This window comes from Actinophytocola xinjiangensis, from assembly GCF_001921215.1.
Taxonomy (GTDB): Bacteria; Actinomycetota; Actinomycetes; order Mycobacteriales; family Pseudonocardiaceae; genus Actinophytocola; species Actinophytocola xinjiangensis.
On record NZ_MSIF01000003.1, the window covers coordinates 57,672 to 115,342 of the forward strand.

Annotated in this window: 49 protein-coding genes (2 of these 49 cut by a window edge); 25 read left to right on the forward strand and 24 right to left on the reverse strand. The window is 72.0% G+C overall.

Going from position 1 to position 57,671, the window contains the following annotated elements; all coding sequences use genetic code 11:
• Positions 1-753, reverse strand: partial view of a S8 family serine peptidase gene (locus tag BLA60_RS08115; protein ID WP_075132178.1) — the beginning only. 3,663 nt of this gene lie to the left of the window's left edge; the window shows 753 of its 4,416 coding nt (coding positions 1-753); it begins with the start codon at positions 751-753; its stop codon lies beyond the left edge, outside the window.
• A 114-nt stretch (positions 754-867) separates the two neighbouring features.
• Here BLA60_RS08115 and BLA60_RS46150 point away from each other — a divergent pair, with 114 nt between their 5' ends.
• Positions 868-3,621, forward strand: a complete 2,754-nt coding sequence (locus BLA60_RS46150; protein WP_075132179.1) for an ATP-binding protein — start codon at positions 868-870, stop codon at positions 3,619-3,621.
• An 11-nt stretch (positions 3,622-3,632) separates the two neighbouring features.
• Here BLA60_RS46150 and BLA60_RS08125 read toward each other — a convergent pair whose 3' ends face one another.
• From BLA60_RS08125 to BLA60_RS08145, 5 genes are all read right to left on the reverse strand, one after another.
• Positions 3,633-3,989, reverse strand: a complete 357-nt coding sequence (locus BLA60_RS08125; RefSeq protein ID WP_075132180.1) for a group I truncated hemoglobin — start codon at positions 3,987-3,989, stop codon at positions 3,633-3,635.
• A gap of 62 nt (positions 3,990-4,051) precedes the next feature.
• Complete coding sequence (locus BLA60_RS08130; protein ID WP_075132181.1) at positions 4,052-6,787, reverse strand: AbfB domain-containing protein; 2,736 nt, start codon at positions 6,785-6,787, stop codon at positions 4,052-4,054.
• Between the two features lie 10 nt (positions 6,788-6,797).
• Positions 6,798-8,630, reverse strand: a complete 1,833-nt coding sequence (locus tag BLA60_RS08135) for a glycoside hydrolase family 76 protein (RefSeq protein ID WP_075132182.1) — start codon at positions 8,628-8,630, stop codon at positions 6,798-6,800.
• Complete coding sequence (locus BLA60_RS08140) at positions 8,627-11,395, reverse strand: RICIN domain-containing protein (RefSeq protein WP_075132183.1); 2,769 nt, start codon at positions 11,393-11,395, stop codon at positions 8,627-8,629. The genes BLA60_RS08135 and BLA60_RS08140 overlap by 4 nt, the downstream gene beginning before the upstream one ends.
• 41 nt (positions 11,396-11,436) lie before the next feature.
• Positions 11,437-12,426: a LacI family DNA-binding transcriptional regulator gene (locus tag BLA60_RS08145; protein WP_075132184.1), complete on the reverse strand. Its 990-nt coding sequence runs from the start codon at positions 12,424-12,426 to the stop codon at positions 11,437-11,439.
• 575 nt (positions 12,427-13,001) lie between these two features.
• On the opposite strand from BLA60_RS08145, the gene BLA60_RS08150 reads away from it, so the two are divergent.
• Both BLA60_RS08150 and BLA60_RS46510 read left to right on the forward strand, forming a co-directional pair.
• A complete protein-coding gene (locus tag BLA60_RS08150) occupies positions 13,002-14,189 on the forward strand; it encodes an acyltransferase domain-containing protein (protein WP_075132185.1) in 1,188 nt (395 codons plus the stop codon).
• A 108-nt stretch (positions 14,190-14,297) separates the two neighbouring features.
• A complete protein-coding gene (locus BLA60_RS46510) occupies positions 14,298-14,372 on the forward strand; it encodes a 50S ribosomal protein bL37 (protein ID WP_425427046.1) in 75 nt (24 codons plus the stop codon).
• A 3-nt stretch (positions 14,373-14,375) separates the two neighbouring features.
• On the opposite strand, the gene BLA60_RS08160 is transcribed toward BLA60_RS46510, so the two are convergent.
• Positions 14,376-16,688, reverse strand: coding sequence for an MMPL family transporter (locus tag BLA60_RS08160; protein WP_075132187.1), 2,313 nt, complete (start codon positions 16,686-16,688; stop codon positions 14,376-14,378).
• A 72-nt stretch (positions 16,689-16,760) separates the two neighbouring features.
• Between BLA60_RS08160 and BLA60_RS08165 the strand changes: the two genes are divergently transcribed.
• Complete coding sequence (locus BLA60_RS08165; RefSeq protein ID WP_075132188.1) at positions 16,761-17,342, forward strand: TetR/AcrR family transcriptional regulator; 582 nt, start codon at positions 16,761-16,763, stop codon at positions 17,340-17,342.
• A 3-nt stretch (positions 17,343-17,345) separates the two neighbouring features.
• Here the strand turns inward: BLA60_RS08165 and BLA60_RS08170 are convergent, their stop codons facing one another.
• The gene (locus BLA60_RS08170) at positions 17,346-18,206 is read right to left on the reverse strand and encodes an NAD(P)-dependent oxidoreductase (protein WP_075132189.1); all 861 of its coding nucleotides are present in this window, start codon (positions 18,204-18,206) and stop codon (positions 17,346-17,348) included.
• A 189-nt stretch (positions 18,207-18,395) separates the two neighbouring features.
• On the opposite strand from BLA60_RS08170, the gene BLA60_RS08175 reads away from it, so the two are divergent.
• The 4 genes from BLA60_RS08175 (at position 18,396) to BLA60_RS08190 (ending at position 23,317) form a co-directional block, all read left to right on the forward strand.
• Complete coding sequence (locus BLA60_RS08175) at positions 18,396-19,757, forward strand: NAD-dependent succinate-semialdehyde dehydrogenase (RefSeq protein WP_075132190.1); 1,362 nt, start codon at positions 18,396-18,398, stop codon at positions 19,755-19,757.
• Between the two features lie 88 nt (positions 19,758-19,845).
• The gene (locus BLA60_RS08180) at positions 19,846-20,691 is read left to right on the forward strand and encodes a HalD/BesD family halogenase (protein WP_245811884.1); all 846 of its coding nucleotides are present in this window, start codon (positions 19,846-19,848) and stop codon (positions 20,689-20,691) included.
• A 32-nt stretch (positions 20,692-20,723) separates the two neighbouring features.
• Positions 20,724-21,554, forward strand: coding sequence for a class I SAM-dependent methyltransferase (locus BLA60_RS08185; RefSeq protein ID WP_154814214.1), 831 nt, complete (start codon positions 20,724-20,726; stop codon positions 21,552-21,554).
• Complete coding sequence (locus tag BLA60_RS08190) at positions 21,551-23,317, forward strand: choline/carnitine O-acyltransferase (protein ID WP_211288644.1); 1,767 nt, start codon at positions 21,551-21,553, stop codon at positions 23,315-23,317. The genes BLA60_RS08185 and BLA60_RS08190 overlap by 4 nt, the downstream gene beginning before the upstream one ends.
• Here the strand turns inward: BLA60_RS08190 and BLA60_RS08195 are convergent.
• The 3 genes from BLA60_RS08195 to BLA60_RS08205 all read right to left on the reverse strand — a co-directional run bounded on the left by BLA60_RS08195 (position 23,306) and on the right by BLA60_RS08205 (position 26,385).
• Positions 23,306-23,920 carry a GyrI-like domain-containing protein gene (locus BLA60_RS08195; RefSeq protein ID WP_075132192.1) on the reverse strand — a complete coding sequence of 205 codons (615 nt, stop codon included), beginning with the start codon at positions 23,918-23,920 and terminating at the stop codon, positions 23,306-23,308. The two genes, BLA60_RS08190 and BLA60_RS08195, sit on opposite strands and share 12 nt — an antisense overlap.
• 36 nt (positions 23,921-23,956) lie before the next feature.
• Complete coding sequence (locus BLA60_RS08200; protein WP_245811885.1) at positions 23,957-25,051, reverse strand: pyridoxal phosphate-dependent aminotransferase; 1,095 nt, start codon at positions 25,049-25,051, stop codon at positions 23,957-23,959.
• A gap of 116 nt (positions 25,052-25,167) precedes the next feature.
• Positions 25,168-26,385 carry a PucR family transcriptional regulator gene (locus BLA60_RS08205; RefSeq protein ID WP_075132194.1) on the reverse strand — a complete coding sequence of 406 codons (1,218 nt, stop codon included), beginning with the start codon at positions 26,383-26,385 and terminating at the stop codon, positions 25,168-25,170.
• 175 nt (positions 26,386-26,560) lie between these two features.
• Between BLA60_RS08205 and BLA60_RS08210 the strand changes: the two genes are divergently transcribed.
• From BLA60_RS08210 to BLA60_RS08230, 5 genes are read left to right on the forward strand one after another with little or no spacing between them, the layout of a single operon-like run.
• Positions 26,561-27,307 (forward strand): ABC transporter ATP-binding protein, encoded by a 747-nt coding sequence (locus BLA60_RS08210; protein WP_075132195.1) that lies wholly within the window; start codon positions 26,561-26,563, stop codon positions 27,305-27,307.
• Positions 27,307-28,011, forward strand: coding sequence for an ABC transporter ATP-binding protein (locus BLA60_RS08215; RefSeq protein ID WP_075132566.1), 705 nt, complete (start codon positions 27,307-27,309; stop codon positions 28,009-28,011). The genes BLA60_RS08210 and BLA60_RS08215 overlap by 1 nt, the downstream gene beginning before the upstream one ends.
• Before the next feature lie 13 nt (positions 28,012-28,024).
• Positions 28,025-28,903: a branched-chain amino acid ABC transporter permease gene (locus BLA60_RS08220; RefSeq protein ID WP_075132196.1), complete on the forward strand. Its 879-nt coding sequence runs from the start codon at positions 28,025-28,027 to the stop codon at positions 28,901-28,903.
• Position 28,904: 1 nt separating this feature from the next.
• Positions 28,905-29,987 (forward strand): branched-chain amino acid ABC transporter permease, encoded by a 1,083-nt coding sequence (locus BLA60_RS08225; protein WP_075132197.1) that lies wholly within the window; start codon positions 28,905-28,907, stop codon positions 29,985-29,987.
• Complete coding sequence (locus BLA60_RS08230) at positions 29,984-31,309, forward strand: ABC transporter substrate-binding protein (protein WP_075132198.1); 1,326 nt, start codon at positions 29,984-29,986, stop codon at positions 31,307-31,309. The genes BLA60_RS08225 and BLA60_RS08230 overlap by 4 nt, the downstream gene beginning before the upstream one ends.
• 43 nt (positions 31,310-31,352) lie before the next feature.
• Here the strand turns inward: BLA60_RS08230 and BLA60_RS08235 are convergent, their stop codons facing one another.
• Positions 31,353-31,793 (reverse strand): DUF3574 domain-containing protein, encoded by a 441-nt coding sequence (locus BLA60_RS08235; RefSeq protein ID WP_342744715.1) that lies wholly within the window; start codon positions 31,791-31,793, stop codon positions 31,353-31,355.
• 106 nt (positions 31,794-31,899) lie between these two features.
• Here BLA60_RS08235 and BLA60_RS08240 point away from each other — a divergent pair, with 106 nt between their 5' ends.
• Both BLA60_RS08240 and BLA60_RS08245 read left to right on the forward strand, forming a co-directional pair.
• Positions 31,900-32,955 (forward strand): J domain-containing protein, encoded by a 1,056-nt coding sequence (locus tag BLA60_RS08240; RefSeq protein ID WP_075132567.1) that lies wholly within the window; start codon positions 31,900-31,902, stop codon positions 32,953-32,955.
• Positions 32,952-34,142 (forward strand): FAD-binding protein, encoded by a 1,191-nt coding sequence (locus BLA60_RS08245; RefSeq protein WP_075132200.1) that lies wholly within the window; start codon positions 32,952-32,954, stop codon positions 34,140-34,142. The genes BLA60_RS08240 and BLA60_RS08245 overlap by 4 nt, the downstream gene beginning before the upstream one ends.
• Here the strand turns inward: BLA60_RS08245 and rfbB are convergent.
• Positions 34,139-35,137 carry a dTDP-glucose 4,6-dehydratase gene (gene rfbB, locus BLA60_RS08250; RefSeq protein WP_211288645.1) on the reverse strand — a complete coding sequence of 333 codons (999 nt, stop codon included), beginning with the start codon at positions 35,135-35,137 and terminating at the stop codon, positions 34,139-34,141. The genes BLA60_RS08245 and rfbB overlap by 4 nt on opposite strands.
• A 105-nt stretch (positions 35,138-35,242) precedes the next feature.
• Between rfbB and BLA60_RS08255 the strand changes: the two genes are divergently transcribed.
• Both BLA60_RS08255 and BLA60_RS08260 read left to right on the forward strand, forming a co-directional pair.
• Positions 35,243-35,458, forward strand: coding sequence for a hypothetical protein (locus BLA60_RS08255; RefSeq protein WP_075132568.1), 216 nt, complete (start codon positions 35,243-35,245; stop codon positions 35,456-35,458).
• Positions 35,459-35,462: 4 nt separating this feature from the next.
• The gene (locus tag BLA60_RS08260; protein WP_154814217.1) at positions 35,463-36,335 is read left to right on the forward strand and encodes a hypothetical protein; all 873 of its coding nucleotides are present in this window, start codon (positions 35,463-35,465) and stop codon (positions 36,333-36,335) included.
• Here the strand turns inward: BLA60_RS08260 and ilvD are convergent, their stop codons facing one another.
• The 5 genes from ilvD to BLA60_RS08285 form a co-directional block, all read right to left on the reverse strand.
• Entirely contained in the window at positions 36,336-38,048 is a 1,713-nt protein-coding gene (gene ilvD, locus BLA60_RS08265; protein ID WP_075132203.1) for a dihydroxy-acid dehydratase, read from the reverse strand.
• A gap of 10 nt (positions 38,049-38,058) precedes the next feature.
• Entirely contained in the window at positions 38,059-39,465 is a 1,407-nt protein-coding gene (locus BLA60_RS08270; protein ID WP_162292921.1) for an alpha/beta hydrolase, read from the reverse strand.
• Between the two features lie 42 nt (positions 39,466-39,507).
• Positions 39,508-40,584 (reverse strand): chymotrypsin family serine protease, encoded by a 1,077-nt coding sequence (locus BLA60_RS08275; RefSeq protein ID WP_211288646.1) that lies wholly within the window; start codon positions 40,582-40,584, stop codon positions 39,508-39,510.
• 113 nt (positions 40,585-40,697) lie between these two features.
• Entirely contained in the window at positions 40,698-44,369 is a 3,672-nt protein-coding gene (locus BLA60_RS08280; RefSeq protein ID WP_075132205.1) for a CARDB domain-containing protein, read from the reverse strand.
• A 161-nt stretch (positions 44,370-44,530) separates the two neighbouring features.
• Positions 44,531-45,094: a TetR/AcrR family transcriptional regulator gene (locus BLA60_RS08285; RefSeq protein ID WP_075132206.1), complete on the reverse strand. Its 564-nt coding sequence runs from the start codon at positions 45,092-45,094 to the stop codon at positions 44,531-44,533.
• A gap of 98 nt (positions 45,095-45,192) precedes the next feature.
• Here BLA60_RS08285 and BLA60_RS08290 point away from each other — a divergent pair, with 98 nt between their 5' ends.
• Positions 45,193-46,125 carry a TIGR03620 family F420-dependent LLM class oxidoreductase gene (locus tag BLA60_RS08290; RefSeq protein WP_075132207.1) on the forward strand — a complete coding sequence of 311 codons (933 nt, stop codon included), beginning with the start codon at positions 45,193-45,195 and terminating at the stop codon, positions 46,123-46,125.
• Here the strand turns inward: BLA60_RS08290 and BLA60_RS08295 are convergent.
• Complete coding sequence (locus BLA60_RS08295) at positions 46,111-46,563, reverse strand: DUF4383 domain-containing protein (protein WP_075132208.1); 453 nt, start codon at positions 46,561-46,563, stop codon at positions 46,111-46,113. The genes BLA60_RS08290 and BLA60_RS08295 overlap by 15 nt on opposite strands.
• 103 nt (positions 46,564-46,666) lie before the next feature.
• On the opposite strand from BLA60_RS08295, the gene BLA60_RS08300 reads away from it, so the two are divergent.
• Positions 46,667-47,092 (forward strand): DUF4188 domain-containing protein, encoded by a 426-nt coding sequence (locus BLA60_RS08300; RefSeq protein ID WP_211288647.1) that lies wholly within the window; start codon positions 46,667-46,669, stop codon positions 47,090-47,092.
• A 19-nt stretch (positions 47,093-47,111) separates the two neighbouring features.
• Here the strand turns inward: BLA60_RS08300 and BLA60_RS08305 are convergent, their stop codons facing one another.
• On the reverse strand, positions 47,112-47,765 hold the full coding sequence (locus BLA60_RS08305; RefSeq protein ID WP_075132210.1) for a hypothetical protein: 654 nt from the start codon (positions 47,763-47,765) through the stop codon (positions 47,112-47,114).
• A 52-nt stretch (positions 47,766-47,817) separates the two neighbouring features.
• Entirely contained in the window at positions 47,818-48,075 is a 258-nt protein-coding gene (locus tag BLA60_RS08310; RefSeq protein WP_075132211.1) for an amphi-Trp domain-containing protein, read from the reverse strand.
• Between the two features lie 134 nt (positions 48,076-48,209).
• Here BLA60_RS08310 and BLA60_RS08315 point away from each other — a divergent pair, with 134 nt between their 5' ends.
• The 6 genes from BLA60_RS08315 (at position 48,210) to BLA60_RS08340 (ending at position 55,259) form a co-directional block, all read left to right on the forward strand.
• On the forward strand, positions 48,210-48,584 hold the full coding sequence (locus tag BLA60_RS08315; RefSeq protein WP_075132212.1) for a hypothetical protein: 375 nt from the start codon (positions 48,210-48,212) through the stop codon (positions 48,582-48,584).
• Positions 48,581-49,048: a hypothetical protein gene (locus BLA60_RS08320; protein ID WP_075132213.1), complete on the forward strand. Its 468-nt coding sequence runs from the start codon at positions 48,581-48,583 to the stop codon at positions 49,046-49,048. Before BLA60_RS08315 ends, BLA60_RS08320 begins: the two co-directional genes overlap by 4 nt.
• A gap of 49 nt (positions 49,049-49,097) precedes the next feature.
• Positions 49,098-53,543: an nSTAND1 domain-containing NTPase gene (locus BLA60_RS08325; protein WP_075132214.1), complete on the forward strand. Its 4,446-nt coding sequence runs from the start codon at positions 49,098-49,100 to the stop codon at positions 53,541-53,543.
• Positions 53,544-53,596: 53 nt separating this feature from the next.
• Positions 53,597-53,965: a hypothetical protein gene (locus BLA60_RS08330; RefSeq protein WP_075132215.1), complete on the forward strand. Its 369-nt coding sequence runs from the start codon at positions 53,597-53,599 to the stop codon at positions 53,963-53,965.
• A 35-nt stretch (positions 53,966-54,000) separates the two neighbouring features.
• A complete protein-coding gene (locus tag BLA60_RS08335) occupies positions 54,001-54,810 on the forward strand; it encodes a hypothetical protein (RefSeq protein WP_245811886.1) in 810 nt (269 codons plus the stop codon).
• A 188-nt stretch (positions 54,811-54,998) separates the two neighbouring features.
• On the forward strand, positions 54,999-55,259 hold the full coding sequence (locus BLA60_RS08340) for a WhiB family transcriptional regulator (RefSeq protein ID WP_075132571.1): 261 nt from the start codon (positions 54,999-55,001) through the stop codon (positions 55,257-55,259).
• Between the two features lie 75 nt (positions 55,260-55,334).
• Here the strand turns inward: BLA60_RS08340 and BLA60_RS08345 are convergent, their stop codons facing one another.
• The 3 genes from BLA60_RS08345 to BLA60_RS08355 form a co-directional block, all read right to left on the reverse strand.
• Positions 55,335-56,417: an ABC transporter permease gene (locus tag BLA60_RS08345; protein ID WP_075132216.1), complete on the reverse strand. Its 1,083-nt coding sequence runs from the start codon at positions 56,415-56,417 to the stop codon at positions 55,335-55,337.
• Positions 56,417-57,298 (reverse strand): ABC transporter ATP-binding protein, encoded by an 882-nt coding sequence (locus tag BLA60_RS08350; protein WP_075132217.1) that lies wholly within the window; start codon positions 57,296-57,298, stop codon positions 56,417-56,419. The genes BLA60_RS08345 and BLA60_RS08350 overlap by 1 nt, the downstream gene beginning before the upstream one ends.
• Positions 57,299-57,381: 83 nt before the next feature.
• Positions 57,382-57,671 carry the end of a response regulator gene (locus tag BLA60_RS08355; protein WP_075132218.1) on the reverse strand. The gene runs 370 nt beyond the window's last position, so the window shows 290 of its 660 coding nt (coding positions 371-660); its start codon lies beyond the right edge, outside the window; its stop codon occupies positions 57,382-57,384.

Genomic DNA, 57,671 nt, shown 5'->3' on the forward strand with positions numbered 1-57,671 from the left:
GTGCCCGGAGTTGTCGCACGGCGCGGGGGTGGAGGTCTGGCACACCGAGGCGGGGTCGTACCAGTTGTAGGCGTGGTCGAAGGTGCCGTCGCCCCGGTTGCCCCGGTACCGGTCGACCAGCGCGGGGTGGTCGAACTGCACGCCGGAGTCGATGTTGGCCACGACGATGCCGGTGCCGTCGGCCTGGAAGTCCCGCCAGACGTCGTCGGCGCGGATGTCGGCGACACCCCACTCGACGGCGGCCCGCGCGGCGGCGGTGGCGGCGGGTTCTGGCTCGGGCAGCGCGTAGGTGCGCGCCGGGTACAGGGTGGCGACCTCGGTCCTGGCGGCCAGGGTCCCGGCGAGGGTCTCGTCGCCGTCGAAGACGTAGATGGTGTTGGCGGCGCTGAAGGCGTGGTAGCGCACGCCGGCCGCGTCGAGCTGCTGGCGCACGGCCCGCTGGCTGTCGCGCGCGGTGCGGTCCAGCGCGGCGAGCACCGCCGCGCCACGTTCGGTCCAGCCGGCGGTCCGGGACGCCTCGGTGAGGTCGGCCCGCGCGGTGAACGACACCAGGAAGTCCTGCCGGCCGGTGTCCAGCGCGCCGCTCAGGTCACGGTCGATCTTGGCCTGCGCCGGGGACGCCGGCGGCGGCGCGGCGGGCAGCGCGGCGGGCAGCGCGGCGGGCGTGGCAGCGGTGGCCTGACCGCCCGTCGAGGCGAGCAGTCCGGCGGCGAGCGTGACGCCGAGCAGCCGTCTCAGTGTGCCGACCGTCATACGGGTCCTCCGTCCACAGCGGATCTCGGTTATAGAAACCACGTGGCGGGAGGTGCCATCATCCGTACGGGCTACTGAAAATTGACACTGAACGTTGACTACGTACGGGTTGGCATGGAGTTCGTTGGCCGGGTGTCGGAACTCGCCACGTTGCGCGCCGCCGTGGCGGCCGCTCCCGCGATGGTGCTGGTCGACGGCGAGGCGGGGGTCGGCAAGAGCAGGCTGGTGGACGAGGCGCTGACCGGGTTCGGTGACCGGGTGCTGCTGGTCGGGCAGTGTGAGCCGGTGCAGGAGCCGTTCCCGCTCGGGCCGGTGCTGGACGCGGCCGGTGGGGTCGCCGGGCGGCTGCGCCCGCCGGAGGAGCTGAACCCGGTGATCGGTGCGCTCGCGCCCTACCTGCCGGAACTGGCGGGCCGGCTGCCCCCGGCGCCGCCGGCCCTGCCCGACCAGCGCGCCGAACGGCACCGGCTGTTCCGGGCCGCCACCGCGCTGCTCGGCGAGCTCGGCCCGGCCGTGCTGGTCGTGGAGGACGTGCACTGGGCGGACGCGAGCACCGTGGAGTTCGTGGCGTTCCTGGCCTCGCGGCTGCCGCCCGAGCTGACCGTGGTGGTGACGCTGCGCAGCGAGGACCACCGGCGACTGCCGATCTGGGAGGCGCTGGCCGGCAGCGTCGGGCGGATCACGGTACGGCCGCTGGAACCGGCGGAGGTCAGGGTGCTCGCCGGGCAGGTCGTCGAGCAGGTGCCCGACCGGTTCGTCACGACGCTGGTCGACCTGACCGCCGGGATCCCGTTCATCGTCGAGGAGGTGCTGGGGGCGCTGTCCGGTGACCGCACCCGCCTCGGTGACCTCGCCGTGCCGACGGCGCTGCGTGACGTGCTGCTGCACCGCTGGAACTCCCTCGACGAGCGGTCCCAGGAGGTGCTCGGCGCCGCCGCGGTCCTCGGCCCGGCCCCGGACGACGACCTGCTCGTGCGGGTGGCCGGTGCGAGCCCGGCGGCGGTGGCCGCCGCGCTCGGTCAGGCGCTGGCCGTCGGCCTGATGTACGAGGACGGCGGCCGGACCAGGTTCCGGCACGCGCTGGCCAGGCAGGTCATCCACGAGGCGCTGCCGGCGCCGGTCCGGCGGCTGCTGCACCTGTCGGCGGCCGGGGCGCTGGCCGAGGGCCCCGAGCCGAGACCCGTCGCGCGGCTGGCCTACCACTACCGGGGGGCCGGCCGGGACGCCGAGGCGGTGCGCTACGCGGAGGCGGCGGCCGACCTGGCGCTGTCCCACGGCGACGACGCGACCGCCGCCCGGTTCCTGATGCGCGCGCTGGAGGTCCCCGACCTCGACGACCGGGTCCGTCTGGTCCGCAAGATGGCCCGGGCGGCGGTCGACGGCCTGGCCCACTCGGAGGCCACGCCGATCCTGCGCGGCCTGGTGGACGACGACCGGCTCCCCCGGCCGGCGCGGGGCGAGCTGCGGTTCCTGCTCGGCCGGCTGCTGCGCCAGCAGGGCGAGGCCACCCTGGGCTACGAGGAGATCGAACGTGCCGTGTCCGAGGTGGCCGACCGCCCCGACCTGCTGGGCCGGGCCCTGGCGATCCTGGCGGTGCCCGACGTCGTCACCGACCGCACGGTCGACGAGCACCTGGCGAGGTCCGCCGCCGCCGGCGAGGCCGCCGCCCGCAGTGACGACACGGCGGTGGGTCTGGCGCACCGCATCGCGATGGCGTCGCTGCGTGTCGCGGTCGGCGCGCCGGACGGCTGGCACCTGGTCGACGAGCTGTGCCGCGACCCGGTGCTGCTGGCCGAGCCGAGGGAGTTCGCCCGGGCGTGCCTGAACTGGGCGCAGAGCGCGCTCTACGTCGGCTACCTGGACCGCGCGGAGGCGCTCTACCGGCAGGGCCGCCGGGTGGCCGAGGACGCCGGCTACGTGCGGGTGGCCAGGGTGATCGAACTGGTGGCGGTGTCGATCGACCGCGAGGCCGGCCGCTGGGACGGGCTGGAGCAGCGGGCCCGTGCGCTGGTCCGCGAACCCGACGACTTCGCGGCGGCGGAGCTGGACGTGCGTTACCTGCTCAGCTCGGTCCTCGCGGCCCGGGGCGACACCGAGGAGGCCAGGGCGGGCCTGACCGAGGTGGCGGACACGGCCGAGCGGGTGGGGGCGGTCCGCCCGCTGATCCCCGCGCGGGCGGCGCTGGCCAGGCTCCTGCTCACCACCGGTGCCCCCGCCGAGGCCGTCCGGGAGGCGGAGAAGTGTCTGGAAGCGGTGCGCGCCAAGGGGAACTGGGTGTGGGGGGCCGAGCCGGTGCTGTGTCTGGTGGAGGCGTGGGCTGACCTGGGCGAGCCGCACCGCGCCCGGCCGGTGGTGGCGGAGTTGGCGGCCGGCCTGGTGACCGCCGACGCGCCCAAACCCCAGGCCATCCTGGCCTGGTGCCAGGCGCTGCTGGACCAGGACGGGACGGCGCTGACGGCGGTGTCGGAAACCCTTGGCGCGTTGGGGTTTCCGTACGACCAGGCGGCGGCGTGGGTGTGGCTGGGCCGGTGGACCCGGTCGGCGCGGCTCCTGGAGCAGGCGCTGCGCCGCTATGACGAGCTGGGGGCGGCCCGGGACGTGGCGCGGGTGTGTCAGGTGATGCGGGACGTGGGGGTGACGGTTCCGTATCCGTGGCGTGGTGGGCGCCGGTCCTACGGCGAGCTGTTGTCGCCGCGCGAGCGGGAGGTGGCGACGTTGGCGGCCCAGGGGTGGTCCAACCGGGAGATCGCCGCGCGGTTGTTCCTGTCACAGCGGACGGTGGAGAGTCATGTGGCGCGGGTGCTGCGGAAGCTGGGGGCCAGTTCCCGACGGGAGCTGGCTCCGTTGCTGACCACCGACCACGCCTGACCCGACACCGCTCACTCGGCGGAGACGATGTCCCCGGCCAGCGGCGCGACCGCCGCCATGATGTCCGGGACGGTCTCGCCGGGCACCCCGGCCGTCCGCAGTGACCCTTCCAGGTGGCCCGCCACCAGGTCGAACTGGTGGCGGGTGATGCCCAGTCCCCGGTGTACCTCCTTCATCGTCCGGCCGCCGTACTCGTCGGGGCCGCCCAGGGCGACGGCGAAGAACTCGACCTGCAGTCCCTTCAGGCGCGCGAGGTTGACGCCGGCGAAGGAACCGGTCAGCGCGGGATCGGCCAGGACCCGGTCGTAGAAGTCGTCGACCACGGCGGCCAGGGCTTCCTGGCCGCCGATGTCCTCGTAGATGGTCATTGGCATCCAATGATACAGAGGATCGTAACGCGTATCACCGTATCATTTGGTGTGCCGCAACGCTATGGCGTCCAGGCCGGGGCCACCGACCAGCTCACGTCGAGGTCGTAGGAACTCGGGGCGTCGTACGGGTGCGCGCCGCCGTTGGAGGCCACCCACACCTCCTCCGCGTAGTGGCGCACGTTCGTCCCCAACTCGTTGACCGACGACAGGCGCACCGTCGCCGACCCCGAGCCCGGGGACGCGCAGAACGTGGCGTCCCGCCGGTACAGGTCGGTGTTCTCGATGGCCGCCAACCGAACCCGGTAGGCCTGGTGCCGCAGGTAGCTGCCGGGGAAGTTGCGGGACTCGAACGAGTAGCACGACGGATCGGCCAGACCCCGCCGCACCACGAACGTCGCGTCGGACTTCAGCAGCGCGGGGCTCGCGGCGGTCACCACGTCGGTGCGGGCGACCCCCGCCTGGTGGCGCAGGTAGCGGTCGGTGAACCCCGGTGTCGTCACCCGCAGCGACCTCGTCTGGTCCACGGGCAGGTCGACCGTGCTGCGCCACAGGGGAATCACCGACGCCCACGTCGTGTCGGGGCCGAAGCTCGTCGCCGTGTCCCACGGGTTGGGGCCGCCCTGCCGGGCCAGGTACACCGACTCGCTGTAGTGCCGCACGAACGCGCCGGGGTTGTTGTACGACTCCAGTGCCGTCGCGCCCTGGCCCGACCGGGCACAGAACGTCGCGTCGGCGGTGAAACCGGCCGTGCCGTCCGGCGCGTCCAGCCGGACACGCCAGTTGACGTGGCGCAGGTACCGGCCCGGCTGGTTGCGCGACTCGAACGACAGGCACGACGCGTCCGCCAACCCGGGCCGCGCCAGGAACGTCGCGTCCCGGCGCAGCAGGTCCGTTCCGTTGTCCACGTCCGTGCGCGCGAGGCTGTCCTGGTGGCGCAGGTACCGGTTGGTGTACCCGGGGGTCGTCACCCGCAGCGACACCGCCTCGCCCCGGCCGACCTCGGTGCCGGCCGCCTGGGCGAGCACCCGGCGGTTGACCTCGGCGACCCGCGCCGCGGTCATCTTCATGATCCGGCGGTCGTAGGTGTAGAAGCCGTTGACCTCGTTCTCCAGGTCGTACGGTTCGGTGTACACCGAACCGGACAGGCCCCGGGTCTGCACGAACCGGCCGACCTCACGGGTGATCTCGACGTACCGGTTGGTCAGCGACGTCTCGTCGGGATACAGGTCACCGTAGGCGAACCCGGCACCCGGCTCCCACTCGTGACCGACCACCCGCCGGCCAAGGCCGCCGTACTCCCCCAGCACCGCGACCCGCGTCGCCGTCGGCAGGCGGGTGCCCGAGGACATCTGGTAGGCGTGGTCGTCGATGATGTCGCCGTTGGCCGGCTCGGGGTCGGACACGCAGCAGTTCGAGCCAGAGTTGTGGTTGATCAGGCGGCTGGAGTCCAGCGACCGCACCAGGTCGACGATCCGCCCGTTGTCGTACTCGCCCCAGCCCTCGTTGAACGGCACCCACTGCACGATCGACGTGATCCCCTTCAGGTTCTCCACCATCCGGGTCAGCTCGGACTCGAAGTTCGCGTGCGCCCGTGCCGGCACGTCGTCCACGGCGTCCAGGGCCGGCATGTCCTGCCACACCATCAGACCGAGGCGGTCGGCCCAGTAGTACCAGCGGGCCGGCTCCACCTTGATGTGTTTGCGGACCATGGTGAAGCCCAAGGCCTTCTGGCGTTCCAGGTCGAACCGCAGGGCCTCGTCGGTCGGCGCGGTGTAGATCCCGTCCGGCCAGTAGCCCTGGTCGAGCGTGCCGAGTTGGAAGACGAACTTGCCGTTGAGCAGCGGTCGCATCACCCCGCCGACGACCGCCTTGCCCAGCGACCGCATGCCGAAGTACCCGGTGACCACGTCGGCGCCCATGCTCACCCGCAGGTCGTAGAGGAACGGGTCGTCGGGCGACCACAGGCGCGCGTTGGGCACCGGCACCCGCAGGTGCGTCCCGGTGGTGCCGGTGGCCGAGCCGACGACCGTGCCACCGGTGAGCACCTCGGCGCGGACCTGCTGGCCGGCACTGCCCTGGACCACCAGGTCGAGCACCCCGGCCGGGACGTCCGGCACGGTGTCCAGGCGGGTGATGTGGTTGGCCAGCACCGGTTCCAGCCACACCGTCTGCCAGATCCCGGACGCCGCCGTGTACCAGATGCCGCTCGGGTCGCGCCGCTGCTTGCCGATCGGATACGTGCTGCCGTCGATCGTCGAGCGCGCGCCGACGATGATCTCGTTGCTCCCGGCGCGCAGGGCGTCGGTGATGTCGAAGGAGAACGGGTCGAACCCGCCGGTGTGCGTGCCGACCCGGGTGCCGTTCACCCACACCCTGGTCTCCCAGGTCACCGCGCCGAAGTTGAGCCTGACCCGCCGTCCGTCCCAGGTGGACGGAATGGTCACCGTGCGGCGGTAGTACATGTTGTCCTCGTGCCGCTGGATGCCTGACAGCGCCGACTCGATCGGGTAGGGCACCAGCACGCCCTCCGGGAGGGTCTGCCCCACCGGTGGCGAGTCGATGTTCGGCGCGCCGGTGAACTCCCACACGCCGTTGAGGTTGAGCCAGTCCGCCCGCACCAGCTGCGGGCGCGGGTAGTCGGGCAGGGCGTTGGTCGGCGACACCTGGCTCGTCCACGGCGTGGTCAGCGGCGGTGTCTTGGGTAGCCACTCGGCCGCCTGCGCGGCCGGGGCGAGCGCGACGACGGCGGTCGCCGCGATCAGCGACGCCGCGGTGGCGGCGAGGATCCGTCTCATGGGTTCTCCCTCATTCGGCGGTGAGCGCTTCGAGGCCGCTCGCCTGGGTACGCCAGTCGGTCGGGTTGGGGTCGCCGCCCGCCCACCGCTGGCCCAGCCGGTTGAGCGGGTCGCGGGCGGCTGACCAGACGGAGTCCGCCTGGGTGCGCAGGAACGCCCGGTGGGCCGGTGAACCGGTCACCGACGCCAGGTCGGCGAGGTAGCGGACGAAGATGCCCTTGAACTGCTTCTGGTTGTCGTCACAGGTGTTCTGGTCGCAGCGTTCGGTCAGCACGCCGCCGCTGACCAGCACCGGGCTGGTGGTGCCGGCGTCGGCCAGCCGGACGGCCGCGTCGCGGTAGCCGACGTCGCCGGTGGCCCGCCACGCCTCGGTGAGGCCTCCGATGGCCAGGCCCTGGTTGTAGGTCCAGACCGGCTGGCCGTTGTTGCGGCAGTCGCGGGTCAGGCCGTCGTTGACCAGGTTCGCCGCGTTGACCAGACCGCTGCCCAGGTACCAGTCGGCGGCCGTGCGGGCGCGGCCGAGCCAGCGGGTGTCGGCGGGGACCCGCCGGGCGAGCGACGCCGTGAGCCGCAGGTACTGGCCCGCGGTGACCGCGTTCTTGTAGGTGCGTTCGCGGTCCCACCACACGCCGCCGCCGCAGGTCGCCGGGTCCCAGAATCCGTGCACGTACTCGGCGATGGTGACGGCCATGTCGAGGTAGCGGGACTCGCCGGTGTGGTCGTAGGCCGCGACCCAGGCCAGCGCCCACCAGGCGCTGTCGTCGATCGAGCGGCTGACGAAGTCGCCCTCGATCGGGTCGGTGCCGCGCTCGCCGGCCGGGAAGCTGCCCCGGTTGCGGTCGAAGGTGCGGGCGATCACCCAGTCGTAGCGGCGGTCGCCGGTGCGGGCGGCGTAGGCGATGACGGCGGTGAGCGTGGCCGCCGAGTTCCACCAGCTGCCACGCCACCAACCCTGGTACGGGTCGTAGGAGTACAGCAGGGCGTCGGCCGACGCGGCGGCGCGGGCCGAGGCCGGGCGCGCCCACGCCGTGCAACTGCCCTGCTGGTAGGGCTCGGCGCGGCCACACGCGCGGACCGCCCCGCCGTAGTGGCGGCCACGCGGGTCGCGGGTGGCGAACATCGTGGTGGTCGCGCCGGTGCCGGTGGCCGAGGTCCGGCCCAGCGACGAGCCGCCCGGCCAGCTGACACCGGCGTCCCAGGAGCGGTCCAGCCAGATCTCGTCGCCCGGGCCGCCGGCCTCGATGGTGCCCCACGCCATCCCGCCCCGGTCGACGTGCAGCCGGATCGTGCGGCCGAACAGCGTCGTGGGCGGCACCGGTGCGAGGTCACCGTCGGCCAGGCCGGCGTCGGTGCGGTCGCAGCGGGTGTCGCACACCGTGGGGTGGACCCAGTCGGTGCAGGTCACCCCGGCCGCGTCACCGCACGCCCTGATCACGCCCCGGCGGTGGCCGCCGGGATCGGAGACGTTGTACATGAGGGTGCGGGTGCCGGTCCAGGACGGCGGGATGGCGGCCTTGCCGAGCAGGCCCTCCCAGGTGGCGCCGCCGTCCCAGGAACGGTCCAGCCACACCGCGTCGCCGGTGGTGCCCTCGTCGATGCTGCCCCACGCCATACCGTCCACATCGGACACGTGAAGGACCAGCCGGCGGCCGTTGAGGTCACGCTCGGGCACCGGGAAGGTCTCCTCCCCGGCCCGGGACGGGTCCAGGGTGTCGCAGTGCAGGAAGCACACGACGGCCTGGGGCGCCTGCGGAACCTGTGGGACCGGTGGGACCTCGGTCGCCGCCGGTACGTCGAGCAGGCCCACCACCAGGACCGTGGCGAGCAGTGACGCGGCCGTCACGACAGCTGCCAGAGGTGGTCGGGCGTCCCGGCGTCGGCGAACTGGACGACCTGCGCCGAGTCGGCGTGCGACATGCCGTCCACGGCCAGCACCTTGCCCGAGTTCGCGTTCTGCACCCGCCACAAGTCGTCGGTGCTCGGGCGCAGCCGCCACAGGTGGTCGCGGGTACCGTTGTCGGCGAACTGCACCACCCACGCGGAGTCGGCGCTCGACATCCGGTCCACCGCGAGCACCTTGCCGGAGTTGCGGTTGCGGATCCGGAAGTACCCGTCGGCGTCGGGCAGGAACTCCCAGTCGTGGTCGGCCGTCCCGTTGTCGGCGAACTGGACCACCCGCGCGGAGTCCTCGGTGGACATCCGGTCGACGCCAAGGACCTTGGTGGAGTTGAGGTTGCGGATCTGGACGAACCCGTCGGGCAGGATCCGCCACAGGTGGTCGGCGGTGCCGTTGTCGTCGAACTGCACGACCGGCGCGGAGTTCTGGGTCGACATCAGGTCCACGCCAAGGACCTTGCCGGAGTGCCGGTTGCGCAGCCGGAACCAGCCGTCGCCGTTGTCCAGCAGCTCCCACACGTGGTCGGTCGCGCCGTCGTCATCGAACTGCACCACCGGCGCCGAGTTCACCGGGGACGCACCGTCCACGGCCAGCACCCGACCGGAGTGCGCACTGGCGACCTTCACCCGGCCGTTGCCGCAGTCCACCAGCCGCCAGCGGTGGTCGGCGGTGCCGTTGTCGTCGAACTGCACGATCCGCGCGCCGTTGGCCGTCGACATGCCGTCGATGGCCAGGACCTTGCCGCTGTTGCGGTTCTGGATCCGGCAGCGCACCCCCGGCGCGCCCCAGCCGAGCGTCCCGCCGGCCTGGGGGAACGCGGTGATCCGCAGCCGCGCGGCACCCATCGGCACCAGGGTCACCGTGCGGGCCGGGGCCGTGGTGGCGACCGGGCCGCCGCGCAGGGTGGCGACGACGTTCTCGTCGTCGGCCGTCCAGTCCGGGACGTCCCTGGCCTGGGTGGTGATCCGGACCGGGGCGCCGTCGAGGGTGAACGGGTCGTCGAGGTCGCCGCCGGTGCCGACGGTCAGCGGCGCGCCGGGCACCAGGGCCACGTTCCACGCCGAGCCGGCGGTGACCTCGTACTCGGGCCACGCCTCGGTCCCCCCGTAGCGGCGCCACAGCTCGTCGATCCGCAGGGAGAAGGTCAGCGGACCCCGGTCCACCGACACCGCGTGGTTGTGCTGCCACACCCGGGTTCGCGGCGGCATCGGCAGGCGCAGGACCACCGTGTCGCCCTCGCTCCAGGTGCGGTGCACGGTGACGAACCGGGGGCCGCCGGCGGCCGGGACGGCGGTGCCGTTGACGGTCAGCGCCGGGTCGGGGCACCAGCCGGGCACGCGCACGGCGAACGGGAACGCGCGCGGCGACGGCAGCGAGAACCGGAAGGTGACGGTGTCGCCGAACGGGTAGTCGGTGCGTTCGACGACCGTGACCCCGCCAGCGCTCACCGTGCACGGCCCGTACAGCGCGGCCACCAGCCCACCGTCCGGAGTGGACAGCCACATCTCCTCGACGAAGTACGGCCAGCCCTGGCCGTAGTTGTGCGGACAGCAGCGGTACTGGTCGACGCCCGGCTGGTAGGCCTGCATGGCGAAACCGTTCTGGAACTGGCGGCGCCGCTTGGGCACGTCGTCGAGGTGCACGGAGTTGGCGCTGGTCACGTAGTGGCACACGCGCCCGAGCGGGTCCAGGCTGGGAGCGAGCGCGTTGAACGCCAGCTCCTCGGTGCGGTCGGCCCACAGCGGGTCGCCGGTGATCCTGGTGAGCAGCTCGTGGCTGGCCATCAGCTCGACCACACCGCAGGTCTCGAACCCCTGGCGCGGGTCGCCGTAGCCGGGGCGCAGGTTCTCGTCGCCGGCGAAACCGCCGCCGGGGAACTGGCCGTGGGCGGCCATGATCCGGTCGTACACCCGGTAGGGCGAGCCCCGGTGGGTGTCGTCGCCGGACAGGCGCCAGTACTGGGCCGGTTCGCGGAAACCCTGCGCGATGTTGACGTTGTGCGGGGTGGGCAGGTTGTCGACCCAGTTCGCCGAGCGGGCGTGGACGCGGTGCACGAGGTCGAGCAGCGCCGGGTCGCCGGTGCGTTCGTGCAGCCAGCACAGCACGTCGATGGTGTCGCCCCAGCGGGTGGTGCCCCAGCCGTCGGTGAACACCGCGTCGGGTTGGCCGGCCACGTAACGGAAGTAGCGGGTGAGCAGGTCGTCGACGCGCCGGTCGTCGTGGTACTCGGCCCACGAGCGCAGCGCGTGCAGCATCGGCATGTGCGGCCACAGGTCGGCGTGACCGGCCAGCGACGAGCGGTGCGCCGACGGGCCGAAGTAGCCGTCGGGGGCCTGGGTGGCGATGACCGACTCGATCCAGCGTTCGGTGTCGGCCAGCACCCTGGCGTCGCCGGTGACGTAGCCGAGGTCGCCGAAGCCGCGTAGCCAGTAGGGAAGTTCCTCCCAGCCGGGGCGGTCGGGGTGCACCCAGCCGCTGTCGTCGTGGCGCAGGAAGTGGGAGATCTCCTGGAACCGGCCGTTGAGGCCCTCGCGCTGACGGTCGAGCTGGGTGGCGAGCCAGCCCTGGGCGCGGACGGCTCCCGGAAGGAGACGTTGGAACGCCGGGGGCCTGAGGGTGTCGGCACGCCGGTCGGCGGCCGCGCCGGGGGTGAGGAGGGTGCCGACGGCGATGGCGCCGCCGGCCAGGAACGTACGTCGAGGTACGGGCATGTCTGCTCCAGGGGCAGGGGTTTCCTGGTGCCGGTATTCGGTTAGGGGGTCGTGCTCTCGCGGATCTGCAGGGTGAACGGGATCGGGATGTCCTCGGGCGGGAAGTCCGGGTCGGCGCGCCGGCGGTGGACCAGGTCGACCGCCGCCTCGGCGAGCGCGACCTTGTCCGGGGCGATGGTGGTCAGCGAGGGGACGCTGTAGGCGCTGTGGTCGGCGTTGTCGAAGCCGACGATGGCGACGTCGCCGGGCACGCGCAGGCCCCGGTCGACGACCGCGCGGACCGCGCCCTGGGCGAGCATGTCGTTGAAGCAGAACACCGCGTCCGGGGGCTCGGGCAGGTCCAGCAGCCGGTCCATGGCCAGCGCGCCGTCGCGGTGGTGGTAGCGCAGCGCCTCGGCGACCAGGTCGTCGCGACGGGGAAGGCCGGCTTCGGTGAGCGCGGCGTGGTAGCCGGTCAGCCGCTGGGCGGCGGTGCCCCGGGTGGGGTGCTGGCCGATGACCGCGATCCGGCGGCGGCCGATGTCGATCAGGTGCCGCACGGCGGTGTGCGCGGCCAGGACGTTGTCGATGCCGACGTGGTCGAAGGGCAGCGCGAGCGGGTGCTCGCCGAGCAGCACGACCGGCACGCCGAGACCGGTGAGGTCGTCGGCCTCGGCGGCTTGCGGGCTGACCAGCGCGCCGTCGACCAGGTGCGGGCCGAGGGCGGCGAGGGTGTCGCGTTCGCGTGCCCGGTCGCCCTGGGTCTGTTCGATGAGCACGTTCCAGTCGAGCCGGGCGGCGGCGGCGATGACCCCGCCGGCGAGCTCGCCGAAGTACGGGATGCTCAGCTCGGGCACCACGAGGGCGAGGAACCCGGTGCGGCCCCGCCGCAGGTTGCGGGCGCCGACGTTGGGCCGGTACCCGGTGGCGACGAGCGCGTCCTCGACCCGGCGCCGGTTCTCCGGCTTCACGAAGTCGTAGCCGTTGACCACGTTCGACACGGTCTTGACGGACACCCCGGCGAGCACCGCGACGTCCCTGAGCGTGGCCATGCTTGTGAGGGTAACCCGGTTACAACGATGTGCCAACGTTGGAAATCTGCCGCCCCCGACCGGTCGAGCCAGGGGGCGAACAGTCGTCGCCACCGGACCGTGATTGGCGTGACGACACGCCGACGAAAGCGCCAGCACGCTGCGGTTCCACCCCTATCGGGTCCCGGATACGTTTCCACAGGGCACCCTAAAAATAGGTAGACATATGCTCAGCAATCAAAGCGTGAAACATGTAGCCTGCCGCCAGCAATATGCCGGACGAATGGTCACCGAGCCTCGTCCACAGGGCGCGTCAGTCGATCTTCGATCGCCCCGACCTGGCTGATCTCACACAGAACCAACATGGTATAAGGGAAGTCTCAGCGCGGAGAATATTCATTTATTGCCGGCGAGCAATGTGTATGACGCGAGTTGATCACTGTTTGCCGTGTCAGCTGAGTCACCCCCAATCGGGCGATATTCCCGTGTCGATGCCCCAGATTCCGAACCCATCGGCTAGCTTTCTCAATGTTCGTTCTGGAATCCATGTGAAGGTGTGTGCAGCAATGTCCATGTCGGTTGCCCGTGATCTCCCCGTGACGGCTCTGTCGGCGAACGACGCCGTCCTCGCGCTCGTCCGCCCGGGCGGCGACACCCCGGTGGTGCTCGCCGTCCCCGGGCGGGACCAGTTGGCCCCCACCGCCTACCCGCGTCCCGAGCGGCGCCCGGTGTTCGACCAGACGCCGGCCACCGGCCTGCGCCGGGGCCGCACCTGCTTCGTCTTCGACGGCAACGGTTCCCAGTGGGCCGGCATGGGCTGCGAACTGCTGGAGTCCGACGCGGTGTTCCGCTCGGAGGTCACCACCGTCGACCGGATGCTGACCCCCATGCTGGGCTGGTCGGTCCTCGACGAGCTGACCAACCCGAACCTGTCCAGCTGGGACCTGGTGGACGTCTCCCAGCCGCTGCTGTTCGCGGTCCAGGCCGGCATGGTCGCCTCACTCGCCGCCCGCGGCGTCGTCCCGCAGGTCGTCACCGGCCACAGCGTCGGCGAGGTCGCGGCCGCCTACTGCGCCGGCATGCTCGACCTGCACACGGCGTGCTGGGTGGTCGTCGAACGCACCCGCGCCCAGGCCGCGACGGCCGGCACCGGGCGGATGGCCGTCCTCGGCCTCGGCGCCCCGGACGCGGAGAACCTGTTGCTGGGACTGGGAACCGACGTCGTCGTCGCGGCCGCCAACAGCCAGCGCGACGTGACCCTGTGCGGCTCGGCCGCCGGGCTGCTCGTCGTCGGCGAGCACGCCGAACGCCAGGGCCTGTTCTTCCGTGACATCGGACTGGACTACCCGTACCACGGCCCGGCGATGGACGCCGTGCGCGACATGCTCGTCGAGGGCCTGGCCGGGATGGCCGGCGAGACCAGCCGGATGCCGATGATCTCGGCGCTGACCGGAGAACGCGTCACCGGTCCCGAGCTGGACGGCCTGTACTGGTGGCGCAACCTGCGTTACCGGGTCAGCTTCACCGACGCCATCGACCGCGTCGTCGGCGACCAGGGCTGCGACGTGCTCGTCGAGGTCGGCCCGCACCCTGTCCTGGGCACCTACCTGCGCCGGATGACCGAGGACCTGCCCGACCCGGTGATCGTCGTGCCCACCATGTCACGCAAGAACCCCGGCGTCGACGCGCTCGACGCCGCCCAGCTGCGGCTGATGGAGGCCGGCGTGTGCCTCGACTGGACCGGGTTCCACCCCGAGCTGACCGATCAACTGGCCAGTGCCTAGCGCTGCCCGTCGGCGGGTCGGGGGTCCGAGAGGAAGAGGGCGGCTCTGGTGGTGCCGCCCTCTTCCTCGTACCCTGAACCACATCCCAGGCCGTAGGGGAGGACACCGATGTCCAAGCGCACGAGCAAGCGAGCCACCCGTAAGAAGCGGTCCGCCAACCACGGCAAGCGGCCCAACGGCTGACGGCTAGGGGTGGCGGCGTTCCAGCGCCGCCCCCTCCACGTCGACGTTGGGCAGCACCCGGTCCAGCCAGCGCGGCAGCCACCACGCCGAGCGCCCCAACAGGTGCATCAGCGCCGGCATCAGCAGCATCCGGATGACGAACGCGTCGATCAGCACGCCGACGGCCAGCCCGAAACCGACCGACCGGATGATGTTCGAGTCGGAGAACACGAACCCGCCGAAGACCGACACCATGATCAGCGCGGCCGCCGTCACCACCGCCCGGCCAGCGCGGAACCCTTGTGCCACGGCGAGTTTCGGTGCCGAGCCGTGGACGTAGGCCTCCCGCATCCCGGTGGCGAGGAACAGCTGGTAGTCCATCGCCAGGCCGAACAGGATGCCCACCAGGATCACCGGCAGGAAGCTGAGGATCGGCCCGGTCGTGGTCACGCCGAACACCGAACCCAGCCAGCCCCACTGGAACACCGCGACCGTCGCGCCGTAGGTCGCGAACAACGACAGCACGAAACCGCCGGTCGCCACCAGCGGCACCAGGATCGACCGGAACACCACGATCATGATCAGCAGCGACAGGCCCACCACGACCAGCAGGTACACCGGCAGCACGTCGGCGAGATTCCCGGAGATGTCGATGTTGATCGCCGCCTGGCCGGCGACACCGAGCGCCACACCGGCGTAGGACGTCCCGTCCAGCACACCGTCACCGCGCAGGTCACGGACCAGCTGCTCGGTCGACTCGCTGTTCGGGCCGTCGACCGGCACCACCCGGAACGCGGCCAGCTCACCGCTGTCGGACACCGCGATCGGCGCGATCGCCTCCACACCACCGACCTCGTCGATCGCCTGGGAGATCTCCAGCTGGGCGCCGGCCCGACCGGCCTCGTCGAGGCCGGCGGGCAGGTCGGCGGTCACCAGCAGGGTGGCGTTGGTGCCGGCGCCGAACGCGTCGGCGGTGAGCTCGTAGGCCTGGTTGGTGGTCGAGCCGGCGGGCTCTGACGACCCGTCCGGCAGGCCCAGCCGCATGGACAGCGCCGGGATCGCGATCACCAGCAGCGCCAGCACGCTGGCCACGATGGTCAGCACGGCACGCGGCGTGCGCATCGGCTTCGCGTCCGAGCCCGAGGACGGGGTGGCCGCCAGCCGGGCACGGGCCCGCTCGCCAAGGACCCGCTCCCCCACCAGCCCGAGGATCGCCGGGGTCAGGGTCACCGCGACGAACACCGCGACCGCGACACAGACCGCGCCGACGGTTCCCATGATGCCCAGGAACGAGACGCCGGTGATGTTCAGCGCCAGCAGCGCGACGATCACCGTCGAGCCGGCGAACAGCACGGCGTTGCCGGCGGTGCCGTTGGCCAGCGCCACCGACTCCCGCACCGACATCCCGTGGGCGAGCTGCCGGCGATGCCGGTTGACGATGAACAGTGAGTAGTCGATGCCGACCGCCAGGCCCAGCATGACGCCGAGCACCGGCGTGATCGACGCCATCTGCACCACGCTGGAGAACCCGAGCGAGGCCAGCACCCCGATCCCCACCCCGACGACCGCCGTGACGATCGGCAGCGCGGCGGCGACGACCGTGCCGAGCATGACCAGCAGGACCGTGCCGGCGATCACCAGACCGATGATCTCGGCGACGCCGAACACCTCCGGCACACCCTGGGCGATGTCGGTGGAGTAGTCGACCGCGACCCCGTCCACCCGGTTGCCGTCGAAGAAGTCGATGACCCCGTTGCGGGTCTCGTCGGACAGCTCCATCCTCGGCGTGCTGAACCCGACGTTGATCACGGCGACCGACCCGTCCGCCGAGACCAGGCGGATCCCGTCGGCCAGGTCGAGCATGCGCGAGGCCGCCTCCAGCTGCGCGCCCTGCTGCTCCAGTTCGGGGCTGGCCCCGCCGAACCGGGCGACCTGCTGCTCCAGCTGGGCCTTGCCGCCCTCGACCTCGGCGGCCTGCGCCGCCCGCTGCGCCTCGGCGGCGAACGGGTCGACCACCCCGGCGACGTCGGGCAGCTCCTGGCCGGCGCGCTCGATCAGGCCGGCGTAGGCGGTGCGTTGCTCGTCGGTGAACGCCGCGCCGTCCTCGGTGTGGATGACGACCATGCCCGAGGCGCCGCTGTACTCCGGTAACTCGCCCTCCAGCCGCTCGATGACCTCGGAGGACGCCGTGCCCGGGATGTCGAAGTTGTTGGCCAGGGTGCCGAACCCCAGCGCGAACCCACCCCCCGCGACCGCGAAGATCACGGCCCACACGGCGATGACCCGCCACCCGTGCCCGGCCGCGTTCCGACCGATTCGATACAAGAACTCCGCCACACGCCACTCCCGTCTCGACTACTCGGCACGATACGTTGTGTCTCGCATTAGCCGACAACTAGGATCGCGAACATGGCAGGACCAGGGCGTCGGGGCCCGAAACGCAGCGAGGAGGCCCGCGTCGCCATCCTGGAAGCCGCCGCCCGCCGCGTGATGACCGACGGTTACGACCACCTCACGATGGAGGGCGTCGCGACCGAGGCGAAGGTCGGCAAGCAGACGATCTACCGCTGGTGGCCCTCCCGCAGCGCGCTGGTGGCCGACTGCCTGGCCGAGCGCCTGCTGCTCCCGGAACTGTTCGTCCCGGACGACTCCGGTGACCTGCACGCTGACGTGACCCGCTGGCTGGACAACATCGTCGGCTTCCTCAACGCCCCCGGCAACGCCGGGCTGCTGCACTCACTGGTCGTCGCCGCCGCCGAGAACCCCGACGTCGCCGCGATCCTCAACGACCGCCTCGGCCTCTGGGAAATGCTCGACGAACGCTTCACCCAGGCCGTCACCGCCGGCCAACTCCCCCCCACCACCCCGGTCCCCGAACTGGGCGACGCCCTGATCGGCGCCATCGTCCTGCGCGGCCTGCGCAACGGCGACCTCGGCCCCACCTTCACCCAGGGCCTGGTCCAACTCCTGCTCCCTCCCCGGGAGACGTGACGCTCAGGGCGCCATCACGCGGATGACGGCGGACATGTCGTCCCCGGCGTGGCCGGCGGTGACGGCGGCCGCGAACTGGGCCCGCACGGCGGCCATCAGCCGGTCGTCGACGCCGGTCTCGCGGAGGGCGGTGAGGATCAGGCCGGCGTCCTTGGCCGCGCCGTCGACGGCGAACGCCGGGGCGAACTCGCCGGCGATCATGTTGCGGCCCTTGGCCTGGGCGTACCCGCTGTCGGTCGGGCCGCCGGAGATCACGTCGAGGAAGTGGTTGGGGTCCAGGCCAAGGCCCTCGGCCAGGGCGATGCTCTGCGCGGTGGCCGCGGTGATCGACAGGACCCACGCGTTGGCCACCAGCTTGAGCCGGTGACCGTCGCCGGGACGGGAGCTGACCCAGATGGTCCGTGCGGCGACGGCCGACAGGACCGTCGCCAGGCGCTCGCGCAGGGGCTCGGGGCCGGCCGCCAGGACGGTGAGCTTGCCCTGCTCCGCGGGCTGGCGGGTGCCGAGCACCGGCGCGTCGACGAACGACACGCCGAAACGGTCGGCCAACGACACCAGGTCGGCCGTCGCCTCCAGGCCGACGGTGCTGGACTGGAGCCAGATGGCCGACGGGTCGACGGCGGGCAGCGCGGCGGTCATCACCTCGGTCACCGCCGGGCCGTCGAACAGCATGGTCAGTACGACGTCCGCGCCGGCCACCGCCGACGGCGGGTCGGGGGCGACCAGGGCGCCGTCGGCCGCCAGCGGCTCGGCGCGCCGAGCGTCGCGGTTCCACACCGTCACGTCCACCCCGGCCCGCAGCAGGCTGCGCGCCATCCCCGCCCCCATGATCCCCGTGCCGAGCACGGCCACCTTCTCGCTCATGCCGCCGTTCTACCTACCGCACGCCGCCCCGCCCCGCCGGGCCGTGGCCAGGTGAGCAGGCCGCCGCGCCGGTCAGAACGGCGATTCGGGGTCGGCTGGACCGGGAGCCCTTCGCAAACGCGGCTTTATTGCATACAGTATTCAAGTCCTGCCCAGCACGGTGTCAGCGGAACGGAGGCTCACGCCCCCATGTACACACTCACCAACCCGGCGACAGGCGACCTGGTCGAGCGGATCCCCAACTCGACCGACGAGGAGGTCCAGGACGCGATCGAACGCGTGCACCGCGGGTTCTCCTCGTGGCGGGATCGCCCGGTCTCCGAGCGCGCGGCGATCGTCGCGCGGGCGGCCGAACTGTTCGCCGAACGCTCCGACGAGCTCGCCGAGACCATGACGCTGGAGATGGGCAAACGGATCAACGAGGGCCGGGGCGAGGTCGGCGTCGTCGTCGACATCTTCACCTACTACGCCGAGAACGCCGCCGCGCTGCTGGCCGACGAGCCACTGACGCTCAAGAGCGGCCCCGCGGTCATCGTCAAGCAGCCCATCGGCGCGCTGCTGGGCGTCATGCCGTGGAACTTCCCCTGCTACCAGGTCGCCCGCTTCGTCGCGCCGAACCTGGTCCTCGGCAACACGATCCTGCTCAAGCACGCCTCCATCTGCCCGCGCTCGGCGGCGGCCATCGAACGCGTGCTGCACGACGCCGGTGTGCCCACCGACGCCTACGTCAACATCTACGCCTCCAGCAGGCAGATCCCGGCGGTGCTGGCCGACCCGCGCATCCAGGGCGTGTCGCTGACCGGCAGCGAACCGGCCGGGATCTCGGTGGCCACCGAGGCCGGCAAGCACCTCAAGAAGACCGTCCTGGAACTCGGTGGGTCCGACCCGCTGATCGTCCTCGACAGCGCCGACCTGGACGAAACCGTGCGGAACGTCGCGACCGCGCGGATGCGCAACTGCGGCCAGTCGTGCAACGCGCCGAAGCGGATGATCGTGCTTGCCGACCTCTACGACGACTTCGTCGACAAGCTGTCCAAGCACGTCAGCGACTACTTCCAGCCGGGTGACCCGGCCGACCCGGCGACCAGGCTGCCCCCGCTCGCGTCGGTCGCCGCCGCCGACGAGGTGGCCGGGCAGATCGCCACGGCCGTGAGCCAGGGTGCGACCCTGCGGGCCGGCGGCCACCGCGTCGAGGGACCGGGCGCGTTCCTGGAGGCGACCGTGCTGACCGACGTCACGCCCGGGATGGACGCCTACCACGAGGAGATCTTCGGCCCGGTCGTGGTGGTGTTCCGCGCGGCCGACGAGGACGAGGCCGTCCGGATCGCCAACGACTCGCCGTTCGGGCTCGGGGCCAGCGTGTGGGGCACCGACCAGGCCAGGATGCGCCGGGTCGCCGAGCGGATCGAGTCCGGCATGGTCTACCTGAACCGGGCCGGCGGATCGGTCGCCGACCTGCCCTTCGGCGGCATCAAACGCTCGGGCATCGGGCGCGAACTCGGCGCCGCGGGCATCGAGGAGTTCATGAACAGGAAAGCCATCCGGCTCTGACACCCGGCGGGGACCCCGCGAGCGGCGGGGTCCCCGGTGTGTGGCGTGTCACGAGTGTCACCTGATTACTGTGTGCCACGATCTAGGGGTGGCCCTGGATGAGGTGGTGGACACCGAGCGTTATCCGCTGGCCGATCCGGGTGGATCGGCGTGGCGCGCCACGGTGGAGCGCACACGTGCCGAGCTGGCCGACGTCGGCTGCAGCGTGCTCGCGGACTTCGTCCGGCCCTCGTTCCAGGAGCGGCTGCGGGCCGAGTGCGCGCGGATAGCGCCGCTGGCCCACGGCGAGGTCGAGCGGGTCAACGCCTACAACATCGCCGTGGACACGCCGCTGCCGGCGGACCATCCCGGGCGGGTGGTCATGGAGCGCGGCAACGCGTTCGTGGCCCGCGACCACATCCCCGCCGGCTCGGCCCTGCAGGTGCTGTACACCAGCCCGGTGTTCCAGCGCTTCGTCGCCGACTGCTTCTCGCTGCCGGTGCTGCACGAGCTGGCCGACCCACTGTCCGGCCTGTGCCTGAACGTGATCGCCCCAGGTCGGGCGCACCCGTGGCACTTCGACACCAACGAGTTCACCGTCAGCATGCTGACCCAGGAGGCCGACGAGGGCGGGACCTTCGAGTACTGCCCGAACATCCGCTCCGCCGAGGCGGAGAACTTCGACGACGTCGCCGCCGTGCTCGACGGCCGAGGCGAGCGCCTCGTGCGGCGCCTGGAGCTGCGGCCGGGCGACCTGCAGCTGTTCCTCGGCCGGTTCGCGCTGCACCGGGTCAGCACCGTGGGCGGCGAGCGCGCCCGCCACACCGCGATCTTCGCCTACAGCCAGCGGCCCGGTGTCGTCGGCAGCCCCGAGCGGACCCGGCAACTGTTCGGCAGGGTGCTGCCCGAGCACGAGGCCGCGCACCTGGTCCGCGGCGACCAACTCCTCGACTGACCAGTGACATGACAACTTCAGGAGGCTCGCAGGTGACCCTCGACGAGACCGGAAAGTTCTCGTTCGACCATGTCTACACCGAGCCAGATCCACGACCGTTCTTCCGCGCGCTGGGCGAGGTCGGCTACCAACTCCCCCAGCTGGCCAAACCACACCTGACGTCCCTGGTCGACGAGTACCGCGCCGGCCGAGGCGTCGACCAGCCGACCGTCGCCGACCTCGGCTGCTCCTACGGGGTGAACGCCGCGCTGTTCCGCTGCGCGGCGACCATGGACGACCTGTACGAGCACTACACCGCCGACGAGGCCGCCGGGCTCGACCGCGACGGCCTGCTCGACCGCGACCGCGAGTTCCTGCGCACCCGCGACGACCGCGTGCCGCAGGCGCGGTTCGTCGGCCTGGACGTGTCGGCGCCGGCGCTGGCCTACGCCCACGACGCCGGGTTCCTCGACGAGACCGTGTCGGCCGACCTGGAGAACGAGGAGCCGACGCCCCGCCAGCGCGCCGTGCTCTCCGGCGCGGACCTGGTCGTGTCGACCGGGTGCGTCGGCTACGTCACCGAGCGGACGATCACCAGGATCGCGACGCTGCCCGAGCGCCGGCCGTGGATGGCGCACTTCGTGCTGCGGATGTTCTCCTACGAGCCGATCGCCGACGCCCTCACCGACCTCGGCTACCGGACCACCGAGGCCCCTGGCCTGTTCCGACAGCGCCGGTTCGCCTCGGCCGAGGAGCAGGAGCGGATCCTCGACACCCTGCGCGACAACGGTGTCGAACCCGACGACCAGGAGACCGGCGGCTGGCTGTGCGCGCGGCTCCACCATTCCCGACCGATCGACGAGTACAAGGACGACCTGACGTGAACCTGTCTTCCCGCACGTTCGGCAACGAGGAGCACCTGCCCCGGGTGCCGGTGCCGACGCTGGCCGACTCCTGCCGGCACTTCCTGGAGTGGTCCGCGCCGCTGCTCACCGCCGAGCAGCGCGCGGAGACCGAGGCGGCGGTCGAGTCGTTCCTCGCGCCGGAGGGCGGGGCCCACGAGTGGCAGGCGGCACTGGAGCGCTACGACGCGCGCCCGGACGTGCCGAGCTGGCTGGAGGACTTCTGGGACCACCGCTACCTCGGCCGCCGTGACCCGATCGCGATCAACGCCAACTACTTCTTCCTGTTCGGTGAGTCCGACGAGGACCAGGTGACCAGGGCCGCGCGGCTGGTGTCCGCCAGCGTCGACTACAAGCTGCGCCTCGACGAGGAGACGATCCCGCCGGCCGTCCAGCGTGGACGGCCGCTGTCGATGGCCCAGCAGCGGTTCCTGTTCGCCACCGCGCGGATCCCGGGTGCCGTGCAGGACACCGCGCGGGCACCCTACAGCGCCGAGCACCCCGGCCCGGCGACCGAACGCCACATCATCGTGTTCTACCGGGACACGCCGTTCCGCGTCGACGTGGTGGCCCCCGACGGTCGCCCGTACGACCGCGAGGACATCGGCGACGCGCTGCGCACGATCATGAAGACCGGCACGTTCACCGACGACCGGCGCTCGGCGCCCGGCCACCTCACCACGATGCGCCGCGCGGACTGGGCTGCGGCCAGGGAGTCGCTGCTGGCCGACGAGGCCAACGCGGCGGCGCTGACGGAGGTCGAGTCGGCGCTGTTCTGCCTGTGCCTGGAGGACCTCGCGCCGGAGGGCACCAAGCAGGCCTGTGACCAGCTGTTGCACGGTGACAGCGGCAACCGGTGGTTCGACAAGTCGTTCTCGCTGATCGTGTTCGCCGACGGCACGGCGGGGATCAACGTCGAGCACTGCGGGCTCGACGGGACGACGATCCTGAGCTTCCTGGACACGATCCTCGGCGAGGAGCCCGGTGAACGCGCGACGGCGTCCGGCCAGCCGCTGATCTCCCCCGTCGAGTTCACCCTGGACGAGGACCTGCGCCGGACGGCCGGCGAGGCGGCCGACGCCTTCGCGGCGTTCGCCGCCGCCACCGCGACCGAGACGGTGTCGTTCCGCGACTTCGGGGCGGACACGGCGAAGTCGCTGGGGATGTCCCCCGACGCGTTCGCCCAGCTGGCCTACCAGCTGGCGCACCGCAGGGCCAAGGGCCTCACCGGCGCCACCTACGAGTCGATCGCGACCCGCCAGTTCCGCCACGGCCGCACCGAGGCGATGCGCGTGGTCACCCCCGAGATCTTCACCTTCGTCTCCACGATGGACGACCCGACGTCGGACCAGGACACCCGCCGTGACGCCTTCCGCGCGGCGGCCGCGGCCCACGTGGCCCGCGCCAAGGAGTGCCAGGCGGGCGACGCCCCCGAGCAACACCTGTGGGAACTGGACCGGATCGCCCGCCGCGACGGCGCGACCGAGTCCCACCCCCTCTACCACTCCCCCGGCTGGCAGGTGATGCGCGACGACTACCTGTCCACCAGCTCGGCGCCGTCGGCCAACGTCGAGTTCTTCGGCTTCGGGTCGACCAGCCCGCAGTGCATCGGCGTCGCGTACGTCCTGCTGGCCGACAGGCTCAACATCTACCTGAGCACGCCGACGCACGTCGCCGACCAGATGCACACCTTCGCCGCGGAGCTGGGCCGCGCGCTGCGCGAGCTGGTGGACCTACTGGGCTGAGACCGGTTGCCGCAACACCGTCCGCAGCCGGGCGGGTTCGGTCCGCCGGGGATCACCGAGGTAGATCTCGTGGTGGTCCCCGGCCTCGCGCAGCCCGTTGGCCGGCAGGAACTCGTCGTGCAGGGTGGCCAGAACGGGGCCTTCGTCGTCATAGGACCCGACGTGCAACACCTGGGCACAGCGGCCCTCCCGCAGGCTCAACGACCGCACCTCGGCGATGGCGGGGTTCCGTTTCTTCGCCATCGCCGAGGTCCGTGCGTCGTCGAGCTGCTCGCCGGTGATCCAGTCCGGCCGGTGGAGCAGCATCGTCCAGTTCCACGAAGCCTTGTCCCGCGCGGTGAAGACCGTGGGGTCCGCGTGCCACCACAGCCCTTCCAACGGTCCCACGACGAAGTCCCGCCCGGTGTCCCGCCGGGTGGCGAACTTGAGGGTGTAGGCCACGGAGTACAGGGCCTCCACCGCCGCCGCGTAGTCCGGCGAGGTGTTGGGGTCCCCACGCCCGTCCACGGCGAGGTAGGTCAGCTCGGGCACGTCGACCAGCACCCAGCTGGTGTTCCGGGGCGCGTACAGCCCCTTGTGCTCACGCTTGACATCAAACTTCACCGGAACTCCTGGTGGTCGGACGGCCACACCCGCTACTCAGGCAGACCTCTCACGGCGACGGGCCAACTCGTCCCCCCGCCGAGGCTGTCCATAATCCCGGATCCCCTCCACCAACCGCCCCACATCCCCACTCGGCCGAACCACGAAGCGCAGGAACTGACTGCTCATCCCCAACTTGTTCCCACACTCACGAATGAACACCTGGTGCCGACCGATCAGGTGGTCACGTAGCTCGACCCCGTCCAACCCCACCGGCAACTTCACCAACAGGAAGTTCCCCTGCGAGGGGAACACGGTGAACTCGGGCAACTGCGACACCAACGCCCCCATGTTGTACCGGTCCCGCGCCAGCAACCGCAGGCTCTCCCGATACTCCGCCCCGTGGTCGCGCAGCATGAACACGACCATCTCCGCCAACGAGTTCAGGTTCCACTTCGGCAACGTCGCGCGCATCGTCGACGCCAGGCCGGGGTTGGCCACCAGGTACCCGAACCGGATGCCGTGCAGACCGAAGTTCTTGCCGAGGCTCTTGAGCACGACGACGTTCGGCCGGATCGCCGCCTCCGTCGCGACCGACGGATCACGTTCGGCGTCGACGAAGTCGATGAAGGACTCGTCGACGACCACCAGGTCCAGGTCCGCCAGCTCGTCCATGAACCGCAGGACCTCACGCCGGGGAAGGTAGCCGCCGTCGGGGTTGTTGGGGTTGACCAGGACCGCCACCCGCGAGCGCCGGGCCCGCACGAACCGCACGTACTCGTCGACGTTGAGCGCGAAGCGGTCCGCCTCGCGCAGCGGGAACATGTCGACCCGTTTGCCGGTCTCCATCGGCTGGTCGGTCCAGCGGCCGAACGTGGGGATCGGCACGGCCACGCTCTCCCGGAACCACAGGTGGTCCATCCAGGTGATCAACTCCGTGGACCCGTTGGCCATCGCCAGGGTCGCCGGGTTCAGACCGAGCAGGCGGCACAGCTCGGCGGCGATCGTGGCGGAGTCGCTCGGGTAGAACCGGAGCACGTGCTCCAGGTTGGCCGCCATCTCGGCGAACATCGCCGGAGTCGGGAAGTACGGGTTGCACGGGATGCAGAAGTCGACCAGCTGCTCCCCCGTCCTTCTCGTCAGCTCGAACACCGACGGACTGTGGGCGGTCTGCTGGAACAGACCCGTTGCCGCGTGGTGGTTTCCCAACTCGACTCCGTTTCGTCGCGCCCGCGTACAGGCGGATACGTAACGGAACTCGCGCCGGTTCACCCTGGGAAGGGCCGCCCGGTGGCGAGCAGGCCCAACGCCAGCTCGAACTTGTCCTTCGGGCGCGCCACCGTACGCCCGGTCAGCGACTCGATCTGCTTCATCCGGTAGATCACCGTGTTCCGGTGGCAGTACAGGGTCTGCGCGGCGTGCGTCGGTGACCCGTCGCTGGCCAGCAGCGCGGCCAGGGTGTCCAGCAGGGTCTGGGCCAGCGGCGCCGGCTGGGCCAGCAGCGCGCCGACGGTCTCGGTCACCAGCACCGGCACCACCTCCGGGCTGCCGGCCAGCAGCACCTCGGGCAGCCGGTCGGTCAGCGGCACCACCCGCTGGGTGCCTCTTGGCAGCGACTCGGCGGTGCGCGACGCCAGCTGGTAGGCGGTGGCGAACCCGGCGAGACCGTCGGCGCACGGCGCGAGCCCCACCCGACCGGCCACGCACGGTTCCAGCGCGCCCACCAGCTGTTCCATCGTCAGGCCGCCGCGCGGGACCAGGCCGAAGAAGCTGCCGCCGCGCACGTGCCAGTGGGAGGCCAGGCCCACCCGCTCCAGCCGGTCCTCCGGCGCGCGCAGCGGCTCGTCGAGCGGGTCGGTGAACGGGGCGACCACGCACACCACCTGCTCGTCCGGGCCGATGCCCAGTGCCTCGCGGGCCTCCCTGGCGAACTCGGGGTCCGCGCCGCGCCCCTCGACCAGGCCGTCGAGGAAGTTCTGCTGGCGTTGGAGGTTCTGGCGCTGCAACCGGTTCGCCTCGCGGCGGTAGGCCTCGACCAGCACCGCGTTCTGCACGTCCAGCGCGGCCCACAGCTTCTGCCCGGCCAGCACCAGCAGGTGCTCGTTGATCTGGACCTTCTCGTCCCAGCCCTGGCGCAGCAGCGCCTCCCACAGCGTGCGGGTGCCCTGGGTGTAGGCGCTGAGCACCCGGTCCATCGGCACGCCCTGGCGCGCCCGCAGCCGGCCGGTCTCGCGCCACACGTCGGTCGCGCGCTGGTCGGTGTCGCCGAGGCCGGCCATCGCGCGGATGCCGCTGCGTACGTGCTCGCGGCTGCTGGCCCGCAGGTCGGCCTGCCGGTCGGGGCGCTGCTCGGACCAGTACGGGTCGCGTTCGAGCAGCGTGAGGGTGATGTCGTCGGCGATCGCGTCGGCCTGGCCGAGCAGCGACGCCCAGGCGCGTTCGATCTTCTCCGCCATCTCCGGCGGCGGGCGGCGGGCCACGTCCATGGCCGTCAGAGTGGCACTCACTGCACAGAACAACCAAGCGCGGCGAGCGAATTGGGTCGGTTCGCACGACGGATTTTGGGCGCCGCGCCCATGTCGTCGATCGTGCTCCGCGCACCACAGTGGGCGCACACATCCCAGCGTAGGGAGTCCGTGCGTGCCACCAACTGGTTTCGAGATGTCCGGTGTGACGGTCACCTTCGGCGGGCTCGTCGCGCTCTCGGACGTCTCGCTCTCGGTCGCCCCCCACCAGGTCCTCGGCGTGATCGGGCCCAACGGCGCCGGCAAGACCACCCTGTTCAACGTCGCCTGCGGGTTCGTGGCGCCCGACGCGGGTGAGCTGCGCTGGCGCGGTGAGGTCCTGGCGGACCTGCGGCCCCACCGGCTCGCCGGGCTGGGCATCGCCCGCAGCCTGCAGGACCTGGGGCTGTTCGACCGGATGACCGTGCTGGACAACGTGCTGGTCGGGGCCGGGCGGCACGTGCGCACCGGGTTCTGGCCGGCGCTGCTGGCCCTGCCCCGCCACCACCGTGACGAGCGCGCGCTGACCGACCGGGCGCTGGCCGTGCTGGACGAACTGCACATCGCCGACGTCGCCGGCCGGTACGCCGCGAGCCTGCCCTATCCGGTGCGCAAGCGGGTGGCGCTGGCGCGGGCGCTGGTCGGCGAGCCGGACCTGCTGCTGCTCGACGAGCCGGCCGGTGGCCTGGCCGACGACGAGATGGCCGAGATCGGCGAGCTGATCCGGGGGCTGACCGCGCGCACGTCGGTGATGCTCGTCGAGCACCACATGGACCTGGTGATGAGCGTCTGCGACGACATCGTGGTGCTCGACTTCGGGCGGGTCATCGCGCGCGGCGGCCCGGACCACGTGCGCGAGCACCCGGCGGTGCTGGCCGCCTATCTCGGTGAGGACGTGGCGTGATGCTGGCCGTCGAGGACCTGACCGCCGGCTACGGGCCGGTGACCGCGCTGGACGGGGTGAGCTTCACGGCCGCGCGCGGCCAGATCACCGCGGTGCTCGGCGCGAACGGCGCCGGCAAGACCACGCTGCTGCGCACGATCTCCGGGCTGGTCCGGCCGAGCCGGGGCTCGGTGCGCCTGGGCGAGCACGACCTGACGACGGTCGCGGCCGAGCGGATGGCCCGGCTGGGGCTGGCGCACGTGCCGGAGGGCCGTGGGGTGATCACCGAGCTGACCGTCGAGGAGAACCTGCGCCTGGGCCGACTGGTGCGGCTGCGGCGGGTCGGCGCCGGTGACCTCGACCGGGCGTACGCGTTGTTCCCCGCGCTGGCCCAGCGGCGGCGGCAGTCCGCGCACGTGCTCTCCGGCGGCGAACGGCAGATGCTGGTGATCGCGCGGGCACTGATGGCCGAGCCGACCGTGCTGCTGCTCGACGAGCCGTCGCTGGGGCTCGCGCCGCGGATCGTCGTGCAGATCTTCGACCTGCTGGCGTCGCTGGTCGCCGACGACGGGCTGACCGTGGTGCTGGTCGAGCAGAACGCGCGCAGCGCGCTGTCGATCGCCGACCGGGGTGTCGTGCTCAACCTCGGCCGGCTGGTCGTGTCCGACACGGCGGCCGCGCTCGCCGGGGACGAGCAGCTCCGCCACGCCTACCTCGGATTCTGACCAGGGAGAACCCGTGCAGCAGCTGATCACGACCGTCCTCACCGGACTGACACTGGGCATGGTCTATGCCGCGTTCGCGCTCGCCCTGGTGCTGATCTGGCGGGCGACCCGGATCGTCAACTTCGCCCAGGCACCGATGGCGATGATCACCACCTACCTCGCGCTGGTGCTCATCGACGCCGGCCTGTCCTACTGGGTCGGCTTCGCCGTCGCGCTGGTGTCGGGCCTGCTGCTCGGCGCGCTGGTGGAGCGGCTGGTGGTCCGGCACCTGACCGGCAGTTCGGAGATCAACGCGGTGATCCTGACGCTCGGCCTGTTCATCGTGATCCACGCGCTGGCCGCGCTGGTCTTCGGTTCGCGCTACCGGTCGTTCCCGGCGCCGTTCGGGCTGCGCGGGTTCCAGGTCGGCGACACCACGATCGCGCTGACCGGGTTCGGGGTGTTCACGATCGTCTCGGTGATGGTGGTGATGGGGCTGCTGGTGCTGCTGTTCCGGGGCACCGACCTCGGGCTGAAGATGCGCGCGGCGGCGTTCGACCAGGAGATCTCCCGGCTGCTGGGGGTGCGGGTGGGCCGGATGCTGACGCTGGGCTGGGCGCTGGCCGCGCTGGTCGGGTCGCTGTCGGGGCTGCTGATCGCCGGCGGCGGGCTGGTCCACCCGTCCTACATGGACGGCGTGGTGGTGTACGGGTTCGTGGCGGCGGTGCTCGGCGGGTTGGAGAGCCCGCCCGGCGCGGTGGCCGGCGGGCTGATCCTGGGGCTGGCGCTGAGCCTGGTCAGCGGGTACGTCGGCTCGGAGCTGGTGCCGCTGGCCTGTCTGGTGATCCTGATGGCGGTCCTGCTGGTCCGCCCGGGCGGGCTGTTCTCCCACGTCCGCGCGCGGAGGGTGTGACATGGCGACTCTCGCCGACCGGGTCCTGGGCCGCACGCCGCTGCGCCGCCACCTCACGCTCGCCCTGCTGGGGCTGGTGGTGGTCGTGGTGGTGCTGGAGAGCACCGGCCAGTTCCGCAACGCGCAGTTCGCGGCCATGGCCTACTACGGCATCGCCGCCGGCGGGCTGACCATCCTGATCGGACTCAACGGGCAGATCTCGTTGGGGCACGGCGCGTTCATGGCGATCGGCGCGTACACGGCGGCGCTGCTGCTGCGCGGCGACGAGCCGTTCGCGCTGCCGCTGGTCCTGCTGGCGGCCGCCGGGGTGGCGCTGGCCGCCGGGGCGCTGGTCGGGGTCGCGGCGGCCCGGCTGCACGGGCCGTACCTGGCGGGCGCGACGCTGGCCCTGGCGGTCGCGGTCCCCGGCATCCCGGTGTACTTCGGGGAGGCGCTCGGCGGCGAGCAGGGGCTGACCGTGCGCGTGCCGCGGATCCCCGACTGGTTCGCCGACGCGGTGTTCTTCGTCACCGGGCAGGACATGAGCAGCAGCCGGTACCTGGCCTACGTGGGCTGGTTGTGCCTGATCGTCACGTTCGTCCTGTTGGCCAACCTGGCCAGGAGCCGGGTCGGGCGCACCTGGCGGGCGGTCCGCGACCACGAGGTCGCCGCCGAGCTGGCCGGTATCGATCTCGGCCGGGCACGGGTGTTGGCCTTCGTCGTCAGCGCGACCTGCGCGGGCCTGGCCGGTGGGCTGCTGGCGCTCTCGGCCAGGATCGCCGCGCCCAGCGGGTTCACCCTCACGCTGTCGCTGCTGCTGCTCTCCGCGATCGTCCTCGGTGGGCTGGGCAGCCTCACCGGGGCGCTGATCGGCGCGGCGCTGCTCACCTTCCTCCCCCAGCTGGTCACCGGCTGGGGCCAGGACCTTGGCCTGAGCGATGTGCGGGCCGCCGAGCTGGCGCCGCTGATCTACGGCCTGGTCACGGTGCTCGTCGTGCTGTTCGCCCCCGCCGGGATCGCCGGCGGTGTCCTGGCCGCCCGTCGGCGCCGCGCGGCGCACCACGGTTCCCCGTCAGCAAGAACGGATTCGGAGGCACGACCATGAGGCGTTGGACGAAACGCTGGACGAGGGTCACCGCACTGGTCTGCGCCGGCGCGCTGCTGGCCGCCTGCGGGGCCGGCGAGGAACGCGAGCGGGACCCGGCGGTGGAGGGGTCGACGGTCGGCATCACCGACGACACCATCACGATCGGCGGCCACTTCCCGCTGACCGGCGTCGCCGCGCCCGGTTACAGCGAGATCCCGAGCGGTCACCAGGCCTACTACGACTACGTCAACGCCAACGGCGGCATCAACGGCCGGAAGATCGAGTTCGTGGTCCGCGACGACGCCTACAACCCGACCACGACCAGCCAGGTCACCAACGAGCTGGTGCTCAACGAGGAGATCTTCGCGATGGTCGGCGGGCTCGGCACGCCGACCCACGGCGCCGTGGTCGACTTCCTCAACGGCGAGAAGGTGCCCGACCTGTTCGTGTCCTCCGGGTCGCTGCAGTGGGGCGACCAGCCGGACAAGAGCCCGTTCACCTTCGGCTGGCAGCCCGACTACGAGATCGAGGGCAAGATCATCGGCCAGTGGGTGGCGGAGAACCTGCCGGACGCGAAGGTCGCCCTGTTCCTCCAGGACGACGACTTCGGTCGCGACGGCGAGAAGGGCGTGCGCCAGTTCATCGACGGCCAGATCGTCGAGGTGCAGAAGTACCAGTCGGGCAACACCGACGTCGCGCCGCAGATGGCCGCGTTGCAGGCCTCCGGCGCCGACCTGGTCCTCGGGTTCACCACGCCGTCCTACACCGCGCTCAGCCAGCTGGTGTCGCTGCGGCTGGGGTACCAGCCCAAGTGGTTCTACAGCAACGTGGGCGCCGACCCGGCGCTGGTCGGCTCGCTGCTGGCCCGGTTCTCCGAGGGCGCGGTGACCGACGGTACCCAGCTGCTCGACGGTGTGGTCACCACCGAGTACATCCCGGGCACCGACGTGCCGGACGACCCGTGGATGACGCTGTGGCAGAAGGTGTGGGACGAGCACGGCGGCGAGGGCGAGCTGACCAACTACCGGGTGTTCGGCATGTCCCAGGCGTACACGTTCGTCCAGGCGATGCTGGCCGCCGGGGAGAACCCGACACGTGAGGGTGTGGTGGCCGCGATCGAGAAGTCCGGAGCGGACTTCCAGGGCCCGGCGCTGGCCCCGTTCCGCTTCTCCGGCGAGAGCCACCTCGGCATCTCGGGCATGCAGGTCGTGGAGATCAAGGGCGGGGTGGGTCAGGAGCTGACCCCGGTCCTGGTCACCGACATCGGCGACGCCCCGATCGAGGAGGACGACTCGGCCGCCGGTGACGCGCCGCCACCGAACGGGATCCCCGAGGGCTGAGCGGGTTCGTGCCCGGCCGGTACGGGGCCGGCCGGGCACCGGCTCAGAAGGACACCCGGTCGGTGCTGTCGGCCCGCAGCACCGACTGCTGCTCGAACTGGGCCTTGTAGTCCTCGCGGATCTCCTCCAGCTCGCCGTTGGCGTCCCGGTCGTGGAACGGGTACAGGATGATCAGCACGTAGGAGTCCTCCTTGCCGCCCATCCACTGGCCGTGGCCCTCCAGCCAGGTCAGCCCGTCCGGGAAGGCGGGGGTGACCTCCTTGTCCAGGAACAGCTCGAACTCGGCCGGGGTGATCTCGCTGCCGTCGGGCCGGTTGCCCCCGAAGTACAGCTCGGTGCGCTTGTAGGTCTCGCCCGGTCCCGCCCCGTGCCCGACTCCCTGCCTCACACCGTCGGAGGACGCCGAGGCGGCGGTCCCGGCGGAGGTCAGGCCGAGCAGCAGGGTCGCGGACAGGGCGGCGATCGCGGTACGTCGTGTCGTCATGAACGACATTCAACTAGCCGGGCACAAACCAGATCCCACTTCGTGGGCAGAGGCGGCGCGCCATAATCTCTTCTCTGGTGACCACGACGGAGAAACGGCGGTGTGCGTGCGCGAGGTGGACTACTACGAACTGCTCGGCGTGCGGCCCGGCGCCACGTCCGCCGAGATCAGGTCGGCCTACCGGTCGCTCGCGAAGGTCATGCACCCCGACGCGGGCGGTACGGCCGGCACCTTCCGGCTGCTGCGCGAGGCGTACGAGACGCTCAGCGACCCCCAGTCACGGGCCGACTACGACCGCGGTGAGGAGACCGGGGAGGACCAGGAGGTCCGCGTCCCCAAGCCGCCACCGCCGTGGCGGGAGGACACCACCCCGCCACTGCCGGTGATCGACCACCGGACGATCCCGTGGTGGGACATGGTGAGCCGGCGGGTCACGTTCGTCCCGACCGGCCGGCCGCCGGTCGGGCTGGTCGCGGGGGTGGTCGCCGGGTGGCTGGTGATCCTGTTCGTCCTGGTGACGGTGGGGGCACCGGTGGCGCTGATCGCGGGCTGGCTGGTGGTGCTGGCCGTCCTGGGGACGGTCGCGGCCCGGCAGTTGGCCGCCGCCGACCGGGCGGACCGGGCGTTCTTCGGGGAGTTCGGCACGCGGCGGGTGTTCGGCAGTCCGGGCACCGAGGAGGACGAGGCCGGGGAGCGGCTGACCGCCGATCTGCTGTCGCTGTACCTGGCGCGGATCCCGGCCGTGCGGGTCTGCCACGGGCTGGCCGGCGAGCCGGGGTCGGTGTTCGCCGACGTGGACCACGCGGTGCTGTGCGGGCGGCGGCTGGTGCTCGTCGAGTCCAAGGTGTGGCTGCCAGGTCACTACCGGATGGACGACGAGAACGTGGTGTGGCGCAACGGACATCTCTTCCGTGGTGGCACCTCGGGGCTGGCCTCGCGGCTGGCGGCCTACCGGGCGCTGCTGCCGTGGCTGGACGTGCGCGGCGTACTGCTGCTCCATCCGAGTCGGCCCGGCACGATCACCGTGGACGAGCAGGACGCGTTGGTCCAGCCGATGGAGCCGGAGGGGTTCGTCCGGGTGGTCGGCGCCTGGCTGGCCGGCGACCAGTCCACAGTGGACCGTACGGCGCTGGCGACCCTGGTGGGCCAGGTCCGGTCGTGATCCTGCCGCACGGCACCGTGCACACCGACGACCGCGTGTTGTCGGCCTACGCCACCGACTTCGGCGGTGTCGTCGCCCACCGGCCGGCGCTGGTGGCCCGCGCGGGATCGGTCGACGACGTCGTGGCGGCGACCCGCTGGGCCGGGGCCGCCGGACTTGACCTGGTCGCGCGGGGCGCCGGGCACGCGATGGGCGGCCAGGCCCAGACCGACGGCGGCGTGCTGCTCGACCTTGGCTCGCTGACGGGCGTGCACGCCGTCGGGCGCGACCGTGCGGTGGTGGCCGCCGGCACGCGCTGGAGCACGCTGCTGGCCGCGACCCTGCCGCTGGGGCTGACCCCGCCGGTGCTCACCGACTACCCGCACACCACCGTCGGCGGCACGCTGTCGACCGGCGGGCTTGGCGGCACCTCCCACCGGTACGGCGCGCAGACCGACACCGTGCGTGAGCTGGACGTGGTGACACCCGGCGGCGAGTTGGTGACCTGCTCGGCCACCCGCGAGCCGGCACTGTTCGACGCGGTGCGCGCCGGCCTGGGCCGGCACGGGGTGATCGTGCGCGCCACGGTCGCCCTGGTGCCCGCGCCGGCGACCGTCCGCCGCCACCGGCTCGGCTACGACGACCAGCACCGGTTCACCGCCGACCTGCGCCGACTGGTGGACGAGCGGCGTTTCGACCACGTACAGGGGTTCACCAAGCCGACGGCGACCGGGACGCGCTACGAGATCGAGGTGGTCGCCCACCTGCCCACGGAGTCCACTGTGGACGATCTGGGTACGGTCCGGGAGTCCGCGGAACTGGCCTACGGGCTCCACCTCGACCGGCTCGCCCCCACCGTCGCCGCCCGCCGCGCGGCCGGGGACTGGACGCGGCGCCACCCGTGGCCCAACGTGTTCCTGCCGGACTCGGCCGCTGACGACCTGCTGACGCGCACCCTGGCCGACCTGACGCCGGCCGACATCGGCGAGTTCGGGGTCGTGCTGACCTACCCGCTGCCCACCGCCGTCCTGACGACCCCGGGCCTGCGGGTGCCGGCCGAGCGGCTGACGTTCCTGCTGGCGCTGCTGCTCACCGCCACCACCGACGACGACCTGGCCAGGATCACCGACCGCAACGCGCGGCTGTACGCCCAGACGTTCCGGGCCGGCGGCACGTCCTACCCCGTCGGCCCGCCGCCCGGGGACTAGCGGCCGAGGACCCGGTAGGTCGCCTCGGTGCCTTCCTTCTGCGGCTTCCACCACCACTCGTTGTGGCGGTACCAGTCGATCGTCTGGGCCATGCCGGCGCGCAGGTCGGCGTAGGTCGGCACCCAGCCCAGCTCGGTGCGGATCTTGGTGGAGTCGTTGGCGTAGCGCAGGTCGTGGCCAGGGCGGTCGGGCACCCGGTCGTAGGCGTCCCGCTCCTGGTACATGAGCTCCAGGGTGGTCTCCAGGATGTCCTTGTTGCTGCGCTCGTCACCCGAGCCGATCAGGTACGTGTCCCCGATGCGGCCGTTCGAGACGATCAGGTGCACCGCCGCGTTGTGGTCGTCGACGTGAGTCCACTCGCGGATGTTCTCGCCCTCGCCGTAGAGCTTCGGGCGGTCGCCGACGAGCACGTTGGTGATCTGCCGGGGAATGAACTTCTCCACGTGCTGGAACGGCCCGTAGTTGTTGGCGCAGTTGGACAACGTCGCCTGGACGTCGAACGAGCGGACCCAGGCGCGCACCAGGGTGTCCGAGCTCGCCTTGCTCGCCGAGTACGGGCTCGACGGGTTGTACGGAGTCTCCTCGGTGAACTTCTCGTCCGAGTTCAGCGGGAGGTCGCCGAACACCTCGTCGGTGGACACGTGGTGGAAGCGGACCTCGTACTTGCGCGCCGCCTCCAGCAGGATGTACGTACCGGTGATGTTGGTGCGGATGAACGGCTCCGGGTCGTGCAACGACCGGTCCACGTGCGACTCGGCGGCGAAGTGCACCACCACGTCGGTACGGGACATCAGCCGGTCGACCAGCTCGACGTCGCAGATGTCGCCCTCGACGAACTCGATGTTGTTCGCCGCCGGCGCCAGGCTCTCCCGGTGCCCCGCGTAGGTCAGCGAGTCCAGCACGCAGATCTCGTACCCGGGGTGCTGCTTGAGCGTGTAGTGAACGAAGTTGGAGCCGATGAAGCCGGCTCCGCCGGTCACGAGCATGCGCGTCATGGCAACAGATCGTACTTGCCACGATTCGCAGCGGCTGCCGGAGCCCTCGGCGCCGGTCGTGGTCCGGGTGTCGCATTCCGTACCGGGCATGACACAGTCTGGATGATGAGGGGTGACTTACGGGAGGTGCTGCGCCGGCGGCTGGGCGCCGACGCCGGGTTGCTCGACAGCCTGTCCGAGCGCGACCTGACCGAGTTGCACGACGCCCTGCGCGCCGCGCGCCGACGCCAGTCGCGGGCGCTCGCGACGGCCACCGACGAGGCGATGCGGCAGATGCCGGCGCTGGTCCGGGCCAGTGTCGCCAGGTTCGTCGGGCGGTGAGCTGATGGTCACCGACCTGGCGACGAAGGCCGAGCTGGTCAAGCTGGCGCGCACGCTCGACCTCCCGACCGAGGACCTGCGCTTCGCCGCCACCCTCGACCAGCACCAGATCCGCCGGCTGCGCGAGCGGGTGGTCGCCGCCCTCTACGACGAGCACCGGACGGTCTTCCAGCGGGTCGCCACCATCACCACGCTGCTGCCGACCCCGGTGAACGTGCGGATCGCACTGCGCGCGTTCACCCCGTACCTCGCGGCCAGGATCGCCGGCGAGATGGCCCCGGACAAGGCCGCCGAGCTGGCCGACCGGATGCCGGTCGACTACCTCGCCGAGGCCAGCCCGCACCTGGACCCGCGCCGGGCCGTGGCGCTGGTGGCCAGGATGCGCCCCGACCGCGCGGTGGCCGTCGTGCTGGAGCTGGTGGTGCGCGGCGAGTACGTGACGCTCGGCCGGCTGCTCGACGCGGCCACGTCATGGCTGGTGCGCGAGGTCGTGACGGTGATCTCCGAGGACGCGCTGCTGCGGATCGCGTTCTACGCCGAGTCCGACGACCAGCTGACCAGGACGGTCGCCCTGCTGCCCGACGACCGGCTGCGCCGGGTCGTCGCGCACGCCCTCGACGAGCCGACCGACCTGCACGCGGTGGCGCTGTCGGTGATCGACCGGCTGACCGACGACGCGCTGCGCGGGCGCCTGGCCGGCTACGCGGCCGAGGCCGACGACCGGACGCTGACCACGCTGCTGCACTCCGCGGTCGCCGAGGGCGCGCTCGGCCAGCTCGGCCGGGCGGTCGCCGCGATGGACGCGCCCGCCAGGCGCCGCGTCCTCGCCCTGCCGGCGATCGGCGGGCGGCTCAGTGAGCTGCTCCGCCGAGGCTAGCTAGTCCTCCACCGGGCGCGACCGCCCTGGCACGGGAAGTGCCGGGTTGGTGGTCGCGCCGGTGCTCGCACTGCCGACCTGCGCCTCGTACTTGGCCAGCGCGCCGGTGCGGTACGGGTTGGGCGCCGGCCGCCAGGCCTTCGCCCGGCGCTCGATCTCCTCGGCCGGCAGGTCGACGTCGATACGCCGGGCGGTGACGTCGATGGTCACCTGGTCGCCGTCGGCCACCGCCGCGATCGGGCCGCCCCGCACCGCCTCCGGCGCCACGTGTCCGGCCATGAAACCCCTGGTGGCGCCGGAGAACCGGCCGTCGGTGATGAGCGCGACGTCCTGGCCGAGGCCGGCGCCGACCAGCGCGCCGGTCACCGAGAGCATCTCGCGCATGCCCGGCCCGCCGGCCGGTCCCTCGCCCCGGATCACCACCACGTCACCGGGCCTGATCCGGCCGCCGAGGACCTCGGCCATCGCCGCCTCCTCGCTGTCGAACACCCGCGCCGGGCCCCGGTGCCAGAGCCGTTCGTGGCCGGAGAGCTTGACCACCGAGCCGTCCGGGGCGAGGTTGCCGCGCAGGATCGCCAGGCCGCCGGTCGGCTTGAGCGGGCGGTCCAGTGGCCGGACGACCTGCTGACCGGGGGTCTCCGGCGCGTCCCGGGCGGCCTCACCGAGGGTGGCGCCGGTGACCGTGGGGACGTCCGGGTCGAGCAGGCCGCCCTCGATCAGCCGGCGGGCCAGCAGCGGCACGCCACCGGCGGCGTACAGGTCGGTGGCCACGAACCGGCCGCCGGGTTTGAGGTCGCACAGCAGCGGGGTCGCGGCGCTGACCTCGTCCAGGTCGTCGATGGTGATCGCCACGCCCATCTCGGCGGCCACCGCCAGCAGGTGCAGCACCGCGTTGGTCGACCCGCCGGCGGCGGCGACGGCGACCATGGCGTTGCGCAGCGAGGCCCGGGTGATCAGGTCACGCGGGCGCAGGTCCCGCTCCAGCACGGTCATCGCCAGCCGGCCGGCGGCCGCGGCGACGTCACCCCGGTGCTCGTCCTGGGCCGGCACCATCGCCGAGCCGAGCGGGCTCAGGCCCATCACCTCGAAGGCCATCGCCATCGTGTTGGCCGTGAACATGCCGCCGCAGGTGCCGAAGCCGGGCGAGGCGACCTCGGTCAGCTCCTCCAACTCCGCGTCGGTGATCTTCCCGACGGCGTGCGCGCCGACCGCCTCGATCACCTCCTGCACGGTGACCTCCTGGTCGCGCCAGCAGCCGGGGCGGATGGACCCGCTGTAGAGCAGCACGCTGGGCACGTCGACCCTGGCCATGGCCATCACCGCCGCCGGCAGCGTCTTGTCGCAGCCGGCGATGCCGACCAGCGCGTCGAAGCGGTGGCCGCGCGCGACCAGCTCGATGGAGTCGGCGATGACCTCCCGGGACACCAGCGAGGTCCGCATCCCCGGCGAGCCCATGGTGATCCCGTCGGAGATCGCGATCGTGTTGACCTCCATGGGGGTGCCGCCGGCCGCGCGCACACCGTCCTTCACGGACCCGGCGAGCGTGCGGTGGTTGAGGTTGCACGGCATGGTCTCGGTCCAGCAGTGCGCCACCCCGACGAACGGGCGTTCCAGCGCGTCACCGCCGTAGATCCCCATGCCCTTGAGGAAGGCCCTGGCGTGAGCCCTGGCCGGACCCTCCACAAGAGACCGTGAACGGTGTCGCGGGTCCATACCGACTCCCTCACCCAGGGACGTAATCCTTGAACGCCACCGTAATCCGGTGATCGGTCGAGGGCCAGCCCGGCACGTTGACCACCTCGGCGCGCTGTCCGCCCCGGTGGGTCAGCGCCAGCCGGACCGTCCCCCTCGCGGCCGGGTCGGCCGGCACGAAGACGTCGGCGGCGGCGAGGAAGGTGAGGTTGTCGAACGGGAACAGCTGGTTCTTCCCGAGGTCGGTGCGCTGGTCGGAGTCCGCGTAGCCGGTGGCGGTGCGGACGCCGACGTCGGTGAGGAACAGCGCGTTGACCTCGCCGGTGTTGCCGCCGGCACCGCCGGGACCGGTGCGCGGGGCGACGCCGGGGGTGAGCACGTTGATCGGCGGGGTGGTGTCGTGGCGGCGGTCGACGGTCAGCACGTCGCTCACCGGCTGGTCGCCCCACAGTTCCCGGCCGCGGACGACGGTCAGGTTGACGTGCCGGGGGTCGTGCTTGGTGTACGCCTCCAGCCCGGCGCCGGGGCGGCCGGTGTTGAGCCGCAGGAAGTGGTCGTCGCGGGTGAAGCGCTGCTGGTAGAAGTGGTGGACCGAGCCGTCCTCGCGGGTGACGGCGAACTCGTGGGTGCGCAGGCCGTGCACCCGCAGCGGGCCGAACTCGCCGGTCTCGCCGACCGGGAGGCTGGCGAGGGGACGGTGGCCCCGGCGCTGGCCGGTGTCCGCGTCGACCTCCCACACGTCCAGCCGGGTGCCGGCGTAGCCGGTGTTCTGCGGGAACAGCACGACGCGGCCGGAGACCTCGACCCGGCCGGGTGCGCCGGGCCGGACGTCGGTGGTCGCCGGCTCCCGGCCGAACCAGAAGCGGTGGATCTCGCGGAAGGTGCGCGCGGAGGACGCGGTCTCGGTGTGCGCGAGGTCCCGGAAGTAGACGTTACGGGCGCCGCCGATGGCGCCGACGACCCCGTGCACCGGGTCCGGTGGCGACTGCCACTCGCCCCACACGGCCAGTGTCGGCACGCCGCCGGGTTCAGTGGGCAGGCTCCGGCCGTCGAGGTTGACGTACCGCGCGACCTCGGCGGCGTTGGCCGGGTCGGCGAGCCAGGCGTGGCTGACGGCCGTCCCCCGCGAGTGCGCGGCGAGCAGGACCTGGTCGGCGCCGGTGTCGTCGAGCACGCCGTCGACGAAACGGTCGAGGCCGGCGACGGCGGCGGTGTTGTCCGGCACGCTGGAGTCGTACTCGTAGGCGTACAGCAGTGCCTGCGGGTACCCGTTGACGGCGAAGCGCTGGAACTGGGTGGCGAACTGGGCGGCCGACCCGGAGTTGCCGTGGACGAACACGATCGGCAGCGTGGCCGGTGGTTGCGCCACGGCGGGCGCACCGGTGAGCAGGACGGTGAGGACGACGGCGGCAGCGAGCGAAACCCGTGGCAGGCGCACGAGCCGGACGGTACACATCCGCGATGTGTTTCACCAGAGGCGTCAGAGCGGGATGTAGACCCCGAAGTCACGGTCGGCCGTGCGGAAGTCCTGGAAACCGATCCGGGCGCCGGCCACCCGGGTGACCGTGCCCTTGGCGATCACGCCGCCGCCGGCGGCGGGACCGTAGACCGGGCCGCCGCTGTCGCCAGGGCGGGCCGCCTGCTGGCCGTTCATCTGCTCGCCCTCGACCAGGTCCTCGCGGTCGGCGTAGAAGAACAGCACCTTGATGTTGCACACCGGGTTGCCGGTCTCCCGGGCACTGGTCACCCCGGACTGGCACAGGTACTCGCCGACGTAGACGTCGCCCCAGCCGCGCACGATCTCGGTGGTGTTGCTGTCCCCACCGCCGACGTACTGCCGGTTCACCACGTTGCCGGTCGGGATCAGCATGATGTCGTGGTCGGCGTGCTTGGCACCGGCGTTGCCGATGAACTCCCCCGTCGGGTCGGTCACCCGCACCCCGGGGTTGCCGCAGTGGCCGGCGGTCAGCAGGAAACGCTGGTTGGCGCCGTTGCGCACGGCGAAACCGGAGGTGCAGGCGGCGTTGCCGAGCACGATCGTCGCGCCGCCCTTCCACGGCGGGGCGTCGTTCTGCCGGGACACCGGGGCCAGCGGCTCCTCCACGACCGTGCGCACCGGGACGCCGGCCACCGAGGCGGCCGCGCTGGCGGCCACCGGCGCGGTGGTGCCCAGCACCAGGCCACTGCCGTCGGCGGGGAGCTTGATCGCGTGCACCGCCGGGTCACCGGCGGCCTCCAGCCGGGCGGCCGCCGCGCGCAGTTCGGCCTCGGAGTGGCGGGCCGGCTCGACCTGGACCTCGGCCACGTCACCGGCCCGTTCGACGGCGGCGGCGACCCTGGCCGGCAGGGCGCCCTTCCACCACAGCTCCACGTGGTCCTCGGCCAGGGAGATGCCGGCGAAACCGCCGGCCGGGCCCCGGCGCACCTCGGCGGAGACGACGTCGGCGGCCTCCACCAGCGGCAACTGGGCCCGCATCCGGTCCGGCTCCGAGGTCCCGGCGGCGGCCGAGGTGGTGGGCACGATCAGCAGACCGGCCGTGCCCACCAGGGCCGCCATGAGCGCGACTCCCTGACGTAGTGCACCCATGACGACCCCTCCGTGTTCGAACGACTACGGACCGCACATCAGTCTATGGTCCAGACCAAGTATTGGTCCAGACCGTCGACCGCTCACGGACCCTGGTTGATCACGAACTGCGACCCCGGTTCGACCACGACGTCGCCGTCGGCCGAGTTGGTGATGGTCACGTTCGTGAGCGTGGCGCTGCCCCGGGCACCACCCATCGCGAGGATCCCGGCCCCGTTGTTCGAGTCGTCGATCGTCACGTTGGTGATCCCGACGTTCGGCACGTTGCCGCCACCGGTCTTGAACTGGATCCCGTCGTAGGTCGAGTCATGGATCTCGGTGTCGCGCAGTGTCACACCGGGAATGTCCCTGCTCTGCGCGAAGAACGTGATCGCACCGAACTCCTGCTGCTCGCCCCAGAACACCCCGCCGCACCGGAACAGCGCGTTGTTGGCGATCAGCGTCTGCCCGGAGAACGGCAGCGGGTCGTGATCGGTCGCCAGCATGATCCCGGGGTAGTTCATCGTGTCGTACACCAGGTTGTTCTCGATCTTGTTCCCGTAGCCGCCGTAGATCGCGATCCCGTTGGCCCGCCAGGGAAGCTGGATCGTGTTGTTGACGAACTCGTTGTCGTGCGCGACGTCGACGCTGGTGTCCTTGACGTACTGGTTGGCCCACACCGCGAGCGAGTCGTCGCCGGTGGTGCGGAACGAGGAGTTGAACACCCGCGAGTTCCTGGTGCCGTTGGTGAAGTTGATGCCGTCGGCGTAGGTGTTGCGGATGCGCATGCCGGTGAACTCCAGGCCGTCGGCCGGACCCCACAGCGCCGGGATGTTGCTGTAGTCCCGGCCGACCCAGACCCCGACGTTCGCGTGCTCGATCCACACGTTGGAGATCCTGGTGCCGGTGCCGAAGCGGCCGTTGAGGCCGACCCCGCCCTCGGCCCCGCCACCGCCCCGGATCCGGCCGGAGCCGAAGATCGCGATGTCGGAGATCTGGGTGTTCTTGTCGATGTCGAACCCGAAGTTGCCCTCGTGCGGGTGGTTGATGCCGCCGGCGTCCTGCGGCTGGGTCAGCGTGTAGAACTGCGAGTGCCACATGCCGGCGCCCCGGATGGTGACGTTGCTGATCCCGATCTGGTTGTACTGCCCGTTGTTGTCCGGGTCGTCGGTCAGGATCTTCTGCTCCTGGCGCCACTGGCCGGCCGGGACCCAGACGCAGGAGATCACGCCGTTCTGGTCGTCGGTCACCGCGCGCTGGATCGCGGCGGTGTCGTCGTTGCCGTCGTCGGGCACCGCGCCGTACTCGGTGATCGACGTGCACTCCGCCGGCTTGGACAGCGGCGGCGCGACCTGCTCCAGGTCGACCAGGTCGATGATCTGGAACGCCGCGTCGTCCCCGGCGTCACGCTGGAGCCGGAACTTCGTGCCGGCCGGGTAGGAGCGCGAGAGCAGCGCGTGCGACTCGTCGAACAGCCGCCGGGCGTCGGCCTGCGGGGAGTTGGTCAGTCCCTCCGGGTCGTCGGTGTTGCCGTAGAGCCAACTGTGCCGCGAGGACAGGGTCAGCTTCCGGTCGAAGGTTCCGTTGACGTACAGGCTGATCGTGTGTTCGGCCCCACCGCCGCCCGCCGCGTCGGGGACCGAGTTGCGGACCACGATGGAGTTCGACGGGATGGTGGAGGTGAACTCGACGTACTGGCCGGTGGAGGTCAGCCGTACCGACTTGCGCCCGGAGGACTCGGTGGCGAAGTTGGTGTGCCCGAAGGTGCGCAGCGGATCGGTTTCCAGCAGCGTGCCGTCGTACTGGGCGTCCTCGGCCTCGTACTCGACGTAGGGCACCGACGCCCCGCGTCCGACGACGATCGAGTGCGACGCCACGTTGTTGCTCTCGTTGGTCTCGGCGACCGCGCCGGTCGCGTCGGCCTGGGCGGTGATCGTGGCGCCGCCGCTGGTCGCGGTCCAGGTGCCGTTGACCGCGACGTTCACCGTGGCACCGGCGGCGATCGATGAGGTGGCGGTGTCCAGCGTGGTGCCGGCGACGACCAGCCTGGTCACCGACGCGGCCGCCGCCGAGGTGCCCCGGTTCTCCACCGCGACGGCGAAGCTGACCCTGGTACCGACCGCCGGGTTGGGCGGGGTGGCGGTGATGCCGGTGATCCGCAGGTCCGGGCCGGGCGCCTGGCTGACGACCAGCCGGTCCGGCGAGGTGAAGGTGTTGTTGGTGTCGTCCTGCTCGACGACGGTGTTCGACGGGTCCACTGTGGACGACACGGTGTAGCTGCCCTCGGCGCGGCTGCCCGCGTCCAGCGACACCGTCGCCGACGCCCCGGCCGCCAGTGGCGCCACCGGGACGCTGCCGGCCACCGAGCCGCCGAGCGCGAAGTTGACGGTCGTGGCCGGGGCCGCGACCGGGCCGGTGTTGCGCACCGTCGCCGACAGCGAGATCTCGCTCGACTCGTCGGGCGCGGTCGGCGTCCAGGCCAGCGAGGCGACCGTCAGGTCGGGGTTGGGGGCCGAGGTGCCGATGACCTGGAACTCGGCGACCTGTCCGCCGGGTGCGCCGGAGTTGGCGTGGAACCGCAGTCGCACGTCGGCGGCGCGGCCGTTGACCGGCAGGGTCACCGTGTTCTGGTTGGTGGCCGGGTCGAAGACGTGGTCGGCGCGGGCGAGCAGCGTGGCGAACTCGCCGGAGTCCTGGTCGCGGCCGAGTACCTCGAAGCTCTGCGTGCGCCGGCCCCAGATCGGGTCGGGGTTGAGCTTGACCACCACCGAGGTGATGTCGGCGTTGGAGCCCAGCTTCACGGTGAGCGTGGACGGGTAGCCGGCGGCGGACTCCCAGTACGAGCCGGCGTTGTCGTCGTTGGCGTTGGTGGCGACGAAGTTGTGCACGGTCGAGGAGGCCTCGATCGGCCTGCCGACGGCCAGGTTCTCGCCTTCCTGGCCCTGCCCGACCCGGGTCACCCGGTTGCTGTCAGCCGACTCGTTGCCGGCGGCGTCCCGCGCGCGCACGAAGTACTCGACGGTCGCGGACGCCGGCTGGGTCTCGGTGTGGCTGAGCTGGTCGCCGGGCACGGTGGTGACCAGCGCGTTGTCGCGGTACACCGCGTAGGCGGTGACGCCGGTGTCGTCGGTGGCCGCGCTCCAGGCCAGGCGGATCTGCCCGGACGCCGGCTGGGTGTAGGTCAGGGTGCCGGGCGCGGTCGGCGCCTGGGTGTCCCCGGAGACCGGCCCGTGCACCTCGAACTCGGCGAGCTGCGCGGCCGGCCAGCCGGTGTTGGCGGTGACGGTCAGCCGCAGGTAGCGGGTGGTGATCGCGGTGAACTGGATGGCGACGGTGTTGGCCGAGGCCGGGTCGAACCGGTGGCCGGTGCTCGCGGCGACCGTGGTGAACGTGGTCCCGGTGGTGCTGGCCTGGACGGTCAGGGTCTGGGTCCGCTGGCCCCACGAGGCCGGCAGCTTGAGCACCACCCGGTCGACGCGGGCCGAGTCGCCGAGGTCGGCCTGGATCCACTGCGGGAAGGCGTTGTTGGCGGACTCCCAGTAGGTCGACTGGTTGCCGTCACGGGCGTTGCCGACGGGGTACTCGGGCAGCGAGCTGCTGGCCGAGAGGGTCGCGTCCAGCACCGCGCTGGCGGCCGGGGCGGACGTGGCCGCGGGGGACGCGGTGGGCGCGGTGGGGCCGGTGGCGGCCGAGGCGCTCGGCAGGAGGCCGACGACGAGCAGTAAGGCCGTGAGCAGGCCGGTGACCAGCCGCCATCGGGGCAGCGTGCGTTCCATGGGTGTCCTCTGTTCGGTGGTGACGAGCAGGCAGGGAAGGACACCGGTCCGAAGTTTCAGACCGTAGCCAAGCAATTTGCGTCGATCAGTCGACTTCTTGCGAACCGGGCCTCAAAGGTTGCACACGGGTGACCGGTTCGTCAACGGTGGGTCAACCGGACCTACGGCCGGAAACCGTCCAGGGCCAGCGTGAGGAGGCGATCGGTCTCGTCGGCGCGGCCGGGGAGATCCTCGGTCGCCCAGGCGATCGCGTTGACCAGCCGCAGCAGGTCCTCCGGCCGCGCGTCGGCGCGCACGGCGCCCCGGCGGCGCGCGCCGTCGAGCAGGTCGGCCCACGCCGCGCGCATGCCGTGACAGGCCGCCGACAGCGCCGAGGTCTCGTCGGTCAGCACGGCGCGCACCGGCTCCGCCAGGCCACGGAAGACGGTGACGTGGGCGGCGAAGGCACGCAGCCACGTGACCAGGGCCGCGTCCGGCGCGGGATCGTCGAGCAGGTCGCGCGCCTGGGCGGCGAGGGCGTCGTAGCAGTCGGCGAGCAGCGCCACCAGCAGCGCCTCGCGCGTCGGGAAGTGGCGGTAGAGCGTGGCCGGGCCGACCCCGGCCCGGCGGGCGATGTCGTTGAGCGAGGCGTCGACGCCGTGCCGGGCGAACACCTCACCGGCCGAGGCGAGCACCCGCTCGCGGTTGCGCCGCGCGTCGGCCCGGGGCGACGCCGGTGTGTCCATGTCCGCCCCTCCCGGAGGTTTGCCAAAACGGAGAACCGTTCCATATCGTAGCGGCAGCCAAACGGAGAACCGTTCCGTTTCAGTTGAGGAGGAGCGCGATGCGGGAACGACTGGGACGCACCGGGGTCTGGCTGGCGCCGCCGACCCTCGCCGTCACCCCGGCCGACGTCGAACGCCGGGCCGCCACCCGGATCGAGGAACTCGGCTACGGCTCGCTGTGGAGCGGCGAGACGATCGGCGGCAAGGAGGCCTTCGCCCACCACGGGATCCTGCTGGCCGCCACCCGCACGCTCGTCATCGGCACCGGCATCGCCAACCTGTGGGCCCGCCACGGCGCGGCCATGCACGGCGGCGGCGCCACCCTGGCGCAGGCCTACCCCGGCCGGTTCGTGCTCGGCCTCGGGATCAGCCACCGCCCACTGGTCGAGCACAGCGGCCAGAGCTACGACCGCCCACTGCGGCGGATGACCGCCTACCTCGACCAGATGGACGCCGCCGCCGACGGCGCACCACCCGCCCCGTTCCCCCGCGTCCTGGGCGCGCTGCGACCGCGCATGCTGGAACTGGCCAGGGAACGCACCGACGGCGTCCAGCCGTTCCTGGTCCCCGTCGAACACACCGCCCGCGCCCGGCGGATCCTCGGGCCGGACAAGCTGCTCATCCCCCACCAGGCCGTCGTGCTCGACACCGACCCGGTCAGCGCCCGCGCCACCGCCCGCGCCAACCTCGCCGCCCGGGGCCTGCCATCCCCCTACGCCAACAACCTGCGCGACCTCGGCTACGACGAGGACGACCTCGCCGGCAGCCTCAGCGACCGCCTCCTGGACGCCATCGCCGTGTGGGGCGACGAGACCACCATCGCCCGGCGCGTCCAGGAACACCTCGACGCCGGTGCCGACCACGTCCTGGTCCACCCCCTGGCCGGCGCCGGCACCGTGCCCGACCCACGCCCCGACGACGTCCCCGCCATGGTCGAGGTCCTCGAACGACTCGCCCCGGCACTGCCGCTGGGGCCCTCACCGGCCGGCTGAGGTCCGTGTCCGCCGCAGGTGCAGGTCGTGCACGCGGCCTATGTAGGCGTACCCGCAGGCCACCGCGCTCACCACGTACAGGATCACGTTCCACCAGGTCAGGTTGAGCGGGTCGCCGCCGTCGTTGGCCGACATCGCGACGATGCCGAACGCCGCCATCGCCGTGAATGTCACGCCCAGCACCGGGGTGAACGCGAACGCGGCGCTACCGACCGCGGCGAACAGGCCGACCAGTCCGACGACACCGTGCACGACGTTGGCCAGGGTGCTCACACCGAACACCCAGAACACGCGGTCCGGCTCCGACCAACCGAAGTCGTGCCACCCGACCTTGACCGTCCCGGCCACCGCGAGAACCACGTAGACCAGACCCACGGCCAGGATCACGCCGTCGGTGCGCGAGGGCCGGATCGACGGTCCGGTCTCGGACTCGGTCATGGGTGTTGCGTGCCCGTTCGGACAGCCGGCAAACCCCTGCCGGTCACCTTCCGCGAAGCCCGGGATTCGTGTTGACTGTGCGCTTATGGTCGTATCCGGTCGGATGACCCATCACTACGACGGTGAGCTCGTGGTCTTCCTGATCGGGATGACCATCAACAAGTTCTGGCGACCCGACCTGTGGCTGCCGGTCCTGCGTGCCATGCCCACGATGCTGCGGGAACTCGGCGAGGCCGAGGACTCCGGCCTGCTCGGCCACCGGCTCATGCTGGAGGGCCCGCACCCCACGGTCGTCCAGTACTGGAACAGCCTGGAGAAGCTCTACGAGTACGCCGCCGCGCCGCACGCCGGGCACTGGCCGGCGTGGAAGGCGTTCAACCGCCGCGCGGTCCGCGCCGCCGACGCGGTCGGCATCTGGCACGAGACCTACCTGTCCCGCTACGCCGAGACCGTCTACGTCAACACACCGCGACTGGGGCTGGGGCGCTGCACCGAACTGGTCCCGGTGGCCGACAAACCCCGGGCGTGACGAGTCAGGCCGTGACCATTCAGGCTCTGGGAAAGGGAATGGTCAGCTCACTGCCCGCCGGGTAGCCGATGGTCTCGGCCACGTCGTCGGGCAGGGCCTCACGACTCACCCCGACCTGCAACAGGATGTCGCGGAGCTGGTCGGGGCGGGTACGCGGCAACAGGTCGTGGATCCCCGCGCGAAGGCGGTGGTAGCGGCGCACCAACTGCGCCATGTCCACCTGCCGGCCGGTGCGCAGCGCCGACCAGGTCTCCTGGTAGGACCGGGCCCTGGTGGTCAGCTGGACGAGATCGAGCAGGCTGGTGCCCGGCCGTTCCCGCTGGATGTCGATGTACTCGCTGCCGTCCAGCGGCGGATGCGGCCAGCCCCGGTGGTAGTCGGCGCCACCGGCCGTGGAATACACCCAGACGAACACCGCCCGCTCACCGTCGGGGCGCATGGTGACCGCCCGCTCCGGCACGTCGTAGGCGGCGGCGACCGCGGCGACGATCGTCTTCGCGGCGGCCAGCACGCCCACGGCCCACCGGCCGTCGGCCGGCTCCACGTGCCCGCACCAGCCCTGCGGGGTCACCAGCGCGGTCAGCCCCGACCCGGGCAGCGGCCCGTCCTCGCCGGCGATCTCGCGCGCCCACACCGACTCGATCTCCGCGCACCCCGCGCGATAGTCGTCCACGGTCCCATTATGGGCGGGACGACGATCGCCGTCGCCCCGCCCACGGGGGATCTCAGACGACCTCGTCCTGCTCGGCGTCCTCACCGTCGTCATCGAGCTTCCACTTGAGCTGGAACTCGATCTCCTCCTCGTCGTCACCGCGCTCGTGCTCGATGGAGAACTGCGCGCGCGCCGGGACCCGGAACCGCTCCCCGGCGATCTGGATCCGGAAGGACGTCTCGGACTCCAGCGCGTCGGCCAGCCGCCGCAGCTTGGCCACGACGTCGGCGGTGGAGTAGATGCGCTCGACGTCCCGGGTTTCCTTCGCCATGTGTCCTCCGATCGCGGGCACCCACGGGGTCGGGCGCCGTGGCCCGTCATTCAACCCTGGATCCTTCCGCTTACCTTCACGGCCCCGTCTCCGGAGCATGGACCACACCGAACCGGAGAAAGGGGAAAACACCCATGACCGAGCCGAAACCGCCCGGTGTGCGGCGCACCACGGTGACCGCGCTGGCCGTGGTCGTCGCCGCGCTGGCCGCCGCGGCGGGCCTGTTCGTCGCCCTGTTCCTGGTCCAGCGATCCGACATCGGCGAACTCGAGACCGAGATCGCCGGCACCGAACGCGCGCTGGCCGACGACCGCGCCGAGCTGACCGCCAGCGAATCCACCCTGGACGAGCTGGACCGCGAACGGGCCGAGCTGGACGCCATCATCGCCGACCTGCGGCCGTGCGCCGACGCCGCCCGGTCGGCCATCGACATCAGCGGCACCGCCGACCAGGACGAGTTCGACGCCGCGTTCGACCAGATGCTCACCCACTGCGGAGACCAACCATGACGCACTACCCCGGCCCCCAGCCCACCGTGCCGATGACCTATCCGCCGACGCCCGGCCCGCCGACGCCGCGACCCGCGATCGGTCACCCACCGTCGGCCTATCGGCCGCTGCCGCCACCGCCCCGGCGGGCCAGCCGGCGCACCGCGCTCGCACTGGGGGTGAGCGCGGTGGCCCTGCTGCTCATCGCCGGCCTGTTCACCGCGCTGTACGTGATGGCCAGCGGGGAACACGACGACACCGCCGCCACCCTCGCCGACCGGCGCGCCGAGCTGAGCGGGGTGACCGAGCAGCTCACCAACGCCGACCGCCTCGTCGACGCCGGCACCGGGCGCAACGCCGACCTGGACGACACCCGCACCGAACTGGCCGCCTGCGTCGAGGCGGTGCGCTCCCTGCTGTGGGACGACCTCGACGACGCCGGCCAGGACGCGGCGCTGGACGAGATGTTCGCCCTGTGCCAGTAGGGCTTTCGCTGCCCGTAGGCTGGGCGCGATCTTACTGGGGGAGGCCACCGTGAGCGGCGACGTCGCGCCCGAGCTGTTCGGGCCGTACCGGATCGAGGAGTTGCTCGGGCGCGGCGGAATGGGTGAGGTCCACCGCGCCTACGACACCGTGAACCGGCGCTACGTCGCCCTCAAACGCCTGCCGGGCGCGGCCGGTGAGGAGTTCCGGGCCCGGTTCCGCCGCGAGGCCCGGATCGCCGCCGAACTGTCCGCGCCGCACATCGTGCCGATCCACGCCCACGGCGAGATCGACGGGCAGCTCTACCTGGACATGCGGCTGGTCGACGGCCAGGACCTCAAGCGCCTGCTGGCCAACGGGCCGCTGGATCCGGTGCGCGCCAACGAGATCCTCGTCCAGGTGGCCAGCGCGCTGGACGCCGCGCACGCCAGGGACGTGCTGCACCGCGACGTCAAACCGGCCAACATCCTGCTCGACGCCGACGGCACCGCCTACCTCGCCGACTTCGGCATCGCCCGGTCGGTCGCACCGGACGTCACCAAGCTCACCCAGACCGGCGAACAGATCGGGACCCTGGACTACATGGCGCCCGAGCGCCTGATGCGCGACGACGTGGACGCCACGTCGGACGTGTACTCGCTGGCGTGCGTGCTGTTCCAGTGCCTCACCGGCCGGGTGCCCTTCCCCGCCCCGGACACCGTCGGCAAGCTCGCCGCCCAGCTCAACGACCCGCCGCCGTCGCCGTCGCTGTTCGACCGGCGCATCCCGCCGGCCATGGACCTGGTCGTGCGGACCGGGATGGACAAGGACCCCCGGCGCCGCTACCCCACCGCCGGTGAACTGATGGCCGCCGCGAGTGCGGTCACCGCCGAGGCACCGACGGCGGCGGTGATCGACCTGCCGGCCGGCGCCGACCCCGGCCAGACCTACTTCGTGCGGCTGCTGGCGACCATGGGCGGCCAGCTCACCGCCGACCCCCCGACCAAGGTCGTGCACGACCGGTGCCCCTACCCCGGTCTGCAGAGCTTCGGCACCACCGACAGCGACTGGTTCTTCGGCCGTGAACAGGCGGTGCGCGACCTGCTGGCCAGGCTGGCCAGGCAGCACGCCGACGCCGGGCCACTGCTGGTGGTCGGCGCGTCCGGCGCCGGCAAGTCCTCGCTGCTGCACGCCGGGCTGCTGGCCGCGCACACCAGGAACGACCCCGGCGCGCCCCGGCTGGCGATGACCCCCGGCGAACACCCGATCGGCACCCTCGCCGCCCGTCTCGCCGCGCTCACCCACACCGACCCCCAACAGCTGGCCTGGCAGCTCTTCGAGCACCCGGAGCGGTTGGGCGCGCTGTGCCGGGGCGCGACCGCCGCCTCGGACGCGCCGCTGGTGATCGCGGTCGACCAGGTCGAGGAGCTGTTCACCCAGACCACCGACCCGCGCGAGCGGGAGGCGTTCGTCGTCGCGCTGGCCAACGCGTGGCCGGCCAGGGTGGTGCTGGCCGTGCGCGCGGACTTCGTCGAGCACTGCATCACCCTCGACCCGCTCAAGCCGGCACTGGCCGCCCCGTACGTGCTGGGTCCGCTGACCGCCGACGAGCTGGCCCAGGTCGTCACCCGGCCGGCCGAGGCGGCCGGGCTGCTGGTCGAACCGGGCCTGGTCGACCGGCTGATCACCGACGTCGGCGCCGGGCGCGACCCCGGCGCGCTCCCCCGCCTGGCGCACGCGCTGCGCGAGACGTGGCACAACCGGTCGGGCAACGTGCTGACCCTGACCGGCTACCAGCGCACCGGTGGTGTCGACCGCGCGGTCGCGCTCACCGCCGACGGCGTCTACTCGCGGCTCACCGAGCACGACCGGTACGCGCTGCGGGCCGCCATGCTACGGATGGTGACGCTGCTCGACGGCGGCGGCATCGCCCGGCGGCAGGCCAGCCGCGCCGACATTCCCGCGCCGGTACTGGAAAGTCTGGTCAGCGCCCGGCTGGTGACCGTCGACCAGGACAGCGTGACGCTGTCCCACGACGCGCTGCTGACCGCCTGGCCCCGACTGGGCGAGTGGGTCGCCGAGGACCGGGCCGGCCTGCTGGTGCGCCAACAGCTCGACGAGGCCGCAGCCGGGTGGCGGGCCGGCGGGCACGACCGGGGCGACCTGTACCGGGGTGCTCGGCTGGTGGCCGCGCTGGACTGGGCGGCCGGCCGCGCCGACCTCACCCGCGACGAGACGGCGTTCCTGCACGCCAGCGACCGGGACCGGCGGCGGCGGACCAGGCGGCTGCGCGGGGTGGTCGCGGGCCTGGCGACCCTGCTGGTGCTGGCGCTGGTCGCCGGGTTCGTCGCGGTGCTCGCCTACGACGAGGCCACCCGCGAACGCAACGTGGCCCTGTCGCGCCAGCTGGCGGCCCAGTCGCTGGCGGTCGGCGACGTCGACCCGGTCGACGCCATGCGCAAGGCAGTCCAGGGGTGGCGCACCAGCCAGACCCCGGAGGCGCGCGGCGCGCTGCTGTCGGCGCGGATGCTCAGCTATCCCACCGAGTTCGACGCCGGGCTGACCGGCGTACGGGCCGCGGACATCAACCAGGACAGCTCGCTGATCGCGATCGGCAACGGTGACGGCGAGATCGTGCTGTGGGACGTCGAGGCCGGGCGGCGGCGCGAGGTCCAGCTGACCAACACCGGGGCGGTGGCCGCCGTGCGCTTCTCGCCGGACGGCACGCTGCTCGCGACCTCCAGCCTGGACTCGGAGAACCAGGACTCCGGCGTGTACGTGTGGGACGTGGCCACCGGCCAGCAGGTGAGCCGGCTGCACGACGTGTACCCGGCGATCGGCGCGGTGGCCTGGCGGCCCGACGGCGAGGCCGTCGCGGCGGTGACCATCCGCGAGGACGGCACCGCCTGGGTTCCCGAGTGGAACCCGAGGACCGGCAAGGTGATCCGCTGGGTGGCCAGCGACGCGCAGGTCACCTTCGCGCTGGCCTACGGCGTGGACGGCGACCGGCTGGCGGTGGGGCGGGCCGACGGCGGCGTCGAGCTGTGGGAACCGGCGACCGGCCGGCGGATCAGCAGCCACTTCGACCACCAGCGGACCTCCTCCAACGCGGAGATGACCCCGGTCCTGGTGGCGATGTCCAAGGACCTGCTGGCCACCGCGAGCTCCTCGGACAACATGATCCGGTTCTGGCATCCCCGGACCGGCGTGCTGCTGCGCCAGACCCCGGACGTCACCCGGCACGTCACCGATCCCGGCCAGGGCCCGTCGGCGATGACGTTCAACACCGACGGTTCCATGCTCTACACCAACAGCGACACCGCCACGATCAGCCTGTGGAACCCGATCAGCGGCGCCTACCTCGGTGGGCTGCCGCAGGGTCGGCGTTCGGGGACCGCCGGCGGCGGCACGGTGCTCGCGGTCGCCGCGTCCGGCGACGGGCGGACCAGGATGGCGGCCAACAGCGACGGCACCGTGCTGCGCTGGTTCACCAACGACGGCTGGCACATCGAGCCGAGTGGTTCGATCACCGGGCTGGCGTTCCACCCCGACGGCCGGCGGGTCACCGCCGGCGAGGCCGACGGCACGCTGTACACCTGGGACACCCGCACCAACGAACAGGTCGGCCGGCCGGAGAAGTCCGACAGCGCGATCTTCGGCGTGCTGTACACACCGGACGGTACGCGGATCGTCGGCTCGGAGAAGGCGACGTTCAGCGTGGTCCCGCCGGGGCTGGGGATCACGCCGGAGCGCTCGGTCAGCATCGAGGGCCGGATGTTCCGGGGCGCCATGGCCGTCTCCCCCGACGGCCGCTGGCTGGCCGCCGCGCACGAGGCCCTCCAGGACACCGAGTCCGGCGAGGACCACCGGATCACCGTGTGGGACGTGGCGACGCTGACCGAACGCGCGGAGCTGGTGCTGGGCGACCAGTGGCCGGTCCGGCTGCTGTTCTCCCCCGGAGGCGACCAGCTGCGGGCGCTCACCAACACCCCGCTCGCGCCGACGACCGGGGCCGGCATCGGCGAGGACGCCGCGTCGAGCATGGTCACCTGGAAGGTCCCGTCGTTCACCGACGACCAGCGACGCCCGCTCGGCGAGGACACCGTCACCGCCATGGTGTTCACCCCCGACGGCGCGTCGCTGATCACCGGCGGCACGGGCGGGACGATCGAGCTGCGGGATCCGGTCACCGGGGAACGGCGCGAGACCTTCGGCGAGCACCCGTCCGCGATCCGCGCGCTCGCCGTGTCCCCCGACGGCCGGACCGTCGCGTCGGTGACCACCGAGGACGCCTACGTACGACTGTGGAACCTGGCCGACCGCCAGCTGCTCGCGGTCCTCGACGGCCACGGCGCGTCGGTCAACCGGCTGGAGTTCTCCCCGGACGGCTCGCGGCTGGCCACCGGCTCGACCGACACCGACGTCGGCCTGTGGGTGGTCGACCCGGACGAGGCGGCCGACCAGATCTGCGCGGACCTGCGCGCGGCGCACACGCCCGGTCTCGACGGGGTCTGCTGAGCGCGGAAACTTCCCCCTGTCACGGCGCCGCCGGTTGCCTAACGTCCTGGAACGTGACTACCGCAACGACATCCCGCCCCCGGCTGACCGTCGGCCTGACCGTCCTGTTGGTACTGGTCACGCTGGCCAACCTGGTGGGGCTCGCGCTGATCGTGATGACCTGGGTCGACGAGGTCAGCCACGGCGCCGACCTCGGCGACGGCGAGCTGAACGCCGTCCTGGCCGCCCTGGTGCTCACCGCCGGGGCACTGGCCGGCATCGCCGGTGCGTGGCTGCGCCACAAGTGGGGGCCCCGGCTCTACCTCGCCGCCCAGCTGATCGGGTTCGTGGTGCTGCTGGCCAACGAGGCCGTCGGCCCGCTGAACCTGGTTCCGCTGGTGCTCGCCGGAGTGCTGTGCTGGATCGCGGAGAGTGCCTGGTGAGTACGCTGATGGCCGGTCTCGGGGTGAGGAGCGGCATGCTGGCTGTCATGGTGCGCGGGGGTGACCTGCACCCGGTTCGGCTCCAGTCCGGGGAGCGTCTGGTGTTCGGCCGGGACCCGCACGGTGCGGTCAGCTCCGGCCAGGGCCGGGTGGCGGTGCGGCTGCCGCACTGCGCGCGGCACGTCTCGGGGGTGCTGGCCGAGCTGGTGGTCGGCGAGGAGGCGGTGACACTGCGCTGGCTGGGCGGCAACGAGGGCCGGCTGTCCAGCCTGCTCGACGCCCCCGGCGGCGCCCGGCGGGTGACGCTGGTGCGGGAGATGTCGGCGATGCTCGACCACGGCAAGAACGAGCTGGTGGTGCTGGCCGGCAAGCAGGTCGGCATCGAGCTGTTCACCGACCTGCTGCTGACCTTCACCGTCACCACCACGACCGGTGAGGACGGCACGCTGCTGGCCGCCCGCCGCCGCGACACCGACCTCAAGCCGCACGTGCGGCGCGGCCTGCTGACCCGGCACTCCAAGGAGTGGTTCGTGGCGCTGGCGCTGGCCGAGCCGTGGCTGATCGGCGACGACGACTCGCCGTTCCCGCCGACCAACCGGCGTATCTTCGAGCGGGTGCTGGAGTGGCGCGGCGGGCACGCGTGGAACCTGGACCGGCCGCAGCGGGTGGACGACGCGATCCGCGCGGTGTCCCAGATCGCTTTCGGTGAGCTGGCCGACCCGTACGCCGAAGCCCGCACCGGCCGCATCCAGAACCCCCGGTTCGCCGTCGGGAAACGCATCGCGGAGTACCGGCTGGTCACCGCCGAGGACCTCGAAGAGGTGGAACGCGCCGCGCGCACGTGACGGCCGGAACAATTCCGGTGCGAACCCGCGTTGTACGGCGTACGGTTGATCGTGCGCGCGCTCCCCGGAGCACCGCACGGTCCCTTTCTGTACCGCGACCATCGCGGTACGCAACCACCTGAACGAGGCTCGCCAGGATCACGCTTGCGCGGGCTCACCCCCACGCCGTGATGGGAGGCGGCTTACCGATGGACTTCTATGACGACTGGCGGCACGACGCCGCCTGCCGGGACGAGGATCCCGAACTGTTCTTCCCGGTGTCCGAAATGGGCCCCGGCGCGCGCCAGACCGCCGAGGCGAAGGCCGTCTGCGCCCGCTGCCCGGTCCGCGCGCGGTGCCTGGACCACGCCGTGGACAACGGCCTGGACTTCGGCATCTTCGGCGGCGCGACCGAACGCGAGCGCCGCGACCTGCTGCGCCGCACGCGCGCCGGCCGCTCGGCCGCCTGACACACCGCCCGACACAACGAGAACGGTGGCGGGTGACCACCCCCTGGTCGGCCACCCGCCACCGCCTCTCCCCCCTCAGTCGACGCTGGCCCAGGCCTTGGACAGCGCGACCTTCCCCCCGGTCCGCAGCAGCGAGCCCTCGAACAACCGGCTCGCCAGCAGCACCACCGCCACCACCGTGGCGGCCAGAAGTCCCAGTGACACCAACGCCTCCCAGGCCTGGGCGTCCCCGGCGAACATCCGCACCGGCATCGCGATGGCCGAGGTGAAGGGCACATAGGACAGCACGGCCAGCACCGGTTCGTTGTCGAACAGGAACGACACCGCGAAGTACGGGCCCATCACCAGCAGCATCACCACGCCCATGGTCGAACCGAGGTCCTCCTGGCGGCTCACCAGCGATCCGGCGACCGCCCACATCGCGGCCAGCAGCACGAAACCGACGCACAGGAACGGCACGAACCAGCCCAGTGCCGGCGCGATCAGCGACAGCAGCGCCTGCTGGTCACCGAGCCGCAGCGCGATCGGCGCGGCGATCGCCAGCACCACGACCTGGCCGAGGGTCAGCAACGCGTGGCCGATGATCTTGCCGGCCAGCAGCGCGCGGACCGGGACCGTCGCCACCAGGATCTCCACGATCCTGGTCTGTTTCTCGGTGACCGTGCTCTGTGCGATCGCCGTGCCGCCAAGACCGAACAGCAGGAACATCAACGAGAACACCATCACCACGAGCCGCTGGACGTCCTGGCTGACCGCCGCCTGGTCGAGCAGGTCCACCGGCGGCGCGGTGTTCAGTTGGGCGACCACGTCGTTGGGCACGTCCTTGAGGGCGACCACCCGCACGCCGGTCACCGAGTCCCCGGTGGTGTCCGGCACCACCGCCGCCTCGACCTCCTCCGTGCGGACGAGGTCCTCGGCGGCGGTCAGGTCGGCCACCTCGCGCACGTCCAGGTCCGCGCCGGCGAGCACCTCGACCGCCCTCGGGCCGACCGCGGCCACCTTGTCCGGGTCGCCGCCGAACACCGACGGCAGGATCGTCGCGGCGAACATACCGGCGATCAGCACCCCGAGCCCGATCCAGAACCCCTTGGAACGTAAGAAGGTCTGGATCTCGCGCTCCGCGACCAGCCGGGTGGCGGAGCCGAACGAACCAGCCATCAGATGACCTCCTTGAAGATCTCGTCCAGGGTGGGGACAACGGGGGTGAAGGCGCGGACCGGGCCCCGGTCCAGCGCCGCGCGCAGCACCCGCTGCTCGACCTCGCGGTCGTCGGGCTCGAACACCGCGCGGGGACCGTCCAGGTCGGCGATGCGCACGCCCGGCTGGTCACGCAGCCAGCCGGCGTCACCGTCGACCACCAGCTCGTAGCGGGTCGTGCCGTACTTGGCGCGCAGCTCGTCGCGGGCGCCCTGGGCGGCGATCGAGCCGCCGGAGATGATCACCAGGTCGTCGCAGAGCCGTTCGACGACCGCGAGCTGGTGGCTGGAGAACAACACCGGCACGCCGCCCGCCGCCCGCTCACGCAGCACGCCCAGCACGGTGTCGACCGCGATCGGGTCCAGGCCGGAGAACGGCTCGTCGAGGATCAGCAGCTCCGGGTCGTGCACCAGCGCCGCCGCGACCTGCACCCGCTGCTGGTTGCCCAGCGACAGCGCCTCCAGCTTGTCCTCGCCCCGCTGCGCCAGGTCCAGCTGTTCGAGCAGCCGCGCGGTGTTGGCCTTCGCCTTCACCGTGTCCAGGCCGTGCAGCCGGCCGAGCCACGTGACCTGCTCGGCCACCTTCATCTTCGGGTACAGCCCGCGTTCCTCCGGCATGTAGCCGAACCGCTGGCGCACCTGCTGGTTCACCGGCTGGTCACGCCACCGAACCGTGCCGCCGTGGGCGGCGAGCACCCCCAGAACGATCCGCATCGTGGTCGTCTTGCCGGACCCGTTGGCTCCGAGGAACCCGGTCATGCGCCCGGACCGCACGTCGAAGGACACCTCGTCGAGCACCCGTTTGTCCCCGAAGCTCCGGCTGACCGCCGTTACCGTCAACATGGCGACCAGCCTAGGAAGCCGGCGCGGACCGCCGCGTCCGGCGCGCGACCCACCCCGGGGGTCCTCCGCGCGGAGGACCCGCGCTACGCCGAACCCGGCGCCACGACCCCGTTCTCGTAGGCGTACACCACGGCGTGGGTCCGGTCACGCAGGTCCAGTTTGGTCAGTACCCGGGAGACGTGGGTCTTGACCGTGGTCTCGCCGAGGAACAGCTCGGCGGCGATCTCGGCGTTGCTCGCGCCCCTGGCCAGCGCCACCAGCACCTCGTACTCGCGGTCGGTGAGCTGCGGCGGGCGGCTGCTGGTGCGCGGCCCGCGCGGTTCGCTGAACCGCGCGATGACCCGGCGGGTGACCTCCGGTGAGAGCAGCGCGT

Excerpts from the sequence above, each read along its gene's own strand:
- BLA60_RS46150 (WP_075132179.1), top strand. The coding sequence starts at position 868 with ATGGAGTTCGTTGGCCGGGTGTCGGAACTCGCCACGTTGCGCGCCGCC.
- BLA60_RS08125 (WP_075132180.1), bottom strand. The coding sequence starts at position 3,989 with ATGACCATCTACGAGGACATCGGCGGCCAGGAAGCCCTGGCCGCCGTG.
- BLA60_RS08130 (WP_075132181.1), bottom strand. The coding sequence starts at position 6,787 with ATGAGACGGATCCTCGCCGCCACCGCGGCGTCGCTGATCGCGGCGACC.
- BLA60_RS08140 (WP_075132183.1), bottom strand. The coding sequence starts at position 11,395 with ATGCCCGTACCTCGACGTACGTTCCTGGCCGGCGGCGCCATCGCCGTC.
- BLA60_RS08145 (WP_075132184.1), bottom strand. The coding sequence starts at position 12,426 with ATGGCCACGCTCAGGGACGTCGCGGTGCTCGCCGGGGTGTCCGTCAAG.
- BLA60_RS08165 (WP_075132188.1), top strand. The coding sequence starts at position 16,761 with ATGGCAGGACCAGGGCGTCGGGGCCCGAAACGCAGCGAGGAGGCCCGC.
- BLA60_RS08170 (WP_075132189.1), bottom strand. The coding sequence starts at position 18,206 with ATGAGCGAGAAGGTGGCCGTGCTCGGCACGGGGATCATGGGGGCGGGG.
- BLA60_RS08175 (WP_075132190.1), top strand. The coding sequence starts at position 18,396 with ATGTACACACTCACCAACCCGGCGACAGGCGACCTGGTCGAGCGGATC.
- BLA60_RS08205 (WP_075132194.1), bottom strand. The coding sequence starts at position 26,385 with ATGGACGTGGCCCGCCGCCCGCCGCCGGAGATGGCGGAGAAGATCGAA.
- BLA60_RS08210 (WP_075132195.1), top strand. The coding sequence starts at position 26,561 with ATGTCCGGTGTGACGGTCACCTTCGGCGGGCTCGTCGCGCTCTCGGAC.
- BLA60_RS08215 (WP_075132566.1), top strand. The coding sequence starts at position 27,307 with ATGCTGGCCGTCGAGGACCTGACCGCCGGCTACGGGCCGGTGACCGCG.
- BLA60_RS08225 (WP_075132197.1), top strand. The coding sequence starts at position 28,905 with ATGGCGACTCTCGCCGACCGGGTCCTGGGCCGCACGCCGCTGCGCCGC.
- BLA60_RS08230 (WP_075132198.1), top strand. The coding sequence starts at position 29,984 with ATGAGGCGTTGGACGAAACGCTGGACGAGGGTCACCGCACTGGTCTGC.
- BLA60_RS08235 (WP_342744715.1), bottom strand. The coding sequence starts at position 31,793 with ATGACGACACGACGTACCGCGATCGCCGCCCTGTCCGCGACCCTGCTG.
- rfbB (WP_211288645.1), bottom strand. The coding sequence starts at position 35,137 with ATGACGCGCATGCTCGTGACCGGCGGAGCCGGCTTCATCGGCTCCAAC.
- BLA60_RS08255 (WP_075132568.1), top strand. The coding sequence starts at position 35,243 with ATGAGGGGTGACTTACGGGAGGTGCTGCGCCGGCGGCTGGGCGCCGAC.
- BLA60_RS08260 (WP_154814217.1), top strand. The coding sequence starts at position 35,463 with ATGGTCACCGACCTGGCGACGAAGGCCGAGCTGGTCAAGCTGGCGCGC.
- ilvD (WP_075132203.1), bottom strand. The coding sequence starts at position 38,048 with ATGGACCCGCGACACCGTTCACGGTCTCTTGTGGAGGGTCCGGCCAGG.
- BLA60_RS08275 (WP_211288646.1), bottom strand. The coding sequence starts at position 40,584 with ATGGCGGCCCTGGTGGGCACGGCCGGTCTGCTGATCGTGCCCACCACC.
- BLA60_RS08280 (WP_075132205.1), bottom strand. The coding sequence starts at position 44,369 with ATGGAACGCACGCTGCCCCGATGGCGGCTGGTCACCGGCCTGCTCACG.
- BLA60_RS08285 (WP_075132206.1), bottom strand. The coding sequence starts at position 45,094 with ATGGACACACCGGCGTCGCCCCGGGCCGACGCGCGGCGCAACCGCGAG.
- BLA60_RS08290 (WP_075132207.1), top strand. The coding sequence starts at position 45,193 with ATGCGGGAACGACTGGGACGCACCGGGGTCTGGCTGGCGCCGCCGACC.
- BLA60_RS08295 (WP_075132208.1), bottom strand. The coding sequence starts at position 46,563 with ATGACCGAGTCCGAGACCGGACCGTCGATCCGGCCCTCGCGCACCGAC.
- BLA60_RS08300 (WP_211288647.1), top strand. The coding sequence starts at position 46,667 with ATGACCCATCACTACGACGGTGAGCTCGTGGTCTTCCTGATCGGGATG.
- BLA60_RS08310 (WP_075132211.1), bottom strand. The coding sequence starts at position 48,075 with ATGGCGAAGGAAACCCGGGACGTCGAGCGCATCTACTCCACCGCCGAC.
- BLA60_RS08315 (WP_075132212.1), top strand. The coding sequence starts at position 48,210 with ATGACCGAGCCGAAACCGCCCGGTGTGCGGCGCACCACGGTGACCGCG.
- BLA60_RS08320 (WP_075132213.1), top strand. The coding sequence starts at position 48,581 with ATGACGCACTACCCCGGCCCCCAGCCCACCGTGCCGATGACCTATCCG.
- BLA60_RS08335 (WP_245811886.1), top strand. The coding sequence starts at position 54,001 with ATGCTGGCTGTCATGGTGCGCGGGGGTGACCTGCACCCGGTTCGGCTC.
- BLA60_RS08340 (WP_075132571.1), top strand. The coding sequence starts at position 54,999 with ATGGACTTCTATGACGACTGGCGGCACGACGCCGCCTGCCGGGACGAG.
- BLA60_RS08345 (WP_075132216.1), bottom strand. The coding sequence starts at position 56,417 with ATGGCTGGTTCGTTCGGCTCCGCCACCCGGCTGGTCGCGGAGCGCGAG.
- BLA60_RS08350 (WP_075132217.1), bottom strand. The coding sequence starts at position 57,298 with ATGTTGACGGTAACGGCGGTCAGCCGGAGCTTCGGGGACAAACGGGTG.